At 66.5% G+C, this 55393-nt stretch carries 54 protein-coding genes and 1 pseudogene (2 of these 55 only partly in view); 22 read left to right on the forward strand and 33 right to left on the reverse strand.

All coding sequences use genetic code 11. From position 1 onward, the window contains the following. Both BSG17_RS04305 and BSG17_RS04310 read right to left on the reverse strand, forming a co-directional pair. Window positions 1-673: the 5' portion of an aldo/keto reductase gene (locus BSG17_RS04305; protein WP_089821391.1), read on the reverse strand. 158 nt of this gene lie to the left of the window's left edge; 673 of the gene's 831 nt are visible here — the first part of the coding sequence; it begins with the start codon at window positions 671-673; its stop codon lies off the left edge, out of view. A gap of 345 nt (window positions 674-1018) precedes the next feature. Continuing rightward, on the reverse strand, window positions 1019-1492 hold the full coding sequence (locus BSG17_RS04310) for a redoxin domain-containing protein (RefSeq protein WP_089821393.1): 474 nt from the start codon (window positions 1490-1492) through the stop codon (window positions 1019-1021). A 165-nt stretch (window positions 1493-1657) separates the two neighbouring features. On the opposite strand from BSG17_RS04310, the gene BSG17_RS04315 reads away from it, so the two are divergent. The 3 genes from BSG17_RS04315 (at window position 1658) to BSG17_RS04325 (ending at window position 2969) form a co-directional block, all read left to right on the forward strand. Continuing rightward, complete coding sequence (locus tag BSG17_RS04315; RefSeq protein ID WP_089821395.1) at window positions 1658-1981, forward strand: ASCH domain-containing protein; 324 nt, start codon at window positions 1658-1660, stop codon at window positions 1979-1981. Window positions 1982-2507: 526 nt separating this feature from the next. Further along, a complete protein-coding gene (locus tag BSG17_RS04320) occupies window positions 2508-2711 on the forward strand; it encodes a DUF8027 family protein (RefSeq protein WP_089821397.1) in 204 nt (67 codons plus the stop codon). A 60-nt stretch (window positions 2712-2771) separates the two neighbouring features. Continuing rightward, window positions 2772-2969, forward strand: coding sequence for a hypothetical protein (locus BSG17_RS04325; RefSeq protein ID WP_089821399.1), 198 nt, complete (start codon window positions 2772-2774; stop codon window positions 2967-2969). A 94-nt stretch (window positions 2970-3063) separates the two neighbouring features. On the opposite strand, the gene BSG17_RS04330 is transcribed toward BSG17_RS04325, so the two are convergent. From BSG17_RS04330 to BSG17_RS04340, 3 genes are all read right to left on the reverse strand, one after another. After that, a complete protein-coding gene (locus BSG17_RS04330; RefSeq protein ID WP_089821401.1) occupies window positions 3064-4434 on the reverse strand; it encodes a S8 family peptidase in 1371 nt (456 codons plus the stop codon). 478 nt (window positions 4435-4912) lie between these two features. After that, window positions 4913-5776: a 2-oxoacid:ferredoxin oxidoreductase subunit beta gene (locus tag BSG17_RS04335; RefSeq protein WP_089821403.1), complete on the reverse strand. Its 864-nt coding sequence runs from the start codon at window positions 5774-5776 to the stop codon at window positions 4913-4915. After that, a complete protein-coding gene (locus tag BSG17_RS04340) occupies window positions 5773-7518 on the reverse strand; it encodes a 2-oxoacid:acceptor oxidoreductase subunit alpha (RefSeq protein ID WP_089821405.1) in 1746 nt (581 codons plus the stop codon). The genes BSG17_RS04335 and BSG17_RS04340 overlap by 4 nt, the downstream gene beginning before the upstream one ends. Window positions 7519-7679: 161 nt before the next feature. On the opposite strand from BSG17_RS04340, the gene BSG17_RS04345 reads away from it, so the two are divergent. Then, on the forward strand, window positions 7680-8318 hold the full coding sequence (locus tag BSG17_RS04345; RefSeq protein ID WP_089821408.1) for an FAD-dependent oxidoreductase: 639 nt from the start codon (window positions 7680-7682) through the stop codon (window positions 8316-8318). A 73-nt stretch (window positions 8319-8391) separates the two neighbouring features. Here the strand turns inward: BSG17_RS04345 and BSG17_RS04350 are convergent, their stop codons facing one another. Both BSG17_RS04350 and BSG17_RS04355 read right to left on the reverse strand, forming a co-directional pair. Beyond that, on the reverse strand, window positions 8392-8601 hold the full coding sequence (locus tag BSG17_RS04350) for a hypothetical protein (protein ID WP_089821410.1): 210 nt from the start codon (window positions 8599-8601) through the stop codon (window positions 8392-8394). A 45-nt stretch (window positions 8602-8646) separates the two neighbouring features. Further along, complete coding sequence (locus tag BSG17_RS04355; RefSeq protein ID WP_089821412.1) at window positions 8647-9441, reverse strand: hypothetical protein; 795 nt, start codon at window positions 9439-9441, stop codon at window positions 8647-8649. 146 nt (window positions 9442-9587) lie between these two features. On the opposite strand from BSG17_RS04355, the gene BSG17_RS04360 reads away from it, so the two are divergent. From BSG17_RS04360 to acs, 3 genes are all read left to right on the forward strand, one after another. Next, on the forward strand, window positions 9588-10541 hold the full coding sequence (locus BSG17_RS04360) for a hypothetical protein (protein ID WP_089821414.1): 954 nt from the start codon (window positions 9588-9590) through the stop codon (window positions 10539-10541). A gap of 100 nt (window positions 10542-10641) precedes the next feature. Next, the gene (locus tag BSG17_RS04365; RefSeq protein WP_089821416.1) at window positions 10642-12342 is read left to right on the forward strand and encodes a methylmalonyl-CoA mutase family protein; all 1701 of its coding nucleotides are present in this window, start codon (window positions 10642-10644) and stop codon (window positions 12340-12342) included. 155 nt (window positions 12343-12497) lie between these two features. Beyond that, on the forward strand, window positions 12498-14483 hold the full coding sequence (gene acs, locus BSG17_RS04370) for an acetate--CoA ligase (protein ID WP_089821417.1): 1986 nt from the start codon (window positions 12498-12500) through the stop codon (window positions 14481-14483). Between the two features lie 30 nt (window positions 14484-14513). Here acs and BSG17_RS04375 read toward each other — a convergent pair whose 3' ends face one another. Together BSG17_RS04375 and BSG17_RS04380 are read right to left on the reverse strand one after the other, a co-directional pair. Then, window positions 14514-16049, reverse strand: coding sequence for a sodium:solute symporter family transporter (locus tag BSG17_RS04375; RefSeq protein ID WP_089821419.1), 1536 nt, complete (start codon window positions 16047-16049; stop codon window positions 14514-14516). Between the two features lie 79 nt (window positions 16050-16128). Next, the gene (locus tag BSG17_RS04380) at window positions 16129-16377 is read right to left on the reverse strand and encodes a DUF7576 family protein (RefSeq protein WP_089821421.1); all 249 of its coding nucleotides are present in this window, start codon (window positions 16375-16377) and stop codon (window positions 16129-16131) included. A gap of 179 nt (window positions 16378-16556) precedes the next feature. Between BSG17_RS04380 and BSG17_RS04385 the strand changes: the two genes are divergently transcribed. Continuing rightward, the gene (locus BSG17_RS04385) at window positions 16557-18167 is read left to right on the forward strand and encodes a long-chain-fatty-acid--CoA ligase (protein WP_089821422.1); all 1611 of its coding nucleotides are present in this window, start codon (window positions 16557-16559) and stop codon (window positions 18165-18167) included. 1 nt (window position 18168) lies between these two features. Here BSG17_RS04385 and BSG17_RS04390 read toward each other — a convergent pair whose 3' ends face one another. After that, entirely contained in the window at window positions 18169-19395 is a 1227-nt protein-coding gene (locus tag BSG17_RS04390; protein ID WP_089821424.1) for a nucleotide-binding protein, read from the reverse strand. A gap of 131 nt (window positions 19396-19526) precedes the next feature. Between BSG17_RS04390 and BSG17_RS04395 the strand changes: the two genes are divergently transcribed. Then, the gene (locus BSG17_RS04395) at window positions 19527-20693 is read left to right on the forward strand and encodes a thiolase domain-containing protein (RefSeq protein WP_089821426.1); all 1167 of its coding nucleotides are present in this window, start codon (window positions 19527-19529) and stop codon (window positions 20691-20693) included. After that, window positions 20690-21064, forward strand: coding sequence for a Zn-ribbon domain-containing OB-fold protein (locus tag BSG17_RS04400; RefSeq protein ID WP_089821428.1), 375 nt, complete (start codon window positions 20690-20692; stop codon window positions 21062-21064). The genes BSG17_RS04395 and BSG17_RS04400 overlap by 4 nt, the downstream gene beginning before the upstream one ends. A gap of 57 nt (window positions 21065-21121) precedes the next feature. Here BSG17_RS04400 and BSG17_RS04405 read toward each other — a convergent pair whose 3' ends face one another. The 3 genes from BSG17_RS04405 to BSG17_RS04415 all read right to left on the reverse strand — a co-directional run bounded on the left by BSG17_RS04405 (window position 21122) and on the right by BSG17_RS04415 (window position 23638). Then, window positions 21122-22060, reverse strand: coding sequence for an alpha/beta fold hydrolase (locus tag BSG17_RS04405; RefSeq protein ID WP_089821430.1), 939 nt, complete (start codon window positions 22058-22060; stop codon window positions 21122-21124). 77 nt (window positions 22061-22137) lie between these two features. Then, on the reverse strand, window positions 22138-23214 hold the full coding sequence (gene meaB / locus BSG17_RS04410; protein WP_089821432.1) for a methylmalonyl Co-A mutase-associated GTPase MeaB: 1077 nt from the start codon (window positions 23212-23214) through the stop codon (window positions 22138-22140). A 4-nt stretch (window positions 23215-23218) separates the two neighbouring features. Beyond that, window positions 23219-23638 carry a cobalamin B12-binding domain-containing protein gene (locus tag BSG17_RS04415; RefSeq protein ID WP_089821434.1) on the reverse strand — a complete coding sequence of 140 codons (420 nt, stop codon included), beginning with the start codon at window positions 23636-23638 and terminating at the stop codon, window positions 23219-23221. A gap of 208 nt (window positions 23639-23846) precedes the next feature. Here BSG17_RS04415 and BSG17_RS04420 point away from each other — a divergent pair, with 208 nt between their 5' ends. Continuing rightward, window positions 23847-25454 carry a M14 family metallopeptidase gene (locus BSG17_RS04420; RefSeq protein WP_089821436.1) on the forward strand — a complete coding sequence of 536 codons (1608 nt, stop codon included), beginning with the start codon at window positions 23847-23849 and terminating at the stop codon, window positions 25452-25454. Window positions 25455-25478: 24 nt separating this feature from the next. Here the strand turns inward: BSG17_RS04420 and BSG17_RS04425 are convergent, their stop codons facing one another. Next, entirely contained in the window at window positions 25479-25901 is a 423-nt protein-coding gene (locus tag BSG17_RS04425) for a universal stress protein (RefSeq protein ID WP_089821438.1), read from the reverse strand. Window positions 25902-25960: 59 nt separating this feature from the next. Then, window positions 25961-27763 (reverse strand): S9 family peptidase, encoded by a 1803-nt coding sequence (locus BSG17_RS04430; RefSeq protein WP_089821986.1) that lies wholly within the window; start codon window positions 27761-27763, stop codon window positions 25961-25963. A 166-nt stretch (window positions 27764-27929) separates the two neighbouring features. Between BSG17_RS04430 and BSG17_RS04435 the strand changes: the two are divergent. Beyond that, window positions 27930-28977, forward strand: a pseudogene (locus BSG17_RS04435) (glycosyltransferase). Window positions 28978-29070: 93 nt separating this feature from the next. Here BSG17_RS04435 and BSG17_RS04440 read toward each other — a convergent pair. Together BSG17_RS04440 and BSG17_RS04445 are read right to left on the reverse strand one after the other, a co-directional pair. Beyond that, the gene (locus BSG17_RS04440) at window positions 29071-29805 is read right to left on the reverse strand and encodes a plastocyanin/azurin family copper-binding protein (protein WP_089821440.1); all 735 of its coding nucleotides are present in this window, start codon (window positions 29803-29805) and stop codon (window positions 29071-29073) included. A 113-nt stretch (window positions 29806-29918) separates the two neighbouring features. Beyond that, on the reverse strand, window positions 29919-30965 hold the full coding sequence (locus BSG17_RS04445) for a M42 family metallopeptidase (protein ID WP_089821442.1): 1047 nt from the start codon (window positions 30963-30965) through the stop codon (window positions 29919-29921). 114 nt (window positions 30966-31079) lie between these two features. Here BSG17_RS04445 and BSG17_RS04450 point away from each other — a divergent pair, with 114 nt between their 5' ends. Both BSG17_RS04450 and BSG17_RS04455 read left to right on the forward strand, forming a co-directional pair. Further along, window positions 31080-31343 (forward strand): MTH865 family protein, encoded by a 264-nt coding sequence (locus BSG17_RS04450; protein ID WP_089821443.1) that lies wholly within the window; start codon window positions 31080-31082, stop codon window positions 31341-31343. Between the two features lie 121 nt (window positions 31344-31464). Further along, the gene (locus BSG17_RS04455) at window positions 31465-32067 is read left to right on the forward strand and encodes a J domain-containing protein (RefSeq protein ID WP_089821444.1); all 603 of its coding nucleotides are present in this window, start codon (window positions 31465-31467) and stop codon (window positions 32065-32067) included. Between the two features lies 1 nt (window position 32068). On the opposite strand, the gene BSG17_RS04460 is transcribed toward BSG17_RS04455, so the two are convergent. Next, window positions 32069-32848, reverse strand: coding sequence for a DUF7839 domain-containing protein (locus BSG17_RS04460; RefSeq protein WP_089821446.1), 780 nt, complete (start codon window positions 32846-32848; stop codon window positions 32069-32071). A 77-nt stretch (window positions 32849-32925) separates the two neighbouring features. Here BSG17_RS04460 and BSG17_RS04465 point away from each other — a divergent pair, with 77 nt between their 5' ends. After that, the gene (locus BSG17_RS04465; protein WP_089821448.1) at window positions 32926-33618 is read left to right on the forward strand and encodes a metallophosphoesterase; all 693 of its coding nucleotides are present in this window, start codon (window positions 32926-32928) and stop codon (window positions 33616-33618) included. A gap of 87 nt (window positions 33619-33705) precedes the next feature. Next, window positions 33706-36981: a nitric-oxide reductase large subunit gene (locus BSG17_RS04470; RefSeq protein ID WP_089821450.1), complete on the forward strand. Its 3276-nt coding sequence runs from the start codon at window positions 33706-33708 to the stop codon at window positions 36979-36981. A gap of 64 nt (window positions 36982-37045) precedes the next feature. On the opposite strand, the gene BSG17_RS04475 is transcribed toward BSG17_RS04470, so the two are convergent. Next, window positions 37046-37873 (reverse strand): iron-sulfur cluster assembly protein, encoded by an 828-nt coding sequence (locus BSG17_RS04475; protein WP_089821452.1) that lies wholly within the window; start codon window positions 37871-37873, stop codon window positions 37046-37048. Then, on the reverse strand, window positions 37873-38934 hold the full coding sequence (locus BSG17_RS04480) for an amidohydrolase family protein (protein ID WP_089821454.1): 1062 nt from the start codon (window positions 38932-38934) through the stop codon (window positions 37873-37875). Before BSG17_RS04480 ends, BSG17_RS04475 begins: the two co-directional genes overlap by 1 nt. 104 nt (window positions 38935-39038) lie before the next feature. Between BSG17_RS04480 and BSG17_RS04485 the strand changes: the two genes are divergently transcribed. Further along, a complete protein-coding gene (locus BSG17_RS04485) occupies window positions 39039-40079 on the forward strand; it encodes an NAD(P)-dependent alcohol dehydrogenase (RefSeq protein WP_089821456.1) in 1041 nt (346 codons plus the stop codon). Between the two features lie 97 nt (window positions 40080-40176). Next, the gene (gene pdhA, locus BSG17_RS04490; RefSeq protein WP_089821458.1) at window positions 40177-41268 is read left to right on the forward strand and encodes a pyruvate dehydrogenase (acetyl-transferring) E1 component subunit alpha; all 1092 of its coding nucleotides are present in this window, start codon (window positions 40177-40179) and stop codon (window positions 41266-41268) included. Between the two features lie 4 nt (window positions 41269-41272). Here pdhA and BSG17_RS04495 read toward each other — a convergent pair whose 3' ends face one another. Both BSG17_RS04495 and BSG17_RS04500 read right to left on the reverse strand, forming a co-directional pair. Further along, the gene (locus BSG17_RS04495) at window positions 41273-42241 is read right to left on the reverse strand and encodes an FAD-dependent monooxygenase (RefSeq protein ID WP_170864704.1); all 969 of its coding nucleotides are present in this window, start codon (window positions 42239-42241) and stop codon (window positions 41273-41275) included. Between the two features lies 1 nt (window position 42242). Next, on the reverse strand, window positions 42243-43424 hold the full coding sequence (locus tag BSG17_RS04500) for an ABC transporter substrate-binding protein (protein WP_089821460.1): 1182 nt from the start codon (window positions 43422-43424) through the stop codon (window positions 42243-42245). Between the two features lie 145 nt (window positions 43425-43569). On the opposite strand from BSG17_RS04500, the gene BSG17_RS04505 reads away from it, so the two are divergent. Further along, on the forward strand, window positions 43570-44346 hold the full coding sequence (locus BSG17_RS04505; RefSeq protein WP_089821462.1) for a YihY/virulence factor BrkB family protein: 777 nt from the start codon (window positions 43570-43572) through the stop codon (window positions 44344-44346). On the opposite strand, the gene BSG17_RS04510 is transcribed toward BSG17_RS04505, so the two are convergent. Beyond that, on the reverse strand, window positions 44330-45607 hold the full coding sequence (locus BSG17_RS04510; protein WP_089821464.1) for an NAD(P)/FAD-dependent oxidoreductase: 1278 nt from the start codon (window positions 45605-45607) through the stop codon (window positions 44330-44332). The two genes, BSG17_RS04505 and BSG17_RS04510, sit on opposite strands and share 17 nt — an antisense overlap. A 127-nt stretch (window positions 45608-45734) precedes the next feature. On the opposite strand from BSG17_RS04510, the gene BSG17_RS04515 reads away from it, so the two are divergent. Next, window positions 45735-46448: a M48 family metallopeptidase gene (locus BSG17_RS04515; RefSeq protein WP_089821466.1), complete on the forward strand. Its 714-nt coding sequence runs from the start codon at window positions 45735-45737 to the stop codon at window positions 46446-46448. Between the two features lie 20 nt (window positions 46449-46468). Next, window positions 46469-47020 carry an NUDIX hydrolase gene (locus BSG17_RS04520; RefSeq protein ID WP_089821468.1) on the forward strand — a complete coding sequence of 184 codons (552 nt, stop codon included), beginning with the start codon at window positions 46469-46471 and terminating at the stop codon, window positions 47018-47020. A 9-nt stretch (window positions 47021-47029) separates the two neighbouring features. Here BSG17_RS04520 and BSG17_RS04525 read toward each other — a convergent pair whose 3' ends face one another. The 6 genes from BSG17_RS04525 to BSG17_RS04545 all read right to left on the reverse strand — a co-directional run bounded on the left by BSG17_RS04525 (window position 47030) and on the right by BSG17_RS04545 (window position 51813). Beyond that, window positions 47030-48082 carry an NAD(P)-dependent glycerol-1-phosphate dehydrogenase gene (locus tag BSG17_RS04525; RefSeq protein ID WP_089821991.1) on the reverse strand — a complete coding sequence of 351 codons (1053 nt, stop codon included), beginning with the start codon at window positions 48080-48082 and terminating at the stop codon, window positions 47030-47032. Window positions 48083-48190: 108 nt separating this feature from the next. Continuing rightward, on the reverse strand, window positions 48191-48313 hold the full coding sequence (locus tag BSG17_RS28210) for a hypothetical protein (protein ID WP_280141155.1): 123 nt from the start codon (window positions 48311-48313) through the stop codon (window positions 48191-48193). Window positions 48314-48354: 41 nt separating this feature from the next. Next, window positions 48355-49065, reverse strand: a complete 711-nt coding sequence (locus tag BSG17_RS04530) for a LysE family translocator (protein ID WP_089821470.1) — start codon at window positions 49063-49065, stop codon at window positions 48355-48357. Between the two features lie 58 nt (window positions 49066-49123). Then, window positions 49124-49834 carry a TMEM165/GDT1 family protein gene (locus BSG17_RS04535; protein WP_089821472.1) on the reverse strand — a complete coding sequence of 237 codons (711 nt, stop codon included), beginning with the start codon at window positions 49832-49834 and terminating at the stop codon, window positions 49124-49126. Next, window positions 49831-50532, reverse strand: a complete 702-nt coding sequence (locus tag BSG17_RS04540) for a metal-dependent transcriptional regulator (RefSeq protein WP_089821473.1) — start codon at window positions 50530-50532, stop codon at window positions 49831-49833. The genes BSG17_RS04535 and BSG17_RS04540 overlap by 4 nt, the downstream gene beginning before the upstream one ends. Window positions 50533-50628: 96 nt before the next feature. Beyond that, complete coding sequence (locus BSG17_RS04545; RefSeq protein ID WP_089821477.1) at window positions 50629-51813, reverse strand: threonine synthase; 1185 nt, start codon at window positions 51811-51813, stop codon at window positions 50629-50631. 120 nt (window positions 51814-51933) lie between these two features. Between BSG17_RS04545 and BSG17_RS04550 the strand changes: the two genes are divergently transcribed. After that, the gene (locus BSG17_RS04550; RefSeq protein ID WP_089821479.1) at window positions 51934-52530 is read left to right on the forward strand and encodes a DUF420 domain-containing protein; all 597 of its coding nucleotides are present in this window, start codon (window positions 51934-51936) and stop codon (window positions 52528-52530) included. Window positions 52531-52661: 131 nt separating this feature from the next. Here BSG17_RS04550 and BSG17_RS04555 read toward each other — a convergent pair whose 3' ends face one another. The 4 genes from BSG17_RS04555 to BSG17_RS04570 form a co-directional block, all read right to left on the reverse strand. After that, the gene (locus tag BSG17_RS04555; RefSeq protein ID WP_089821481.1) at window positions 52662-53573 is read right to left on the reverse strand and encodes a mechanosensitive ion channel family protein; all 912 of its coding nucleotides are present in this window, start codon (window positions 53571-53573) and stop codon (window positions 52662-52664) included. A gap of 75 nt (window positions 53574-53648) precedes the next feature. Then, window positions 53649-54407, reverse strand: a complete 759-nt coding sequence (locus tag BSG17_RS04560; protein ID WP_089821483.1) for a proteasome assembly chaperone family protein — start codon at window positions 54405-54407, stop codon at window positions 53649-53651. Window positions 54408-54507: 100 nt separating this feature from the next. Continuing rightward, window positions 54508-54693: an RNA-protein complex protein Nop10 gene (locus tag BSG17_RS04565; RefSeq protein WP_089821484.1), complete on the reverse strand. Its 186-nt coding sequence runs from the start codon at window positions 54691-54693 to the stop codon at window positions 54508-54510. Next, window positions 54694-55393, reverse strand: the 3' portion of a protein-coding gene (locus tag BSG17_RS04570) for a translation initiation factor IF-2 subunit alpha (protein ID WP_089821486.1). The gene runs 101 nt beyond the window's last position; only the last 700 of its 801 coding nucleotides appear in the window; its start codon lies beyond the right edge, outside the window; the stop codon is at window positions 54694-54696. It abuts the gene before it with no gap.

Here is a 55393-nt window from a genome sequence, read left to right on the forward strand (position 1 = left end):
CACGGAGCCACGCCAGACTCACCTGTGCGGCGCTGGCGTCGTGTTTGTCGGCGACGTCCTGGATCGTCTCGTTCTCGAAGATCTCGCCGCGGGCGAGCGGCGAGTACGCGACGACCTCGATGTCGAGCTCGTCGGCCTTCGAGCGGATCTCCTCCTGCGGAAGCAGCGGGTGGAGTTCGACCTGGTTGGCGAAAATCGGTTCCTCGGAGACGTCGACGGCCTCTTCCATGTGTTCGGGCTGGAAGTTGCTGACGCCGATCCGGTCGACGAGCCCCTCGTCGACGAGTTCGTTGAACGCGCCGAGCGTCTCCTCGGGGTCGTACGTCCGCGATGGCCAGTGAACGTACAGCAGATCGACCGAGTCGACGCCGAGTTTGTCGAGACTCTCCTTCGTCGTCTCGACGACGCCGTCGTGGTCGAGATGGTCGATCCAGACCTTCGTCGCGAGGAAGATCTCCTCTCGGTCGACGTCGGCGGCGGCGATCCCCTCGCCGACCTGCTCCTCGTTGCCGTACGCCTGCGCGGTGTCGATGTGACGGTAGCCCATCTCCAGTGCTTGCTGTACGGACTCCGCACACTGGCCGTCCTCGGTGTTCTCCCACGTCCCGAGGCCGAGCATCGGCATCCCGTTCGCGCGCTCGACGGTGTCGGCCGAGAGTTCTTGTTGCGACATACACGACAGGAGGAGCGTAAGCCGAAAAGGGGTTGCGACCGGGTAGTATCCTGCCGGTTCCGGCGTGGTACCACGAAACAGGCCCGCCGAATAAACCAAAAACTGCGATATCAAATGAGTCCGACCCTCCCCCGGAGGGGTGGTGGCACTAGACGCTCCAGAGGATCGTTCTCCTCGACGCCGTTAGAAGCAGAAACTACTGTTGACGGCTGGAACAGTCGACGACTCGACCCCGGAGACGAGAACGTCGGGAACCGACACGACGAGCGGGATCACTGTCTCACCGGGTCGGTCGGAAAAAGTAGCGCGGCGGCGGCCGTCGGTCGCGACCCCGAGAGTCGAGGGTTACGCCGACTGGACGGCCTCGACCAGTTCCACGTAGTCCGGTTCGTTCTCCGGGCTGTCGGCGACCCACTCGTAGCTGACGGTGCCGTCGTCGTCGAGGATGTAGACGGCGCGGTTGGCGACGCCGTACAGTCCGAGATCCGCGATGTCGGTCTTCAGCTCGTACGCCTGGATGGTCTCGCGGCTCATGTCGCTGACGAGCGGGAACGAGAGGTCGTGCTCGTCGCGGAACGCGTTGAGACTGAACGGCGAGTCGGCGCTCACCCCGTACACCGACGCACCGGCGTCTTCGAAGTCGTCGAGATGATCCTCGAGGGCGACCATCTCGTTCGAACACGGCGGCGTGAACGCACCGGGGAAGAACGCCAAGACGACCGGCCCGTCACCGGTGTGCTCCGAGAGGGTGAACTCCTCGACGTCTCCGTTTGCGACCTTGTTCGTGAAGTCAGGTGCGCTGTCGCCTGTCGCTGGCATACCTCCGTGTTGGTGTCGAAGCCGTGTAAAAGAGTGGTTGACAGATGGGTTCTCCGAAGGCGTGGGCCTTTTATTGCTGAACGAGTCCCGAGAGATTCATCTGTTCTCCGCCTCGGGAATCGCCTGCGAGGTGACCTTTTTGTCTCGCGCGTCCCGAGAGACGGTATGACCGAGATCGACGTCGACAGCCTGCTGCCGAACGCGCGCGTGAAGCAATCCGTACTGGACGGCGACATCACGCAACTCACTCGTGGTGCGAGCAACCGCTACGCCGAGGAGGGAGACACGTTCACCATCGAGGAGGAGACGTTCGAGGTCGTGAGCGTCGAACGGCGGACACTCGGCGAGTTCACCGACGAGGACGCACGGAGAGAGGGTTCGGAGTCGCTGGCGGCGTACAAAGATCGGATGGAGCGCGTCCACCGAGGCGACTTCGAGTGGGACGACAGCGACGAGGTTCTGACGTACCGGTTCGAGCGACAGCGCTGAATCGGCACTGTCGGCACGGGGACGGGGACGCTCGGCCCCGTGTCTCGTCCGTGGCAGTCGAATCACATCGGAGAGCTACGCGTCGAGCGACTCCGACCGCGGGAGTGTCGTCGCGTCGACGTTCGTTTCACGCTCCTCGGCTGCACCGTCACCTTCGACTGTCGACCTCGACTCGCCGCTCGAGTTGCCGTGTTCGGGGTTCCGACGTCGTCCCGTCCACTCGAACCCGTGGTGAGACGGCCGGCTACCGATCCGACTGTGAGATGCGCGCTACTACGGAGAACCCTCTGTGTGTGGGTATCGTCCGCAGGCAACGTGCCGATTCGCGACTACGAAGCCGGAAGGTAGTGAGAGTTTCCAGACTCGGTCCTCTAACTGCCGTTTGATATTGCACTATTAGATTTATCACGCGTCAGATGTGCCGTTCGACCCCACGCACGTCGCTCCAGCGATACGAAAGGTGTGACACCGAGAGCCGACATCCGACTAGCTAGTGGTATAAGGTAACACAGCTCGTACTCCCAGTATGCCGATCTCCGGTTACGACCCCGACGACCTCGAACAGACGCTCGCTGAACGGCTCGCCGAACACGGTCACGAGGAGTTTCTGACCGACGCCGAGCAGAAGCGAGTGAAGGCGGGAGAGAGTCTCGTCGACGTACTCGACGGTGACGACATCGAACGACTCCTCGCCCTCGAAGACCGAGAGTCGACACAGTCGACGGACTGAAAGAGCTCGCCCACAGCCTTCACCGAACGTTTGTAAACACCACCCAAAACGAGGAGCAACATGGAAACCCTGACTCCCGAGAACACGAACGCGCTGGCACATCGCATCGCTGGTGACTCGCTCACCTACGACTGTCCGAACTGCGAGTACGGTGAAGTACTCGTCACTGCACTCATCGAACAACCCGAGGCGGGATGTCTCGACTGCGGGACGCAGTATCGGTTGACGGTCGAACCGGTAGGCGACGACGACGCTTGACCGGCGTCGCGGCTTCCCGTCGACTCGTTCGGACGTCGGCGAGTCGGACGGGTCAGCCAGGACGGAAAACGTGATGACGGCGTTCGACGACGGATCAGAGACTGTCGAGTGCGCCGGCAGCGTCGAGCACACCCGCACCGACGTCGGTACTTCCCTGTCCGTTCGCACCGGTCGCACCCTGCTGGATCGCCCGTTCGACCTGTTTGACGGTCGTGTCGGGAGCCGCCTCACGAACGAGCGCAGCGACGCCAGTCACCTGCGGTGCCGCCATCGACGTCCCCGCGAAGTAGGCGTACGCATCTCCTTCGTAGAGTTCGGGTGGCACCGAGGAGAGAACGAGGTTGGTCGGAAACGGCCACGCGGGGTCGCCGTCGCCGTCGGCGTCCGTGTCGAGCGTCTTCTCTAGCGTCTCGTAGCCGCCACCCGGCGCGCCCACGGCGATCTCGTTCGTGCCGTAGTTCGAGTAGAAGACGAGTTCGTCGTTCGGGCCGGTCGCGCTGACGCTCATCGCCCCGCTGACGCTGTTCGGCGTCGTGAACGTCCCGCCGTGTTGTAGATCGGCACTGGCGTTGCCGGCGCTGACGACGACGACGCTGCCACGGTTGTTGGCGTCGCCGATGACCGTCCGGTAGGCGACGCGGTACCCCTCGCTGTTGTTCTGTGGGGGTTGCGGTGGCGTTCCGATGCTCATGTTCATCGCGTCGACGCCGATGCTCGCGGCGTAGTCGATGGCGGCGAGGATGTCGGCGGTCGTCGTCACCATCCCGAACACCTCCTCGCCGTCCGCGTTCTCGTACGTCGCGTAGTAGAACACGCGCAGGCCGACGAGTTCGGCGTCGGGGGCGGTGCCGGCGATGCCGGTCGTCCCGTCGTTGCTTCCCGCGGCGATCCCGGAGACGTGCGAGCCGTGGCCGCTCACGTCGTCGACGACGTGCCGAGTCGCCCGCTCGCCGCTCGGGAGGACCACCTCGTCCTCGCCGTCGAGCACTTCCCCCCCACGGAACAGGCGACTGGCAGCCAGATTCAGGTTCGGTTCGAGATCGGGATGGTCGACGTCGACGCCGGTGTCGATGACCGCGATAGACGACCCCGCTCCGGTCGCCGTCTCGTGTGCCTCGGGAACGCTCGTCGTCTGTTTGTCCCACTGGAGGTCGTACAGTTCTTCGTCGGTCGTCTCGGCGGCCGCCTGTTGCACCGGGCCGTCGAGTACGAGTCTCAGGTCCGGTACTGCCGCCTTCACGCCGTCGACGTCGGCGACGCCCTCGTCACCCTCGACGACGACGACCCGACCGCCGGCGAGTTCGGTGACGACGTCGTAACCCGCACGCTCGATCTTCTGTGCGACGTTGCTTTCACCGGTGACGACGAACCGATCTCCCGGCGCTGCGGAGACAGTCCCGACGACCGAGAGCGACAGTCCGGCGCCGGCGACACCCTTTACGAAGTTTCGTCTGTTGAGGTTCATGTGGAATCGGTGCTCACGTTCGATGTGAGCAAGTACCACAAGACAACTGTCTCACAGATAAAAGAGTTACTATTAGCAACGTCGAAGGAAGAACAATATCTGTGAGCGATGAGTGAAGTCACATCGATCGCTAGTTGAAGAACGAAATCGCCGAAAACAGAACTCGGAACGAGGAGTTTGCTGCATCGAGACAGCGAAGGGAGTCGATGGCCAAACAGACAACAGACAGACAACGGATTCGAGCGCAATCGTCGTATGACGACGCCACCCTTCCTCGTGATACATCTCGCTCTCGCGAGTCTCTGCTTTTTGACGGGGTTCGAGGCCGTCACCAGAACGCTCCGCGTTCTGGTTGGCTCGCGAGACGCGAAGCGTCTCGTGACCGCCGAAGACGGGCGATGTCGTTCGAGACGGCGGAGCCGTCTCGTGATCCCAGAAACGCCACGCGTTTCTGGGGACCCCCGTTGAAAAAGGTCGGTTAGTAGAACTCGCGGACGAGGTCCATCGCGTCCTCGGGTGCGCCGTCCGGGATCTCCGACATGTTCTCCGTGACACCGTGCTGCTGTTCGTAGGACACGGAGTCCTCTTCCTGGTAGATGACGCCCATGTACTCCTTCGAGGAGTCGAGGATCTTGTCCTTGGCGGCGTCGAAGTCCGAGGAGTCGTGGTCCGTCTCCTGCAGGTCGACGAGCGAGTCGCGGAAGTAGTCGTAAGTGTCGACGTCGTTGAACGTCACACACGGACTGAACGTGTTGACGAAGCCGAACCCGTCGTGCTCGATGGCCTTCTGGATGATCTCCTGGTGACGCAGGGCGTCCGAGGAGAACGACTGAGCGATGAACGTCGCGCCGGCGGCGAGCGCGAGCGCCATCGGGTTGACCGGCGGCTGTTTCGGGCCTTCCGGCGTCGTCGACGTCTGGAAGTCCTCGCGCGAGGTCGGCGAGGCCTGCCCCTTCGTGAGGCCGTAGATGCGGTTGTCCATGACGACGTAGGTCATGTCGACGTTGCGGCGGACCGCGTGGACGAAGTGTCCGGCACCGATGGAGTAGCCGTCACCGTCGCCGCCCGCGACCATCACTTCGAGGTCGGGGTTGGCGAGTTTGACGCCCGTGCCGACCGGGAGCGCACGTCCGTGGACGCCGTGAAGCGCGTAGGAGTGCATGTAGGTCCCGATCTTGCCGGAACAGCCGATCCCCGCCACGACGAACGTGTTGTCGGGGTCGTTGCCGGTCTCGGCCAGCGCCTTCATCATCCCGTTCATCGTGCCGAAGTCCCCACATCCGGGGCACCACGTCGGCTGCTTGTCCGATTTGAAATCGGTGAATCTGACTTCCGAGCTCATGCTTGGAGCGTCTCCTTGATGTTCTCTGCGAGTTCGTCGGCCTTGAACTGCACGCCGTTGTACTTGTTCACGCGCTTGACGCGACGCAGGGCGTCGTGTTCGAGGACGTCCGCGAACTGTCCGCTCTCGTTACACTCGACGACGACGACCTCGTCGGCGTCGCTGATCTCCTCGGAGAGGTCCGGACGCGGGAAGAGATACGGTACCGAGAGGAGGCGGACGTCGACGCCCTCCTCCTCGAGGAACCCCATCGCCTCCACGATAGTCCCCTCGTTGGACCCCCACGTGATGACGAGCTGGTCGGAGTCGGGGTTACCGAACTCGCGCGGGCTCCAGTCCTCACGTTCCTTCGCCGTCTCGACTTTCTTGTTGCGCTTGTCGACCTGTTTGACGCGCATCTCGGTGTCTTCGGTCCGGCGCCCGAGTTCGTCGTGTTCGAGCCCGGTGGACATGTGAGCACCACCCGACGTGCCGGGGAAGGCACGCGGGCTGATACCGTCCTCGGCGAGCGCGTGCGGTTGGAACTGTCCCTTCTCGTTCTGCCACTCGTCGATGGTGTCGTCGTCGACGACGTTGCCGCGTTCGATCTCGACTGCGTCCATGTCGAACGCCTCCGGCGGGAACGTCTGCTCGGTGACGGCCATCGCGAGGTCCGAGAGGACGTACACCGGCGTCTGGTACTTCTCGGCGAGGTTGAACGCCTCGACCGTCTTCCAGAAACACTCGGAGACCGAGGTCGGCGCGAGGACGAACCGCGGGATCTCGCCGTGGCCGCCGAACAGCGCCATGTTGAGGTCGCCCTGCTCCTGTTTCGTCGGCATCCCCGTCGAGGGGCCCGAGCGCATGACGTCACAGATGACGAGCGGCGTCTCGGAGGTGGCGATGAGGCCGAACGTCTCGGCCATGAGGTCGATCCCGGGGCCGGAGGTCGCCGTCATCGACCGCGCGCCGGCGCGTGCGGCACCGAGTGCGATGTTGATGGCGGAGAGTTCGTCTTCGGCCTGGATGACGTGGCCGCCGTACTGCTCGATCCGACCCGTCAGGTACTCCATCACGTTCGTCGCGGGCGTGATGGGGTAGCCGGCGTAGAACCGACAGCCGGCAGCGATGGCGCCCATCCCGATGGCCTCGTCGCCGTTCAGGAGGACGTAGTCGTTGTCCGTTGTCTCGAGGTCGTAGTCGAACTCGTGGTCGAACTCGTCGGCGACGTAGTTCTGCCCTGCGCGAGCAGCTTCTTTGTTGTTGTCGACGAGTTTCTGTCCCTTGCTCCCGAAGCGCTTCTCGAGTGCGCTGTCGAGGTTCTCGATGGGGAAGTCTGTCACCTCACAGGCCGCACCGAGGGCGACGACGTTGCGCATGATGGCACCACCGGCCTCCTCGGCGAGGCTCTTGAGGGGGACGTCCAGCCCGATCATCCCCTCGGGGATCTCGACGTTCTGCATCGAGGTGCGCTCACCGTCGTAGATGATGACGCTACCTTCGTGCAGCTCGTCGAGGTTCTCCTCGATGGTACGCGGTGTCAGCGCGATGAGAACGTCGAGTCGGTCCACGACACTTTGGACCTGGTCAACGGACGTGCGGACTTTGTACGCCGTGTATCCACCGCGGATACGGGAGGCGAAGTCCTTCGACGTGAACACGTGCCGGCCAGCCCTCGAAAGTGCCTGAGCGAAGATCTTCCCTGTGGAGTCGATTCCATCGCCGGCTTCCCCGCCGATGGCCCAGTTGAAGTCCGCAGGCATGTGTCTCGGAGGTTTCCTTTGTCGGATGAAAAGCCTTCTGAAAAACCCGGTCGCCTTCCGGTGGACGAACGGTCAGTTCTGTGATGTGCCTGCCAGACCGTGGCGTGCCACGCCGATACGCGATGAGAAGGCCCTTTGGTCACCCACGAGTAGGACCGCGTATGGACGCTACCGTCACTGTCACTGCCGCTAACCCCGTCGGTCCCGACACCGTCGCCATCGAGTTCGAGTCGCCCGAGGGGTTCGACGCCGAACCCGGTCAGTTCGTCAAGCTCTCGGCCACCATCGACGGCGAGGGGTACGCTCGCTTCTACACGCTCTCCTCTCCGGACGTCTCGGACACCTTCGAGGTCACCGTCGGCATCGACTCCGAGGAAGGCGGACCGTTCAGCGAGTTCCTCGCCGACCTCGGTGAGGGCGACGAGGTGGCGATGTCCGGCCCCTACGGGTCGGATCACTACGAGGGCGAGTCCCGCGTGGTCGTCCTCGCGGGTGGGCCGGGCGTCGGTCCCGCCGTCGCCATCGCCGAGCGCGCGCTCGCCGACGGTCACGAGGCGGCCGTCGTCTACAAAGACGGCGACCCGGCCCACGAGGAGCGACTCACGGCGCTCGAAGCCGCCGACGCCGAGGTCGTCGTCACCGACGGCGACATCACCGACGCCGTCGCCGAGGCGGTTACGGGTGCGGAAGGCGAGCAGGTGTTCGTCTACGGCTTCGCCGCCTTCGTCGACGAGGCGTTAGAGGCGCTGGAAGCCGCCGGCGGCGACGTCGACGGCACGAAGGTCGAGAACTTCGGCTGAAGGCGTCGAGTCACGTCCACGAGACTGTCGCGACGCGGGTCCGCACCCGCACCGGAACCCTGAACGTCTCTTCTCACTCGGCCAGTTCCTCGTTGTCACCATCGAACCGTACCGGAACTCGTACCGCGCGCGGCGTCACGTCGAGTACGTCCTGAACCTCGTGTGTCGGTTCCGAGACAACGGTCCCGTTCCGGTCGACTCCCCGGACGAGTTCGACCTCGATACCCGCTGCGGTCGTGCCCCACACGACGCCGTCGGTCTTCTCGAGTCGCTCGTCGACCACCGCTCGTACGGCGTCGAGGGCGACGTCGACACACTCGTCTTCGGCCTACGACCGGAGCGTCGTCTCCCCGTCGTCGAAACTGACTCCCGAACGATGCACTACGGCCGGGTTCTCGGCACTGATCGCCGGTGCGCGGCCCCGGACGGTCTGTGCAGACGACTCCGAACTCCCCGCTCTCGCCGTCTCGTTCTCGGATGCGACCTCGACCTCTCGTTGCTCCTCGAGGTCGAGTTCGAACTCCTGTCCCTCCGGCGTCCGTACCCCGATGACCTGCACCGGAACCGTGTGCGTCGCCGTCTCGCCGTCGAGCGAGACGGTCGCCGTCACCGATCTCGGAGTGAGATCGAGGAGTTCGTCGAAGGTGACGGGCGGCGCGGAGACGACGGTCCCCTCGTCGTCGACGGTGATCGTGTGCGAGAACTCGACGACCATCCCCGGGAAACTGGAGGCGACGCCCCGGCCGAGACCAGTGTCGTCGCCGTCGAGGTGTCCCTCGACGACGCGCCACGCCGGGTCGAGGGCGGCCTCGGCGCACTGGAGCTGTGACCACCGGCCGAACGGCATCGTGTCGGTCGCGACCACGCTCGACTCGTTCATCAGCGACGGGAACCGGACGGCGTTCTCCTCGGGGAGATAGTCGAGCTCCGGGTCGTCGACGACGACGGTCTCCCCGAGCGTCAGCGGATCGGCCCGCCCCTGTCGTGGGCCGCGTTCGTAGGGACCCGTCGTCCGATCGTAGGCGCGAGCGCCGGTGCTGGCGACGCGGGAGAGGCAGCCGGAGAGACTGAACGAGAGACTACCGACGACGGCGAGGAGGGCGTCCCGTCGAGTGGGCGGCATGTCGCCACGGAGTCGAGAGCGCACTAAGTACTTTCTGTTTCGCTGACTACTCTCATCTAGAGATTGTTCATTTGATATACTAAACTGAGTCTATACTCGATGCAGAGACTGAAAAGACTATACCGCGCGCTGGAGGTGGTCGACCCATGAACCGATCGCCGACACGAGTCGCCGTCCTCGTGCTGACGCTGTGTACCCTGACGGCTCTCTCGCTAGGTGTCGTCCTCGCCGACGGCGACGGACAGTCGATCGTCGTCGACGACGCCGTCGAGACGGAGACGCGGACAGTCACGCTCTTCGAGGAGAACTACACCGTCTCGGAGACCGCGCGCGTGAGCGCCGGTGACGAGTTCTCCGTCGACGTCAGAAACGCCTCGACCACCTACGTCCACCTCTACGACGCCGACGGGGCGCTCCTCGTCGAGTACCCGGTCGGCGTCGGCGAGCCGGCGACGTTCGCGACGGCGAACCGCTCGCCCGGCGAGTACGTCCTCGCGACGCACGACGCCGAGGGGAACTTCGACACCGCCAAACCGCTGGTCGTCACCGCCTACGACACGTCGCTCTCCGCGAGCACCGCATCCGCGGACGGTGAGGCTGCCGAGACCTCCTTCACCGTGAACGCCACCCATCGTGCGGACGCACCCGCCGCAGACGACGTCGTGGTCGTCGTCCGCGGCGACGACGGCGTCACGCGGGTGAACGCCTCCGAGTCGGAGGGAGGGAACTACACCGCGACGACCAATCTCGCGCCCGGCGAGTACCGCGCCTACGCCGAACTCCGCGCCGGCGGCGAGCGCGTAGGGCTGAGCGACATGACGACGGTGACCGTCTCCGACGGAACGGGACAGGGGAGTCAGACCGACGAGACTGACGAGGCGGGCGGGACGAACGGAACCGAGGCCACGACGAGCGAACGCTCGCCGACCGCCTCGGGTGACGACGCGACGGGCGGGATGGCGGAGTTGCTCCCGTCGAGTCTCACCGACGGCCGACTGGCCGAACTGCTGAACACCCCGGCGCTCCTCGCGGGTCTGTTCCTCGGGGGTCTCGTACTCTCGACTGCGGTGTACCAGTTGATCTACTCGCTGCGCCGGTAGCTCCGTTCTCCTTCTCTCCTCTCCGCTCGCGACATCGCTCTCGACGTCGTCGCCCGCGGACCCGAATCCTTAATCAATAGTCCGGCAAAACTTACACGTCATGTACGACGAGGACGACCTCGCGGAGATCCGTGAATCTCGAGACGAGTGGGAGTCGGAGACCCGCGACCCGCTTCTCGACCGCCACGGCGAGCGAAAAGAGCGGTTCGCCACCGTCTCGAACCTCCAGATAGACGACCTCTACACCCCGAACGACGTCGCCGACCTCGACTACGAGGAGGATCTCGGCTTCCCCGGTGAGTTCCCCTACACCCGCGGCGTCTACCCGACGATGTACCGCGGGCGGACGTGGACGATGCGACAGTTCGCCGGGTTCGGCACGGCCGAGGAGACGAACGAACGTTTCCACTTCCTCGTCGAAAACGGACAAACAGGGCTGTCGACGGCGTTCGACATGCCCTCGCTGATGGGGAAGGACTCCGACGACCCGCTCTCGGACGGCGAGGTCGGCAAGGAGGGCGTCGCCGTCGATACGCTCCGCGACATGGAGATCCTCTTCGACGGCATCGACATCGGCGATGTCACCACCTCCTTCACCATCAACCCCTCCGCGCCCGTCGTCTACGCGATGTACGTCGCTCTCGCCGACCAGCGCGGCGTCTCGCGCGAGCAGATCGGGGGTACCTTCCAGAACGACATGCTGAAGGAGTTCATCGCGCAGAAGGAGTGGGTCATCCCGCCGGAACCGTCGCTGAAACTCGTCACCGACACCGTCGAGTTCGCCGCCGCGGAGACGCCGCGCATCCGACCGATCTCCGTCTCGGGGTACCACATCCGCGAGGCCGGGTCGACGGCGGTACAGGAGCTCGCGTTCACTCTCGCCGACGGGTTCGCCTACGTCGAGGACGCGGTAGAGCGCGGGATGGACGTCGACGAGTTCGCCCCGCAACTCTCCTTCTTCTTCAACTCCCACAACTCCATCTTCGAGGAGGTCGCGAAGTTCCGGGCCGCCCGACGCATCTACGCCCGCGTGATGGACGAGTGGTACGGTGCCGAAGACGAGCGCTCGAAGCAGCTGAAGTTCCACACCCAGACGGCGGGACAGTCGCTGACGGCTCAACAGCCGCTGAACAACATCGTCCGGGTGACGATCCAGGCGCTGGCGGGCGTCCTCGGCGGCACTCAGTCGCTGCACACCAACTCCTTCGACGAGGCGATGGCGCTTCCCAGCGAGGAGGCGGTCCGCGTCGCCCTGCGCACTCAGCAGATCATCGCCGAGGAGTCCGGCGCGGCCGACAGCGTCGACCCGCTGGCGGGCAGTTTCATGGTCGAGTCGCTCACCGACGAGGTGGAGGCCGAGACGATGGCCTACATCGAGGAGATCAAAGAGATGGGCGACGGCTCCGTCCGCGACGGCGTGCTCGCCGGCATCGAGGAGGGGTACTTCCACCGCGAGATCCAGGACGCCTCTTACGAGTACCAAGAGCGCGTCGAGGAGGGCGAAGAGGTCGTCGTCGGCGTCAACAAGTATAGCAGCGACGAGGACACCGAGACCGACCTGCTGCACGTCTCCGACGAGGTACAGCAGCGGCAGCTCGCCCGACTCGACGAGGTCAAAGCCGAACGCGACGACGAGGCCGTCGAGGCCGCTCTCGACGAACTCCGCGAGACCATCGAGAACGAGGAGAACGTCATGCCCGTGCTCGTCGACGCCGTGAAGGCCTACGCCACCATGGGCGAGATCATGGACGTCTTCGAGGCGAAGTACGGTGCGTACCGCGAGAAGATCGGGTTGGCCTGAGCAGGCAACGTCTCGAGCGCGGCGGCGTGAGCAGGTCTGCGACCCTCCCGTGGACGGGGGGTTCGGCGTTCGTCGTTTTCTCCGCTTCGTCCCCTCGCGAGCACCGTCTCCGAACCCGGCGTAGGTTTATCGTGTCTGATTCGGTAACGTTGAGTATGGTGGACGATGACACGGAGCTCGAAGCACGACTCGAGGAACAGGAGACGTTCGACCCCTCCGAGGAGTTCGTCGCGCAGGCGAACGTCACCGACGAGGGGATCTACGAGGAGTTCGAGGAGAACTGGCCGGAGTGTTGGGATCGCGCTGGGAAACTCCTCGACTGGGACACCCGGTACGACGAGATCCTCGACGACTCGAACCCGCCGTTCTACGAGTGGTTCGCCGACGGGACGCTGAACGCGGCGTACAACTGCGTCGACCGCCACGTCGAGAACGGCGACAAGAACCGCGTGGCGATCAAGTGGGAGGGAGAACTCGGCGACACGCGCACGTACACGTATCAGGACCTCTATCGCGAGGTGAACGAGTTCGCGGCGGCGCTCCGCGACCTCGGCGTCGAGGAGGACGACGTCGTCACGCTGTACATGCCGATGGTACCGGAGTTACCCATCGCCATGCTGGCGTGTGCGCGTATCGGTGCGCCCCACTCGGTGGTGTTCGCGGGGTTCTCCGCGGAGGCGCTCGGGACCCGGATGCGGTCTGCGGACTCGGAGTATCTCGTCACCTGTGACGGCTACTACCGCCGCGGCGACGCGCTCGATCACCTCGCGAAAGCCAACGAGGGGCTGGAGAGTCTCGACCACGACGTCGAGACGGTCGTCGTCGACCGCCTCGGCGACGCGGGTCACGGCCACGGGCTAACAGAGAACCAACACGACTACGCCGAACTCGTCGCCGAACAGAGCGGCAACCGCGTCGACCCCGTCGAACGCGGCGCGGAAGACATGCTGTTCCTGATGTACACCTCGGGGACCACCGGTCAACCGAAGGGGGTCAAACACACCACCGGCGGCTATCTCGCCTACGCGGCGTGGACCACCCACGCCGTCCTCGACGTGAAACCGCGAGACACCTACTGGTGTGCGGCCGACATCGGCTGGATTACAGGCCACTCCTACATCGTCTACGGACCGCTCGCGCTCGGGACAACGACGCTGATGTACGAAGGGACGCCTGACTACCCGGAGCGCGACCGCCTCTGGGAACTCGTCGAGAAGTACAGCGTCGACATCTTCTACACCGCGCCGACGGCGATCCGCGCGTTCATGAAGTGGGGGAGCAAGTTCCCCGAGCGACGTGACCTGTCCTCGCTGCGCCTGCTCGGCACTGTGGGCGAACCGATCAACCCGCGGGCGTGGAAGTGGTACTACCGCCACATCGGCGAGGAGGAGTGCCCCATCGTCGACACGTGGTGGCAGACCGAGACCGGCGGGATGATGATCACGACGTTGCCGGGCGTCGGCACGATGAAACCGGGGTCGGCGGGGCCGCCGCTCCCCGGTATCGACGCGACGGTCGTCGACACGAAGGGCGAACCCGTCGAGGCGGGCCGAGCAGGCTATCTCACGGTCGACGAACCGTGGCCGGGGATGCTCCGGACGCTCTACAACAACGACGAACGATTCATCGACGAGTACTGGCGGGAGTACTCGGACGTCGACAGCGACGACCCCGACGACTGGGTGTACTTCCCCGAGGACGGCGCGAAGATCGACGAAGACGGCTACATCACCATCCTCGGCCGCGTCGACGACGTACTCAACGTCTCCGGTCACCGACTGGGGACGATGGAGATCGAGTCGGCGATCGTCGGCGTCGAGGGCGTCGCCGAGGCCGCCGTCGTCGGCGGCGAGCACGACGTGAAGGGCGAGGCCGTCTACGCCTACGTCATCCTCGAGGACGGCTACGACGACGACGAGGAGATGCGCGAGCGCATCGTCGCGGGCGTCGAAGACGCCATCGGCCCGATCGCTCGCCCCGAACAGGTTATCTTCACCCCCGAACTCCCCAAGACGCGCTCGGGGAAGATCATGCGTCGCCTGCTCGAAGAGATCGCCAACGGCGAGGAGGAACTCGGCGACACCACGACGCTGCGGAACCCCGACGTCGTCGAGGAGATCCAGCGGAAAGCCCAGCGGTAGCACGAACGGTCGTCTCGCACCGAGTCGCGTCTACGTTCGCTCGTCGACGTCGGTCGGTCGCGACCTCGCTTTTCGCCCGCCGTCGGTGACCGTCTGCGGTTCGTCGTCGAACCGGCGGACGGTCTGGGCGAGTCGATCGAGGTCGTAGCTGTCGTCGCCGACGCGCGTCGAAAGCGCCGCGAGGCCACAGGAGACGCCCGCCGCGGCGAGGAAGGAGACGAAGAAGGAGGGGGCGGGGAGCCCCACCGTCGGCAGCGCGGCCCGCGCGGGCGGGAAGAAAGCCAGTCCGACGGCGAGTCCCAGCGCACTCGCGGCGAGGACGCCGAGACTCCCGGCCCGCTCCGAGTAGAGACCGAGCAGCAGCGGGCCGAACGTCGCCGCCGCCAGGAGGTCTGCGAGGAGGAACAGCGTCAGCACGCTGTACCCCTGTGCGCCGACGAAGATGGCCACGGCGGCGACGACGCCGGTGAACAGGCGAGCGACCGCAGTCAGCCGGTCGGTCGGGACGTTGACCAGTCGGGGGAGGTCGGCGGTAACGACGCTCGCGATGGCGTTGAACAGCGTGTCCGCGCTGCTGGTCACGAGCAACAGCGCCAGCAGAGCGAACACCAGCGTCGCCCACGCGGGCAGGGCGCGCTCGACGACCAGGAAGAGCGCCACGCTGGCGTCGGCGGGATCGGCGACGAGCCCGCGACCCGCCGCGACCGGGCCGAACAGGCCGACGAGAAGCACCATCGGGACGACGCAGACGGCGGCCAGTCGGAACGACCGGGCCACCGTCCGGTCGTCGCGGCCGGCGTAGACGCGCTGCCACCACGCCTGGTTCAGCAGTTCCGCACCGAGGATCGCGACGGCGACGTACGCTCCGAACTCCAGCCCCGGGAGATAGCCGAGCGAGAGCAGCTCGGGTCGGGTGGCCGCGACCGACGTCGCCGCCGCGGTCGGCCCGCCGAGTGCGTCGAGCGCGACGGCGACGCCCACGAACAGAAGCGGGAGGACGACGAGCGTCTGCAGTCGGTCGGTCATCATGCTCGCTCGGAGGCCGCCGTAGGCCGTGTACGAAAGCACCGTCACGCCGACCAGCGTCGCGGTCTGCCACCCCGGGACGCCGGCGAGCCGTTCCATCACGAGCGCGATGCCGGTGAACTCGGCGGCGAGAAACACGCTCATGTAGGCGACGGAGACGACGAGGACGTAGACGTACATCACGCGGCCGTAGCGGGCGTGGGCGTACTCCGTCAGCGAGTGGCCCTCGGGGATGAGTTGTCGGATGCGCGGACCGAGCCACGAGTAGCAGGCCAACGGGAGCGCCGACCCGACCGCGTAGCCGACGACGGCCGTGACGCCGCCGAAGGCGGCCCCGGCCTCTGCGGGGCTGAACAGGATCCACGCGCCCATGCTGGAGGCGACGACGGTCGCCGTCAGCGTCGGGGTCCCCGCGGAGTCCCGCGCCGAAATGAAGTCTTCGACGGAGTCGATTCGTCCACGGGCGTGCCACGCGCCCAGTGCTGCGAAGCCGAAGAGCGTGACGAGCACGACGCCGAGAATGGCGGACTGCCCGTTCACGGTCGGGTCCTCCTGTCGGTCATCTCTACCCGTGGACAGCGTCTCTGTCGAGATATATCTTTGTGATACTACTCGGTGGTTAGCCGGTGAACCACTCGTCGAGACACGACTGGCCACACAGGTAGTGGCGTTCGCCGTCGTTTCCGGAGCGCCCCGTCAACGTCACGAGGAGGTGTCGCTCCCGGAGCTCCAACTCTGCTCCGCAGTGACTGCAGTCGCCGCGTCGCTCGACGTCGACGTCCCAGCGTCGGTGTGAGGCGACGCGTTCGACGGTCGTCTCTCCCTCGTAGTCCCGCGGCGTCCGTCCGACGTACTTCGAGAGCTCCATACGCGACGATTCGGGCGGAACCTCATGTCGTTTCCTGGGGAGCAGTATATAGAGATATTGTCCCAGTCCGGAACACGACGAGCGACGGGGCGCTCCCGAGTAGGATGTCGTCTACCGATTGACGTGTACTTTGCCACCATCCCGCAACCTATATCACGAACCTTCATTGAGAAATGCGTATGGAGAAACCGCTCCTCACGACGGAGTTCCTCGACAGGGCTCGACGACACTACGGTGACGAAGAGGCGGTGCTCGCGACGACGGGTGAACGATACACGTACGACGAACTCGGCGAGCGAGTCGACGGCTTCTCGGCGGCCCTCCAGGCACGCGGTGTCGAGAAGGGCGACCGTGTGGCCGTGTTGGACCCGAACACGCACTACCATCTCGAGGCGGCGTACGGGTCGATGCAGATCGGAGCCATCCACACGCCGCTGAACTATCGACTGGTGGCCACCGACTTCGAGTACATGCTGAACGACGCCAGAGTGAAGGCGATCTACGCCGACGCCAAGTTCGCCGACAAGATACAGGAGATCCGTGACGACGTGCCGACGGAGGTGTTCATCACGGACGACGTCGACGCTGTGGAAGGCGAGTGGGAGTCGTTCGACGACCTCGTCGCCGAGTCGACCGACTACGACCGTCCCGAAATGGACGAGGACGAGGTCATCACCATCAACTACACCTCGGGGACGACCGGCGACCCGAAGGGCGTCTGTCGGACCCACCGAACGGAGTCGCTGCACGCGTACCTCATCAGCATCCACCACGAGATCAGGGACGACGACGTCTACCTGTGGACGCTCCCGATGTTCCACGTCAACGGCTGGGGTCACATCTACGCGATCACGGGAGCGGGCGCGCGACACGTCTGCACCCGCGGCATCGACGCGGGGGAGATCTTCGACCGCGTCCAGAACGAGGGCGTCTCGTACTTCTGTGCCGCACCGACCGTGCTCAACATGCTCAAGGAGTACTACGAAGAGCACGACCCGGCGACGACGGGCGAGAACCCCGTGCGGGTTGCGACGGCCGGGGCCGCCCCGCCGGAGGCGAGCATCAGAGCCGTCGAGAACGAGTTCGGATGGTATCTCAAACACGTCTACGGTGCGACCGAGACGGGACCGCTCATCACCACCTCCGACGCGCGGCGGTTCTTCGACCAGGAGTCCGACGACCGCTTCGCCGTGAAGAAACAGCAGGGGATCGGCTACCTCGGGACGGAGGTGCGCGTCGTCGACGAGGACGGCAACGACGTCGAACCTGACGGGAAGACCATCGGCGAGATCGTCGTCCGCGGCAACCAGGTGATGGACGGCTACTGGGAGAAACCCGAGGAGACCGAGGAGGCGTTCAACGACCGGCTGGAGGGTTACTACCACATGGGTGATCTGGCCGCCGTCGACGAGAAGGGGTTCATCACCATCCAGGACCGCAAGAAGGACATCATCATCTCCGGGGGTGAGAACATCTCCAGCATCGAACTCGAGGACACGCTGTTCGAACACGACGCCGTCGCCGACGTCGCCGTCATCCCGGCTCCCTCCGACGAGTGGGGTGAGACGCCGAAAGCGTTCCTCGTCCCGGCCAACGGCGACCCGGACAACCCGGGCGTGACGAGCGAAGAGATCAGGGCGTTCTGCCGCGAGCGTATCGCCTCCTACAAGGTGCCCGGCGAGGTGGAGTTCGTCGCCCAGCTGCCGAAGACGGCGACCGGGAAGATCCAGAAGTACGAACTGCGCGAACAGGAGTGGGAGGACGAAGACCGGATGGTCGGCGAAGGCTAGCTCAGAACGGTCCGCGAACCGCCCGGACGACCGCGCCGAGTCGTCCGCGGATCCCCTCCTCGTTCTCGTCCTCATCGCCGATCCGGTCACCACGGTCGCGTGCGGTCGGGTCGGTCGGTGACGCCGATCGACCCTCCTCGCCGCTGGCGTCCGTGGTGTCGTCCTGTCTCGACACATCGGTCGTCGACGGCGCTTCGTCTTCGTCGCTCTCGTCGACGTCACGGGACCCGTCTTCGTCGCTCTCGCCGTTGGTCGTCTCTTCTTCGCTTCGAACGGTCGCTTCGGTCGACTCTGTCGCGTCCGTCTCGTCCATTGCGTCTGACTCGTCACCTCCTGCCGTCGAGTCGTCGTCCGACTCGTCCGTCGCATCTGACTCGTCACCTTCTGCCATCGAATCGTCGTCCGACTCGTCGCGTCCGGGGAACACGAACCCGTCGCGGTGCTTGGCCGTCTCCGCGCGGGCGCGGACGGCGTTGGAGGCGACCCGCCTCTCGTCGGGGACGGCGACGTCGCGGTCGTCGAGGCGACGCGCGATCGCTCGATACGCCTCGGCGGCGGGACTGCCCGGCGACTGTGCGACGACGGGGCGACCGACGTCCTGCGAGGCGGGGACGGCGTCGTCCTCCGGTACGTGGCCGAGCAGCGGGACGTCGAGGAACGTCGCGATGCGGTCGACCGGCGGAGAGGTCCCCGTCCCCGAACGGACGAACACCGCGCCGGCGACGGTGCCGCCGACGCGCTCGGTCAACTGTTTGGTCTTCTCGACGTCGCGGACGGAGGCGACCCGTGGCGAGGAGACGAGCACCGTCTCGGCGGCTAGCGCCAGCGGCAGCAGCGTCTCGTGGCTCAGTCCGGCGCCCGTGTCGAGCAACAAGACGTCGTACTGCCCGCGGAGCGTCGCGAGGACGTCGCCGATGCGGTCGACGTCGACGCCCGCGAACCCGTCGAGCGTGGTCCCGCTCGGGACGACGGCGAACCCGTCGTCGGCGTCGTAGACCGCCTCGTCGACCGACGCGTCGCCCGCGAGCACGTCGTGGAGCGTCGTGTCCGTCTCGGGGTCGACGTCGAGCGCGAGGAAGTCCGCGGTGTTCGCCATCGCGAGATCGAGTTCGACGACGGCCACCGAGCGTCCGGCGGCCGCCAGCGCCGCCCCGAGGTTGAGACTCGTCGTCGTCTTGCCGACGCCACCCTTCGCCCCTGCGACAGCGTAGACCGCTCCCCTGACCATGGCGATACTGTGACAGCATCCATATTAAAAATATCTGTAACATTGACGTGTTCGTGAGCAGAGAGGAGACATGGTACAGCAGTCGCCGTATCCGGCAAGTCTTTCACTCTCACCCTCATTGACGTTCGTGTATGACTGGCGTACGAGTCGCCGGAGTCGGCCTCACTCACTTCGGAAGTCACCCCGACCGGACCGGTCGGGACCTCTTCGCCGAGGCCTCACTCGCGGCACGCAAAGATGCGGACGTCCCCCGCGACCACATCGAACATCTGAACTACGGCAACTTCATGGGCGCACTCGCCGAGCGACAGGGCCACCAGGGTCCGCTCATGGCCGAGGCGGCCGGACTCGCCTGTCCTGGCACCCGCTACGAACAGGCGTGTGCCTCCGCGGGCGTCGCCGTCCGCGAGGCCGTCAAGAGCATCCGCTCGGGCGAGAACGACGTGATGCTCACCGGCGGGATGGAGCGAATGACCAACATGGACACCGACGGCGCGACCGAAGCGCTCGCCGTCGCCGCCGACGAACTTCACGAGGTCCGGTCGGGGATGACCTTCCCCGGTGCCTACGCGCTGATGGCACAGGCGTACTTCGAGGCGTTCGGCGGGTCGCGCGAGGATCTCGCGCACATCGCCGTCAAGAACCACCGGCACGCGCTCGACAACGAGTACGCGCAGTACCAGAAGGAGATCACCCTCGAGGACGCGCTGGACGCGCCGCCGGTCGCCTCGCCGCTCCACCTGTACGACGCCTGTCCTATCACCGACGGTGCGAGCGCGCTCGTGCTCGTCAGCGACGAGTACGCCGAGGAGCACGACCTCGACGCCCCCGTCTCGATCACCGGGACGGGACAAGGGGCGGACAAGATGGCGCTGCAGGACCGCGAGCATCTCGCACAGACGCCCGCCGCGACGCAAGCAGCCGACGAGGCCTACGACGACGCAGGCGTCGGTCCCCAGGACGTGGAAGTCGCGGAGGTCCACGACTGTTTCACCATCGCCGAGGTGATGGCGCTCGAGTCGCTCGGCTTCTACGACCCCGGCGAAGCGATCGGTGCCGCCCGCCGCGGTGAGACGACCATCGACGGCGACCGACCGATCAACCTCTCGGGGGGGCTGAAGGCGAAAGGTCACCCCGTCGGCGCGACCGGCGGCAGCCAACTGGTCGAGATGACGCGCCTCCTCCGCGGCGACCACCCGAACAGCGACGCCGTCTCGGATGCGGAAGTCGGCCTCACCCACAACGCGGGTGGCACCGTCGCGAGTGCAGTCGTTCATGTTTTGGAGGTGACCCGATGACCGACGCCGGCTACGACGAGTGGCTGGACGCGCTCGAGGACGGCGAGGGCTACTATCTCGCCTGTGAGCAGGGTCACGGATCGCTCCCGCCGCGGCGGGTCTGTCCGCACTGCGGGTCCCCCGAGCTCTCGGAGGAACCGCTCCCCGAGACGGGGACCGTCGAGACGTTCACCGTCGTCCACGTCCCCGCACCGGACTTCAGTGACCAGGCACCCTACGCGACGGTCGTCGCCGACTTCGGAGACGTCCGCCTGACGGGCGTCGTCGGTGGCGACGTCGTCGACGACGTGGAAGTCGGAACGACGGTCGAACCCGGCGCCACCGTCAACCCGACGAGCGAGAACCGGATGGTTCGGTTCCGTCTCCGCTGAGCGACGGCGTACGTGTCGGACGGCGACCCTCGTGACGCGACGTGAGAGATCGACGCGCTACGACGTGTCGGTGTCGGCCGTCAGCTCCTGTCGGAGCGTCTCGACGAACGCCTCGGCGTGTTCGACGTGCGGGAGGAGCTTCGCGTCGTCGAAGACGACCAGGCGGGCGTCGGCCTCGTCGGCCAGGTCGCGTCCGTCCGAGAGCGGCGTGATGTCGGCCTCGCGCCCCCAGACGAGCGTGACCGGGACGTCCAGTTCGCGGAGCGTCGCCGCGAGGTCGACCTCGGAGTTGAGATAGCCGCTGACGAACGACGCCGGGGCGAACCGCGCGTTCCGCTGGTGGCTCGTCCGCCACTCGTAGTCGGTCCACTCGTCGCCCGCCGCGGAGGGGTCGTAGTAGCCGTGGTCGGCGTTGAAGTACCGGATCGCCGGCTTCGACGTCAGCACGTTGAACGTCGTCTCGCCGACGAGCGGCGCACGCAGCAGTTCTCGGACCGCCTGTTTCTGTTCGGGACCGGCCGTCGCCGTCGGACAGACGAACACGAGTCGCGAGACGTCGGACTCGTCGGCGACGGCGGTGACGTAGGCTGCGGTCAGCGACGACGCCACGACCAACGGGTCGTCGAACTCGCCGACGAAGTCGGCGACGAAGTCCTCGTAGAGCGCTGCCGAGTACCGCAGCGGCGGGCGGTCCGACCGACCGAACCCGGGGAGGTCGGGCGCGACGACGTGGTAGTCCTCGGCGAGATTGGAGAAGATCTCGCGGAACTCACCGCCGGACCCGGCGGCGTTGATGCCGTGCAGGAGAACGAGGTCGGGGTTCTCCGGACTCCCCGCCTCCGTGTAGGCGACGTCCATCCCGCGCCAGCGGTAGGTCCGTTGGTCACCAGGCAGTGCAGGTTCGAGTTCGCCGGCCCGCTTTCTGAGCGTCCGGTTGACGACGGCGGTGGTCCCGACGCCGACGGCGGCGACGCCGAGTGCGCGACTGAGCTTCATACCCTCTCTGTCGCTCGGGCCGAACTTATACCCTGACCCCGCCGTCGTCGCCGTCCAGCGAAAAGAGTTATACCGACCTACTCTCGACGCTCCTCGACGCAGTCGGCGATGGGTTCGATCAGTTCGTCGGCGACGGTGTAGGGGTCCGTCTCGCGGTCGTAGATCGCCGCGGCGTACGCTTCGATTCCCCCTCGCCGGTCGAGTTCCCCCTCCAGCAGGTGGGCGGTGTCCTCGCGCAGGAGTTGGCGAATCTCCTCGGCGTAGCGCATCCGCGCTTTCGCCGCCAGCCGACCCGTCTCCTCGAGGTACGTTCGGTGTTCAGCTAGTAGATCGACGAGCCCGTCGATCCCCTCACCGTCCTTGGCGACGGTCTTGACTACCTCTGGGGTCCACCGTTCCTCGCTCTCGTCGTCCGCCCCGCTCTCGTCGCCCCCGTCGTCGCCCGACGGCAGCTCCGGTTCCTCGAACCCGTGGTGGCCGAGATCGAGGTTCGCCGTCGGGTCGTTTCGCATGTGGATCATCTCCTCCAGTTCGGCGACGGTGCGGTCGGCGCTCGGCATGTCGGCCTTGTTGACGACGAAGACGTCGCCGATCTCCAGGATCCCCGCCTTCAGCATCTGGACGTCGTCGCCGCTGCCGGGTTGGACGAGCACGGTCACCGTGTCGGCCGTGCGGACGATGTCTACCTCGTTCTGTCCCGCGCCGACCGTCTCGATGATGATCTTGTCCTTGCCGAAGGCGTCAAGCGCCTTCACCGCGTCCGACGTCGCCGTCGACAACCCCCCGAGCTGGCCGCGGGCGCTCATCGACCGGAAGAACACCTCCATGTCGCCGACGTTCGACGCCATCCGGATGCGGTCGCCGAGGACGGCCCCGCCGGTGAACGGCGAGGAGGGGTCGACCGCGATGACGCCGACAGTCAGTCCCTCGTCGCGGTAGGTCCGGGCGAGTTTGTCGACCAGCGTCGACTTGCCGGCTCCCGGACTGCCGGTGATGCCGATCACGTCGGCGTGGCCGGTGTGTTCGTGGAGCGCCGAGACGACGTCGCGGTAGCCCGGCGAGCGGTTCTCGATCTTCGTGATGACCCGTGCGAGCGCACGGTGTTTCCCGTCGAGGAGGTCGTCGACGAGATCGCTCTGTGCGGCGTGACTCATCGGATCAGTTCCGTTCAGGGACGTTCTCTCGCACGAACTCGATGGTCTCCTTCATCGGGGTCCCCGGCCCGAAGATCTCGGCGACGCCGAGTTCTCTCAGTTTCTTCTTGTCGTCGTCGGGGATGATGCCACCGACGATGATGAGTGTGTCCTCGAAGGCGTCGTACTCTTTCAGTCCCTCGATGACCTTCGGGACGAGCGTGTTGTGCGCGCCCGAGAGGATGGAGATGCCGAGGACGTCGACGTCCTCCTGAACCGTTGCTTGGACGATCTCGTCGGGCGCGCGGTGCAGCCCCGAGTAGATGACCTCGAACCCCGCATCGCGAAAGGCCCGAGCGATGACGTGTGCCCCGCGGTCGTGACCGTCCAGTCCTACCTTCGCGACGAGACACCGGATCGCTCGCTGTTCCTGATCTGCGCTCATACCTCCGTGGTTCGCCGTCGGTCGCTTTGATTCTAACGGATGTTCCTGAACGACCGTCCGGCGGCCGACGTCGCCAGTGGACACGGGCCGACCCCTCAGTCTCCCCACTCTCGGGGAAGTCGTGGTTTCAGATCGGTTACCTGTCGGGATTACCCTGCTGTTAGCGAGCTATCATATATCGGATCGACAGACACTCTGCTGTAATATCATGACTCGACACACAGATTCGGCGACAGACGGTGTGGACTCGGTCGGCCGGCGGTCGTTCCTCCGCGGTGCCACGGCGCTCGGCGTCGGACTCGCGGCGCTACCCGGTCTCTCCTCGTCGGCCGCGGCGGCCACGGACCGCTCCAGCTACCAGATGATGACCGGAACCAAGTACGAGACGACCGTCTACGTCTACGACTCGGGGCAGAGTGGACCGACGACGATGGTCGTCGGCGGAATCCACGGCGACGAGCGGGCCGGCTATCTCGCCGCCGACGAGATCGCCGAGTGGACCGTCGACTGCGGGAAGCTCGTCGTCGTCCCCCGCAGCAACGTGGTCGCCATCGCGAACGACAGCCGCTACGTCGACGGGACGGACCTGAACCGCGAGTTCCCGCCGCTCGGCGGCGACTGCACCCACCCGCTGGCGGAGGGGATCTGGAACAAGGTCGCCCGACACGACCCCGACTGGGTGTTCGACCTGCACTCGGCACGCGGTATCTACAAATCCGGCGACGGCAGCGTCGGACAGGCGCTGTTCCCGACGTGGACGTCACCCTCTCGTAGTTACGGGGAGAACGCTATCGCCGACCTCAACGACGAGTTCGGCCTCACGGGCGACATGGCCTACCTGATGGGTAACACCCTCGACGCCGACCGCGACATGCTCATGCATCGCGTCGCCGGTATGCTCGACCGCCCGGGCTACACCTGTGAGGTGACCGAGAAGGCGCCGCTCGAAGACGGGGTTCAGTGGCATCTCTACACGGTCGAACACGTGATGCGCCAGTACGGCCAGCACCGTGTCTCCGCCTCGTCGTCGCTCTCGACGGATCCGCCGTTCAGCGCGATGAACCTCACGCTCGACAACCCGTGGCAGCAGTACAGCCTCGGCGACCGCTCCGACGACCCGATCGTCATCGCCAAACCGCTCTCCATCGTCGGCGACGACCCGTGTCACCCGCGCCTCCGCCGCGTCGGCCACACGGAGTTCGAGGCGCGTATCGAGGAGTGGGCGAACGAGAACGGCAAGCACTACGACGAACAGACTGGCGCGTTCGCCATCGACCCCGGCAGCTACACGCTCGGAGACGGGATGCGGATGGAGGTCGGGACGGTACGGGCCGACACGGAGAAGACGGTCGTCCGGTTCGACGAGCAGTTCGACTACCAGCCGATCGTGCTCGCACAGACCCAAACGTACAACGACTCGACGCCGGTCGTCACCCGCATCCGCGGGCCGTGGACCGATTGGTTCGAGGTGTACCTCCAGATGGAGGAGTCGAAGACCGGACAGTCCCACGGCGAGGAACTCGTGGGCTGGATCGCCATCGAGCGCGGAACCGGCGTCATGAACGGAACGAACTTCGAGGCGAACGTCGAACGCGACGTCCGCAGTTCGTGGCACCACATCGACTTCGACCGGAGCTACGACGACCCCGTGTTCGTCGCCGGCATCCAGACGTTCAACGACAGAGAACCCTGTGGGCTCCGTTACAAGAACCTCACCTCGTCGGGCGTCGACGTGTTCGTCGAGGAGGAAGACAGCGCGGACCTCGACCGCACCCACGGCGAGGAAGAAGTAGGCTACCTCGTCTTCGAGGCGTGAGGCGGTCTCGGACTACTCGACGCCTCAGACCGCGTGAACCGGGACGTCCGTCCGCTTGAGGACGCGGTCGGTCGTACTACCGAGGAAGTGGCGATCCGGGTCGAGCAGCCCGCGTTTCCCCATGACGACGAGGTCGATTCCGTGTTCGTCGACGTACTCCAGTATCGCCTGGTCGGGGACTCCCGACGCGATGTCGGTGACGCAGTCGACGCCGGCGTCCTCCGCGTCGACGACGACGCGCTCTATCACCTCTTCGCCCCGCTTCCGGAGCAGCTGTTTGGTCTCGCCGATGTCGCCGGGCGTCGCGACGAACCCCATCTGGCCGGTGTCGACGACGTAGAGCACGTGAAGCGTCGCCCCGTGCGTCGCGGCGAGTTCGACTGCGTGGTCGGCGGCGCGCTTGGTTCCCTTCGTCCCGTCCGTCGGAAGCAGGATGTTCGTGTACATCCCTGAAACGTACGTGCCGTGACAAAATGACGTTTGCCACGGGGGAGGCCGGGAGACGCTCAGACGTGTTCTTCGAGGAAGTCGACGATCTCGGTGTACGCCTGCACGCGGTTCTCGAGCTTCGAGAAGCCGTGCCCCTCGTCGTCGAAGATCAGTTTGCGGACCGGCACGCCCTGCTCGCGGGCCTCCTCGACGATCTGTTCGGCCTCGCCGACCGGGACGCGCGGGTCGTTCTCGCCGTGGAGCACGAACAGCGGCGCCTCGATGGCGTCGATGTTATTGATCGGCGAGATCGACTCGAGGAACTCGCGGTCGTCCTCCAGACTCCCGTACTCCGCCTCGCGGAGTTCGCGCCGCCAGTCGCCGGTGTTCTCGAGGAACGTGACGAAGTTGGCGATGCCGACGATGTCGACACCGGCGGCCCACAGTTCCGGATACTCGGTGAGCGCGGCGAGCACCATGAACCCGCCGTAGGAGCCGCCCATCGCGACGATGCGGTCGGAGTCGACGGCCGGGTGGTCGTGGAGCCACTCGACGGCTGCTTCGATATCCTTCACCGAGTCCATCCGGTTCTCGACGTCGTCGAGGTGGCCGTAGGCCTTCCCGTAGCCCGCCGACCCGCGGACGTTCGGTTCGAAGACGGCGTAGCCGTTCTGGACGAGGTACTGTTTGACGCCGCTGAAGGAGGGGCGACGCTGCGACTCGGGGCCGCCGTGGATGTCGACGATGACGGGCGTCTCACCGTGGCCGGTGTCGGTCGCCGGCAGCGTGAAGAACGCCGGGATCTGTCGGTCGTCGAACGTCGGGTAGTGGACGAGCTCCGGCTCGACGAACGTCTCGCGGGGGATGCCCGCCGTTGCCGCCCGCGTCCACCGTTGGACCTCGCCGGTCTCCATCGCGATCACGTAGACGTTGGTGTTGTCGGCGCTCCCCGTCACCGTGAGCGCGAACCGCTCGGCGTCGGGGCCGAAACTGACGCCGCCGGCAACGCCCTCGGGGAGCTCCGGCTGCGGGAACGTCTCGACGGTGTCGGGGTCCGTGAGCGTCCCCGTCGTCAGTTCGGTGTAGCCGTCGACGTTCTGCGAGTAGACCAGTCGGCCGGTGTCGTGGTCGATGGCGACGCCGTCGAGCTCCCAGTCGCCGCCCTCCTCGACGGTTGTGAGTTCCCGCGTCTCGACGTGCAGGCGGGCGAGGTAGAGCGTGTCCGCACCGTCGTCGGTGACGAGATACAGGTTCTCTCCCTTCGGCCCCCACGTGACGCTCTGGTAGCGGATCGTGTCTTCGTGGGGCGTGAGGTGAGTCAACTCACCGGAGTCGATGTCGAGGACGTAGACGTCCTGATCGAAGTTCGAGTACGCCTCGGTGACGACGAGGCGGCTGTCGTCCGGGCTCCAGCCGCCGACGTTGAGCCAGCCGTCGCCCTCGTAGACGAGTTCGGCGTCGTTGCCGACGGCGTCGCGGGCCTGCACGTAGACGTCGAACACCGAGTTGTCGCGGCGGTTGGAGGTGAACGCGAACCGCTCGCCGTCGTGACTCCATCCGCCCCACCAGTGTTTGGCGTCGGGTCGCTGCGTCAGGTTCGTGATCTCGCCCGTGTCGGGACCGAGCAGGTAGAGCTGGTCGCGTTCGTTGCCGCCCTCGTCCATCCCGAAGGCGAGTTCGCGTCGTTCGGGCGACCACGACCCGAAGGTGACTCGCTCGTCGTAGAACGTGTGTTGGTCGGGCCACTCGCCCGGGCCGCCGACGCTCCACACTTGCGAGGTGCCCGTCGTGTCCATCAGGAACGAGAGCGTCTCGCCGCTCGGCGAGAAGGAGGCGCCGTAGGCGCTGCGGATGTTGAGATAGCGTTCGATGTCGTACATGACCCGGGCTTCCACCGCAGGGGACAAACGGTTTTGGGTGGTGTCCCGTCTCGGCGACGCCGGTCTCTCCGCGTCGACGTCACACGAGAGATCCGGCGACGATCTGTAGGAAGACCAGTCAGTTCGGAAAGACGTGGGTTTTATCGTGCGACACGAACGGCGGACTATGCGAGTCGCGTTCGTTGCGATGGTCACGGCGTATCACGAGGAGACGCCGGCGACGCTGCGGACGCGACGGATCGCCCGCCACCTCGCCGCGCGAGGCCACGACGTCACCGTGCTCTGTGCGCGCTGGTGGGACGGCGACGTCCGGGAATTCGAACATCTCGTACCGCGCGGTCACCGCTGACCCGTCGGCAAAGGCGTTCGCCTCGAAACTCCCGCTCGCGCTGCGACGTCTCTCACCCGACGTCGTTCACGCGGCCGTCACACCGCCGTCGGCCGTCATCGCCACGACGACCACTGCTCGCCTGCTCCGGGTCCCGGTCGTCGTCGACTGGTGGGGCGAGGGTACCGGGTCGGCGTCGAACTACTGCCGCGCCGCCACGAAGGCCGACGCGGTCGTCACACCCTCGGAGACCGTCCGGACGCAGGTCCGCGAGTATGGGGCCGCCGCGGACGACGTCCGGGTGATCCCCGAGAGCGTCGATCTGTCGCTCGTCCGGGAGGCACCGGTCGACGAGCGAGCCGACGTCGTCTACGCGCGAGAACTCGACGAGGCGGCCAACGTCGAGGGGTTCCTGCTCGCGCTGGCCGAGTTGCGGGACCGCGACTGGCGCGCGGCCGTCGTCGGCGACGGCCCCGAACGCGACCGGGCGGAGCGGACCGCTCGCGACCTCCGCATCGCCGACCGCGTCGACTTCCTCGGTCACCTGCCGCTCGAGGATCGCGTCTCGGTGTTGAAAGGCGCCCACGTGTTCGCCCAGACTGCGACCCGCGAGGCGTTCCCGACGAACCTCCTGTGGGGACTCGCCGCCGGCTGCGTCGGCATCGTCGAGTACCAGGCGGGGTCGAGCGCCCACGAACTCGTCGAGGGGCGCGAGCGCGGCACGCTCGTCACGAACCCCCAGGAACTGGCCGACGAGATCGTCGCCGCCGGCGAGTTGGAGCGGCAGACGTACGACGACTCGTTCGCCGCCTTCGACCACCGCGAGGTGCTCGAACGGTATCTCGACTGCTATCGCGACGTCGTCGACGGCTACGGCTTCTTCTAGGACCGACCGGCGACAAGACGGCGAGCGTGGCACTCGACGTCCGACGAGAGAACCGAGAGGAAAGAGAGAGCGAGGGTTGCCGACTACTGCGTACTACTGTTCGGTACCGTAGTCGCCGCCGTACTTCATGAAGAAGTACGCCAGCCCGAGCGTCGCAACCATCGAGAACGACGTCGCGACGCCGAGGGACTTCGCGCTGTCGGGCACGGTCGGGACGCTCGACCCGCCGCCGCCACCACCGCCGCCACCGCCGCCGGCGTCCGGGGTCACGCTGATCGTCCCGGTCATCCCGGCGCTCTCGTGCGGCGAACAGTAGTACTCGTAGGTCCCCTCCGTCTCGAAGGTGTAGGAGTACTCGTGACCCGTGTCGTAGGTCTTGCTGTCGCCGCCTTCGCTTCCCTTCCAGGAAGCACCCTCCGGAACCGACGAGGGGACGACGTTGTGGTTGTCCGACTCCCAGACCCACGTGATCGTCGAACCGGGCGTGACTTCGACCTCCGCGGGGTCGAAGACGAGTTCGCCCTCCGGTCCGACGGTAACCGTCTTCGACATGCCGCCGCCGCCACCGCCGCCGCCGGACTCGTTGCCCGACGATTCGTTACCCGACGACTCGTTGCCGGCGGTCTCGTTACCTGCAGACGCGTTGCCGGACGACTCGTTGCCGGCCGCCGTCGTGGTGGCGTTATCGCCGCTCGCAGTCGTCGTCTCGTTCCCCGTCGCGGTCCCGTTGCCCTCTTGCTGGGCGGCCGCAGTGCCCGCCGCCGCCACTGCGGTCCCCGCTGCCGTCAGGAAGGCACGCCGCGAGAGATCTGCGTTGCCGTCGGTCATTGTCGGCCGTTGGGAGTCGTCCATAGTGAATACTTTGGTTCCGCCCGCGCTCACGTCTCAACGGTGTGAGCCATCGGTGACGGGAACAGTCTGCGACGACCGAGTTTCGGCGGCTACAGCGTGTAGTCGTGTTCGCCGGTCTCGCTGTCGAGGAAGGCGGTCAGGAGGTCGACGACAGCGGCGACGTCGTCGCGATGGACGCTCTCGGTGGGCGTGTGGAGATAGCGCGTCGGCACCGAGATGGCACCGACGGGTTTCGCGCCGTGGGACCGCTGGAGGCCGCCCGTGTCCGTCCCGCCGGCGGGCAGGATCTCGAGTTGGTAGTCGATCTCCTCAGCCTCGGCGACGTCGCGTAGTCGGCGGTGGACCTTCCGGTTCGTGATGACGCTGGAGTCTTTGAGCTTGATCGCCGCACCGTCGCCGAGTTCCGTCACGTACTCCGCCGCGTCGAACGAGGGGACGTCGTTGGCGACGGTCGTGTCCAGCGCGAGAGCGAGAGCCGGGTCGAGGTCGACGCCGATCGCCTCCGCCCCGCGGAGTCCGACCTCTTCTTGGACGGTCGCGACGAAGTGGACCGTCACGTCGGGGTCGTCGAGCCGCCGGGCGGCCTCGAGCATCGCGAACACCGACACGCGGTTGTCCAGCGCCTTCCCGGTGAGGTGGTCGCCCATCTCGACGGTCGTCTGGGCCGTCGTCACGAGGTCGCCGACGTCGACGCGCTCCTCGACGGCGTCGCTCGGCAGACCGACGTCCACGTAGACGTCCTCGACTTTCGGTTCCTTCTCCTTCTGCTCCTCGGTGAGCGTGTGCGGCGGTACCGACCCGATGACGCCCGGGAGGTCGCCCGCCTCGGTGAGTACGGTCACGCGTTGGGCCTTCAGAATGCGCGGGTCCCACCCGCCGAGCGCGTCCAGTTGCAGGAACCCCTCGTCGGTGACGTGTTTGACCATGAACCCGATCTCGTCCATGTGGGCAGCGACGACGACCGCGTAGTCGCTCGCCCCCTCGACGGTGCCGACGAGGTTCCCCATCGCGTCCGAGCGCACCTCGTCGACGACCCCGTCGAACTCGCGGCGGACGACGTCGCGGAGGCGGTCCTCGTAGCCCGGGACACCGCTCGTCTCGGTCAACTCCTTCAGCAGGTCGAAGTCGAGAGCCATGTCCACGCTTGGCGGAGTCGCCGCAAAAGTCCTCCCAGTCGCCGTCTACAAAACTTCCAATGAGTTTAGTGTGGTTCCGGAACGCTTTTGCGCCCGTTGTGTGCATGAACGGGTATGTCGAACGACGAGACCGCAGCCGAGATCCGCTCACAGCTCCTGGAGGCGTTCAACGGTGCCGAATACCCCGTCAGCAATCAGATGGACCTCGTCCCCGCGCTCCCGAACGGTCCGGGGACGCGCTTCGAGGCCGGCGACACCAGTTTCACCGCGATGGAGATGGCCGCGAAGCTCGGCAGTCACCAGGAGTTCCCGTACAACTCCGCGGAGGAGCTCGTCGACGACGTGATGGACGGGCTCCGCGCGGAAGGGATGCTGTAGACAGTCGACACGTTCGCACGCAGTTTTCGTCTCGTCGCCGGCGACTGATCGACGGTCGGTCGTCGATGACCGACCGCCGGCGGCGAGAGGTTCTTTAGCTCCCGTGCCCAAGCAGTCTGTAGTGCTGCCCGAGTGGCTCTCGATCTTCCCGCCGTGGCTCCTTACGGGACTCGGCGTCGGCGTCGCCGCCTCGATCGTCGTCGCGGGTATCTTCGTCGCCGCCGACCGGCTCTACCCGACGGCACCCATCGACCCCTCCCAGCGGTTCGACGGGACGACGCGACGGCGCGCCGAGATCCGCGACTACCTCTCGCAGATCGGCGAACCGTTCGCCGAAGACCACCCGGTTCACGGCCATACGGTCGCGTTCTACCTCCCCAGTCGCGGCGTCGCCATCACCTTCGACGCACAGGCGTACTTCCACATCGAGCGTGCGGGTACGTACGCCGTCCTCTGCGAACACGAGATGCCGGGGTCGCAGCTCGGCCGACGGCTCCCCTTCGAGGTACCCGAGTTCGAGACTCCAGAGGAGGACCTCGACGATCCCGTGGTGGCCGCGTTCGACCGCCTCGGATTGCCGGCGACAGCGACTCGCGACGAGATCAAGACGGCCTACCGCTCGCAGGTGAAGGAGACGCATCCGGATCACGGCGGCGACCAGACGGAGTTCAAGCGACTGCGCGAGGCGTACACGACGGCGAAGGGACACGCCGAGGAGAGTTAGGTTAGGCGTCGGCGACCTCGTAGGAGACGTCGCCGTCGCGGAGTTCGTCGGTGACGCGTCCGACGGCGTCGGTGGTCGCGACGACGACGACGTCCTCGCCGCGAGCGGCAGCCTCGGCGGCGACGGCTCCGGCGGCGACGGCGACGGCGGGGTCGCTGCCCAGCGACCGGAGCGCGACGACCGCTTCGACGCCCGCCGCGACGACCAGTTCGGCGTCCTCGACGGCGGCGGCGAGCGCCTCCCGGTCGACGCTTCGACTCCCGCCGTCGCGGACCGGCGGCACCTGGTAGACGGTGACGCTGCCGGGCGTGAAGTCGATGACGCCCTCGAACCCGGTGACGCTGACGTCCGTCCCCGCCTCTGCGTCCGTCGTCGCGACGCCGATCGCCGGACCCTCGTCGCCCGGCGTGGCGTGGAGCAGCCCTTCTCGGAGCGTCAGCGTCACCGTCTCGCCGGTCTCGATGTCGGCGGTGGCGACGGCGGCGTCCTCCTGGACGCTCTCGAGGACGTCCTCGGTGACGTGGTCGGCGAACCGCCGGATGGCGGCGGCCTCCTTGAACAACCAGTCTACCCCCTCCTTCGTGACGCGGTAGCGGGAGCGACCCTCCTTCTCGACGAGACCGTCGTCGACGAGATCGCGGATGTACTCGCTGACGGCCTGACTCGTGACGCCGACGGCGTCGGCGATCTCGCCCTGACTCACCGCTGGCTGTCGGTCGGCGATCTCGACGAGGATGCGAAAGCGCGTCGCGGTGCGTTTGTCCTCCAGGGCTCCGCTCATAGAACGGAGTTGGACGGCCAGCGTATAAACCCACGTGGGACGGTAGCGATTTATCGCTCCGCACACACTGCTCTACCGTGCACGACCTGTCGTTTCGCGACCGCGCCGTGTTTCTCGCGGGACCGGAAGTGCTCGTCGTCGCCGACCTCCACGTCGGCCGCGACGAGGCCTCCGGCGTGGAGTTCCCGCTCGGCGAGCGGTCGGACCTCCACGAGCGACTCGACAGGTTACTCGCTCACTACGACCCTGCGGAGGTCGTCGTCGCCGGCGACGTGCTCCACAGTTTCTCTCACGTCGCTCCGTCGATCGAGGCGAGTCTGTACGAACTGGCAGGCTGCTGTCACGACGTGGGCGCACGACTGGTGCTCGTCGCCGGCAACCACGACACCGTCCTCTCGGAGGTGTGGGACGGCCCCGTCCACGACAGCTACCGACTCGACGACGGGACGGTGATCTGTCACGGTCACGAACTGGTCGACGACCCGGCGACGCGCTACGTCGTCGGCCACGACCATCCTGCGATCGAGATCGAAGGACGGCGCCGCCCCTGCTATCTGTTCGGTGAGGGCGTCTACCGCGGGACGGACGTGTTGATGCTCCCGGCGTTCAACCGCCTCGCGGCGGGCGTCCCGGTCAACGAGATGCAGACGAGCGACTTCCAGTCGCCGTTCGTCACCGACGCCGACGTCTTTCGACCCATCGTCTACGACGCGGACAGCCACGAGACGCTTCGGTTCCCGCCGCTCGGGGAGTTCCGGCGGATGTTGTAGGTCACGTCCGAAGCATCCGAGATTAACACCCGTGCGAACTTACAATTAACTCGACGCCGATGCTACTGATGGATGGTCACGTGAACCATGGGTCTCGTGAACACGATACTGGACGACGCGAGTGGAACCGCTCGACTGGAATCCGTAGCCGCCCGTCTGAAGGACGGAACGGAATCCGTCACCGCGGCCTCGACGCAGGTCCGTCGGGTCGCCGGCGAGCAGGTCGCCGCTGCCGTCGACCGGGGTGTGGACGAACTCCACGACCGGTCGGACTCCGGTGAAGAGCTTCGTGACCGAATCCTCGATCGTGTGGCCGACGAAGCGTGCAGACGCGTCGTCGGTCGTTCCACCGAAGACCACGGCACACGACTCGAGGCGGATCGCGACGCGACCCCCGATCGGGCGCTCGAAACGTTCCTGCGCCGGTACCGACTCGATGCGACGCGGCTGGACGACGAGACGCTGACAGCAGTCCGTGATCGGGTCGCCCCCGAGGCCGACCTCACGGCCGAAGCGTTGCTCGAGCGCGTCGCCGGCGATGCGGACCCGTCCGCGTCGAAACCGGGGTCGCAGGCGCGTCCAGCCGACGCGGCGACTGCCGTCGCCGACGCGTCTGAGGGCGCGTACGCGCAGTTCTGTACGGCGTTGGATCTCGAAACGGATCGGCCACCAGCCCGAGTCTTCGAGGACGTGCTGAGTCGAGACGCTGTCGTCGTCGCCCGGGCGCTCGAGCGGGCAGTCGACAAGTTCTCGACAGGACTCGAGGAGCCACAGGCCGGATCGGGGCCGACGACTGGACGTACCCGGGGCGCGAGCGCCGACCCGACGGTCCTGCCGGAACCGAGCCTCGCGGTGGGTTCCAGCGGTGCCGACCCGGACGCGACTGCGGGACCCGCCTCGGTAGCGACTGTCGCAGCACTGGCAGCGAGGACGCTCGTCTCGGACGACGTCGGAGACGGGCAAGCGCTTGCCCGGTTGCTCCCACTACTGGTCTCGGGGTTGGGAGGGGGCGACGACAGTCTCGGTGACGGTGTCCTCGGGTGGCGCCTCCTCGAACTACTTTCGGATTCACTGACAGCCGCCGACGCGGGCGGGATCGATCTCGCGTCGCTTCGGTCGAAGTCGACGGGAGCTAAGGCGCTCGTCGCGCTGTTCGTCGCTAACCTCGTCGCGATGAGCGTCGGAGCGTGGTTCTCCCGGGAGAAGGCGCCGCCCATCCCCGAGGAAATCCGCGATCCCGACGGGGAGACAGTCGTCACGGCCGACCAGATACGACTGGGGAAGAAAGCGTTCCAGGCCAACGGCCTGATGAACCACGGCTCGATTCTGGGCAACGGTTCGTACTTCGGAGTCGATCTGACTGCGGACGCGCTGGAGCTGAAAGCCGAGTACATCCGCGAGTACTACGCTCACGAGCGGGGTGCCGACTCCGTCGAAGATCTCGAGGCGGACGAGCGGGCGGCCGTCGCGGAACGGGTCGAGCAGGAGTTCGACACCGACGCCCCAGAGGGACCGTTCGCCCGCTACTCGGCCGCCGAGGCGTACGCACATAGGCGGATCCGCGAGGAGTACGTCGACCGCTACCACGGCGGAGACCCCGACCGCGGCGTTCCAGAGGGGTTCGTCGACTCGGCCGAGCAAGCCGAGCGAATCGCCGACTTCGCGTGCTGGACGGCGTGGATGGCTCACACCGACCGTCCCGACTCGGATCACTCTTACACGAACGACTGGCCCTACGTCCCGGGTACCGGGAACCGACCGACCGGGCAGGTGCTCGTCTGGAGCACGATCAGCATGGTCCTGCTCATCGCCGGCGGCGGCGCGGGCGCGTGGGCCTACCACGCGTTCGACTTCGCCGAGCCGGCGACCGAAGTCGTCGACATCCCCTCACCGGATTCGGTGTCGGTCACGCCGACCCAGTACGCCGCGGCGTGGTACGTGCCCGTCGCCGGTGCGCTGTTCGTCGCCCAGACTCTCGTCGGCGCGTTGCTGGCTCACTACTACGTCGAGCGCACCGGGTTCTACGGCATCGGCGACGTGTTGGGCGTCGACGTCGTCTCGCTGCTGCCGTTCTCGGTGGGTCGCGCCTGGCACATCAACCTCGCCATCCTCTGGATTACGGCGCTGTGGCTCGCCGGGGGACTCTTCCTCCCCGGGTTGTTCACCGACCGCGATCCGCCCCTCCAGGCCGCGGCCGCGACTGGACTGCTCGCCGTCCTCGTCGCGACGACCGTCGGTGCGTTCGCGGGCGTCTGGCTCAGTTCGCAGGGGGCGTTCGACTCGCCCGACGAGAGCGAACTCTGGTGGCTGCTCGGCTCCGAGGGACTGGAGTATCTCGAGGTCGGGCGACTGTGGAAAGTGCTGTTGCTCGTCGGCTTCGTCGGCTGGACGGGACTCGTGTTACGAAGTGTTCGCCTGATGGACGAACCGCCAACCGGACTCGGCCACTTCATGACCTACGCGGGTGGGTCGATCGCGCTGATGTTCGCCGCGAGCATGCTCTACACCCCCGACACCAACATCGCCGTCACGGAGTTCTGGCGGTGGTGGGTCGTCCATATGTGGGTCGAAGGAGTGTTCGAGTTCTTCGTCACCGCCGTCGTCTCGGTCGCACTGGTCTCGATGGAGCTTCTCGAGCAGGGGGACGCCGAGAAGGCGATTCTCTTCGAAGTGTTCGCCATCATGGGCGCCGGGATCGTCGGCGTCTCCCACCACTACTGGTGGGTCGGCCTCCCCGACATCTGGGTGCCGATCGGAACGACGTTCTCGACGCTCGAGTTCGTCCCACTGCTGTTCATCCTCTATCAGAGCTTCGGCGAGTACCGCACGTTGAAAGCGCAAGGCGAGTCGTTCCCTTACGCCCTCCCGCTGTTGTTCATCGTTGGGTCGAGTGTGTGGAACTTCGTCGGCGGCGGAGTGCTCGGCTTCTTCGTCAACTTGCCCGTGATCAACTACTACGAGCACGGTACCTACCTGACCGTCGCCCACGCCCACGCGGCCACCTTCGGCGCGTTCGGCCTGCTCGCGCTCGGACTCGGTACGTACGTTCTCCGGGTCGTCACCCCCGAGGCGGCGTGGGAGCCCGGCTGGTTCCGCGGCGCGTTCTGGCTGACGAACGTCGGGCTGGCAGTGATGACCTTCGTGTCGCTGTTACCGCTCGGCTTCCTCCAGCTACAGACTGCCTTCCAGGACGGCTACGCTGCGGCGCGGAGTCTCGAGTTCTACGAACAGGACCACGTCCAGACGCTGTTGTGGGCTCGGACACTGGGTGACACCCCGATGATCCTCGGTGCCCTCGCCTTTACCGTCGGAGCGGTTCGCCACCTCCTCGCAGCGCGGCGAGAGCAGCGAGTGACCGGCTAATTCTCTCGACTCCGTTTTTGGACGTGATCGGGTCGCACGTCCGTGGTTCAGGCGGAGGAAGCCGTTACGAGGGGGACTCCGCCTCGACCGGTTCGGCGTCGCCGTCCCGTCCGTGCCGCGCCTCGTGGAGGTACGCACAGATACCGCCCTGTCCGTCCATGTTCGTCGCCGTCAGTCGCGTCCGGTGGTGGACGCGCTCGAAGTTCTCCGTCGTGAGCGGGTCGCCGTCGGGCGTCCGGAACAGCGGGTCCTCGGGGTCGGTGACGACGCCGAGCGGCCGGGCCTTCGCGAGATACGAACGGACCGGGTCCAGCGGGACGGTGACGCCGACGGTTCCCTCGCGGACGAACACGGTCGCCGTGTCGGGGACGTCGTCTGCGTCGTCTGCGGCCGTTCTCGGATCGTCCGCCGCCGGGTCGACTCCCAGGCGGGCGGGCGTCAGCCGGGTGACCTGTTCGGGGGACAGTCCGGCGTCGAGCAGCGTCGAGACGGCGTCGTACTGTCGCGACAGCAGCGCCTTCTCGTCGAGTTCCCGCCGGACGTCGTCGACCTCGCCGTCTGCGTCGGGGAAGCTCGCCTCGAACGACAGTCCCTCGTTGACGCCGCGGTTGATCTCCGCGTCGTGCATGTGGTCGCGGAGTTCGACGACAGCGCGGTCGACGCCCGCGAGCGTCTCGACCTCGCGGCGGGCGTCGGTCGCCATCATCCACGCGAAGGCTGGCGAACACCAGGCGGTCGGCAGGCTGAACGTCACGTGGACCGCCGGAAGGTCGATAGCGATCGACTCGACGTAGTCGAGTGCGACGATAGACCGGTCGAGTTCGGGGTCGGTGACGCGGTCGAGACGGGACTGGACGGCCTCTTGTGTGACGGACGTGACGGGTCCGTCCATCAGTCTGCGGTACCCTCCTCGGGGCCGATGTCGCCGCCAGTGAGGCCGAACTGCTGGCTGATGGCGTCGTCCTGCAGCGTGTCGGCGCGCTCCGGGATGTCGATGTCGTACAGCTCGGCGGCGTTCTCGCCCATCACCTTCTTCTTCGTCTCGAGGTCGAACTCGACGCCGTACTCCTGCCGTTGTTCGGGTGTGAGTTCGGCGTTCATCACCGCCTCGACGAGCCACTCCGGTTCCCAGATGGCGTAGTCGCTGCCGAAGAGGATGCGATCCTCACCCAGCCAGAACAGCAGTTCGCACATGATCTCGCCGAACTTCTTCGGGCGCACCTCCGCGAACGGGGCCGCGACGGCGAGACCCCCGTAGACGTTCGGCTCCTGGGCGGCGATCCAGCAGAAGTCGTCCAGTCGGGGGAGTCCGATGTGTTCGACGACGAAGTTCAGTTCGGGGAACGACGTGGCCGCGTCGTCGACGTCGGCGACGTCGAAGGCGTCTTTGTTCAGCGGCCGAATCGTCGGCCCCTTGTGTGGGTGGATGTTCTCGATACCGAGGTCGACACACTTCTGGAGGAACTCGAAGGACTCCTCGGAGTCCAATCGCCACCCCTTCGAGTCGCCGCGCCACTCGGCGGTGTAGAGTTTCACTCCCGTGACGTCGTACTCCTCTTTCTGCCGTTCGAGCTCCTTCAGTCCGGCCTCCCCCTCACGGGGGTCGAACCGGCCGTTGGCGATGAACCGGTCGGGATACTGCTCGGCGAGGTCGGCGTTGGTGTCGACAGTGTTGAACCCCTCGTGGTAGAACTCGTGGAGGTGTGTCGGCTGCGTGATCGCGACGTCGACGTAGCCGCTCCCGAACAGGTCCTCCACCATCCGGTCGGTGTCGTACTTCCGATACTCCTCCAGCGTCCACTGTTTCTCTTCGGGCGTGAACCCGGTGTGGTAGTCGTAGAAGCACTGGATGAACTGCTCGCCACCCTCGCTCTTGATGTTCTCTTTACTCGCGTCCCAGTGGTGGACGTGTCCGTCGACGACGAACACGTCTTCGCCCTTGTGTCGGTACATGGTAGAACTGTGGTAGGCCGTATCCTTAATGATTTTTCGTAATCCATCATCAATTTTCCTGTTTCCTAATCGTTTAGTCGTGCTTTGCTGACTAGTAACACACCATGCAAGCCGCGAGACTCCACGAGTACACCGACGACATGGCCCACGCGCTCTCGATCGACGACGTCGACCGCCCGGAGATCACACGCTCGGACGGCGTCGTCGTCGAAGTCGAGGGTGCGGGCTGGTGCCAGACGGACAACCACATCATCGAGGGGATGTGGACCGACTACGTCGAGCAGACGCTCCCGATGACGCTCGGCCACGAGAACGCCGGCACCGTCGTCGAGACGGGCGAAGAGGTGACGCTCGTCGAGGAGGGCGACAAGGTCATCTGTCACCCGGTGATGACCTGCGGGAAGTGTCGCCCGTGCCGACTCGGCGAGGACATGTACTGTGAGAACCTCCAGTTCCCGGGGCTGACGACCGACGGCGGGTTCGCAGAGGAGCTACTCACGTCCGAGCGGTCAGTCATCAAACTCCCCGACGGCGTCGACACGACCGACATCGCACCGCACGCAGACGCCGGTATCACAGCCTACCACGCGGTGAAGAAGGCGACGAGACAACTCAACCCGGGCGACCACGCGGTCGTCATCGGTATCGGAGGGCTCGGCCACATCGGACTCCAGTGTCTGAACGCGATGAGTGCGACGACTATCACCGCCGTCGACCTGAAAGAGGAGGCCAGAGACCTCGCGGAAGAACTCGGCGCACACCACACCATCGACCCCGGTTCGGAGGACGTCGCCGACGTCGTCGAGTCGCTCACCGACGGAACGGGTGCCCAACAGGTCATCGACTTCGTCGGTGCCGACCAGACGACGAAACTCGCACCGGATATCGTCGCCGCCGGTGGCGACCACCACATCGTCGGCTACGGCGGTCACGTCCACGAACCCTCTCAGTCGCTCGTCAACGGCGAGTTCGCCTACAAGGGAACGCTCGTCGGGAAGTACCCCGAACTACAGGAACTCGTCGCGCTCGTCGACCGCGGCGACGTCGAACTGCGGACGAGTCGGTACGACCTGAACGACATCAACACCGTCGCCGAACGACTCGAACACGGCGAGATAGAAGGTCGTGCGGTCATCACGCCGTAGAAGCGACACCACCACCGAATTCTTTCGAGACGCTGCCCACCCCGACAGCCGTTGCTTCGACGCGTGGAATTTTGGGGGACGGGTGAGAGTGTCGCCCATGGAGATGGACGACGACCTCGCCCGGGTGCTCGACGCCGACGGCCACCGTATCGAGGGTCGGGAGGTTCCGCCCCTGTCGGACGAGCAACTGGTCGGGATGTACCGCGACATGAAGCTCTCGCGGCACTTCGACGAACGAGCGGTCAGCCTCCAGCGACAGGGGCGTATCGGCACGTACGCCCCGCTGGCCGGACAGGAGGGCTCGCAGGTCGGATCCACCTACGCGCTCGACGACGAGGACTGGATCCTCTATCAGTACCGCGAACACGGCGCGGTCGTCGTCCGTGACGCGCTGGAAGCGTACCTGCCGTACTGGGTTGGCTACGAGGAGGGGAACGCCGCCGTCGCCGACGCTAACGTCTTCCCGCTCAACATCACCATCGCCGACCACATCCCGCACGCCGTCGGGATGGCGTGGGCCTCGAAACTGAAAGACGAGTCGAAGGCGTTCCTCTGTCACTTCGGCGACGGGGCGACGAGCGAGGGCGACTTTCACGAGGGGCTGAACTTCGCCGGCGTCTTCGACACGCCGAGCGTCTTCCTCTGTCACAACAACCAGTGGGCCATCTCCGTCCCCGCGGAGCGACAGACCGCGAGCGCGACGTTCGCCGAGAAGGCGGAGGCGTACGGCTTCGAGGGCGTCCGCGTCGACGGGATGGATCCGCTGGCGACGTATCGGGTGACGAAGGAGGCGGTCGAGCGAGCGCGAAACGACGAGGACGACGCGCCTCGACCGACACTTATCGAGGCGGTCCAGTACCGCTACGGCGCACACACGACCGCCGACGACCCGACGGCCTACCGCGACGACGCCGAGATCGACGAGTGGAAGCGGTGGGACCCGATCGAACGGTTGAGCACGTTCCTCCGTGAGACGGGTCGCCTCGACGACGAGCGCGACGACGCCATCGAGACGGAGATTCGCGACCACGTCGCCGACGTCCTCGCGACTATCGAGGAGTTGGAGCCGAACCCCGACGACATGTTCGAGTACACCTACGCCGAGCTGCCCGCACACCTCGAAACACAGCGCGACGAACTCCGTCGGTTACGCGAGAAGTACGGTGACGAGGCGTTTCTCCGAGAGTAGACGGCTAGAGATTCGCTTGCCGCTCGGCTTCGATGTGCCGTGCCCGTTCGAGGATCAGGTCGTCGTCGAGGTGGTCGAGCAGTCGCTTCTGTCCCCGCCTCTCCCGTGCGTCGACCTCCTCGTCGGTGAGTTTGGTCTCGAACGCGTGGTCGATGTACCGCTCTCGCAGTTCGGCCACTCGCTCGTCGCTGGCAGCGTACTCGTCGGGGATCCGGTCGTGGAACCACTCGCGCCACCGGTCGCGGTCGCCCCACTCGCCCGTGAACTCCGCGTCCGGCCGGATCCAGTCGTAGTAGCTGTCGACCCCGTCGGGATACCCCTGGTCGCGGCGGTGGTCTTCGAGCAGACACCGGGCGACGTACGCACCCTGGCCGGCGGCGACGATCGCCTGTGCGTTGCGCTCGCCGGCCGGGGCGACGACGTAGAGGCCGTCGATCGGCGTCCGGCCGTCGTCGTCGGCGTAGTCGGGGTCGAACTGTTCGTGCTCGTCGTCGCCGTGGTCGTGTCGGATGAACAGCTCGTCGCCGCCGAGCGGGCGGAGGTACTCGCCGTCGTACCACGACGCCGCGACCACGTACCGCGTCGTCACGGTTCTGCCCTCCTGCGTCTCGACGACGAACCCGCGGTTCTCGTCGTCGTCACCGGTTGGACGGTGTTCGACCGACTCCACGAGGTCGGCGACGTACGCACAACCCGCCTCGGTGACGTGGTCGTGCATCAGGTCGTACAGTGTGTCGGTGCCGACGCCCGCTGGGAAGCCGAGGTAGTTCTCGACGTACGCGGCACGTTCGAGGGCGGCCTTCCCGCGGTCGAAGACGACGGTGTCGAGTCCGTAGCGCCCGGTGAACACGGCCGCCGAGCAGCCCGATGGCCCGCCGCCGACGACGACCACGTCGTAGTCGCCGTCGACGTCGCGGTCGGGGTCGGTAGCCACGTCGTCGGTCGGGTCAGCCTCGTCGTTCTCGGACGTCATCTCAGAGCTCCCCGGCGACGATGTCGGCGACGCGCTGACCGTCGTAGAGCGGTTCTTCGACGTCGTAGAGCTGCTTCGCGGTGCGCTGAGTAAGCACGAGATTCGTGATCGGGCCTTGGTAGAGGCCGCCGGCGCGGTAGACGTCGCCGTTCTCGACGGCGGTGAGCGCACTCGCCGTCTCGTGGTTCTCCAGGGACGCGACGACCGTACTCCGGAACTCCTCGCGGGTCTTCGACTCGTAGCCGCGGAGCAGCAGCACTTCGGGGTCGACTTCGAGGACGGTCTCGAGGTCGACAGCCGCCCGACTGCCGTGGAAGTCCTTGACGTCGGAGTTCGCCAGCGCGTCGGTGACGCCGAGGTCGGTCAGATGTTTGAACCCGGTGCCGTCGCCGACGACGTAGGGGTAGAACTCCTCCGGCTGCTCGCCGACGCCCCAGAGGACGGCGACGGCGGGACGTTCGTCCTCGGCGGGGACGACCGACTCGACGTTCGACTGGAACTCGTCGTGAAGTGTCGAAAACGCCTCGTAGCGGTCGGTGCGCTGGAAGACCTGTGCGAGCTTCTCGAACCCCTCATAGAGACTGTAGTACCGATAGTCATCGTGCCACGGGTAGTGTCTGGCGTAGATGCAGTTACCGAACAGTGGGCCGACCTTCTCGGTGATCTCGTCGACGTCGGCCTGCTTCCACCCCTCGAACCGGTTCAAGAGGAAGTTCGGGTCCATCACGTGGACGTCGGCGTCGAGTTCGTAGAACAGTTCCTTGCTGACGCCGTCTTGATACAGCGAGACCATGTCGCTCTTGTCGACCGAGACGCCGTCGATCTCGTCGTAGTACTGGGTGTGGTATCGGGTGGTGAGCCAGACGGCCTTCGGCGGTTCGAGCCCCAGCGCGACGCCCATGTCCGCCCAACTGCCGTTGTTCGCGACCCACGTCTCCGGGACCTCCTCGAAGGTGACCTCGCCGACCGGTTCCATCGAGACGGTGTACGACCCGCCTTCGCTGTCGCCGCTTTCGGTCTGGTCCGTCGTCGACGTCGTCGAGGACGTCTCCGTCTCGGACGCCTCCGAACCGGTCGAACTGCTCCCGGTACAACCGGCGAGCAGCCCGCCGCCGACGACTGCTCCGTACTTCAGATATGCTCGTCTACTCGCCGTCGCAGTCTCCCGCTCGTCGCGTCTCATGAAATTTTGGCTCGCCTAAAACACTAAAGCAGTTTCGGTTTTTTTGGCGTGCCTAAAACGGATTGTCGCGCGGAGAGAGACTGCTCGGAGGCTACGTCGACTGGACTGTCTGGGGATATTTCAGCCACGAGGACGAAGCGCCAACATGACCAGACTCGCCGGGGGCGTCAACGTTCTCACGGCCGTCGCCCGAACCACTATCGAGAAGAAGATACGGTATCCGGCGGCCGCGCTCGCCTACTACGCGTTCGTCTCGTTTGTCCCGCTCTTGGTGCTCGTGTTCGCCGTCGTCGGCGAACGAGTCGCGGTGGAACTGTCCCAGACTGCACCACAGTTTCTGACGCCGCCGGTGCGAGAGTTGGTCTACCAGTCGATCACGACGGCGAATGGGCGGACCGGCGCGGGGCTGCTGGCTGTCCTCGTCATCGGGTGGAGCAGCACGAACTTCGTCGGCGACGTCAAGACGGTCGTCGACCGGATCGAGGGGGACGACGAGGGAAATCTGGGGGAGTGGCTCCGTGACGCTGTCGTCATCCTCGGGAGCATCGGGCTGGCGGCGGTCGCGATCGTCGCGACGAGCATCCTCTTTGCGCTGCCGCCTGCCGGCCTCGCCGTCGAGGTCGCGGCGTTCCTCGGGCTGTGGCTCACGCTCGCGGCCACGTTCGTCCCGCTGTACTACGTCCCCTCACGAGCGGTGACGTCGCCGACGGCGGCGCTCCCCGGTGCGGTCGTCACCTCGTTCGCCTGGACTACCCTCCACACCTTCCTCCACTTCTACTCCGTCAACGCCGGGCAGTACGCGATCTACGGTGTGCTCAGTGGGATCGTCATCCTGCTCACGAGCCTCTATCTGGCCGCGTCGGCCCTGCTCACCGGCATCGTCGTCAACGCCGAACTCGTCGCGTTCAGAACAGGTCGGTGACGAGCGCCTCGGCGGCGTCGCGACCGCTCCGCATCGCTCCCTGGATCGACGACCATCGGACGTAGTCGCCCGCGAGGTAGACGCGACCGCCTGCGGCGCGGGTGTCCGGCAGGTCGTCGAAGACGCCCGGCGGTTGGTCGAACTGCGCGAACGGGATACGGTGGGTCTCGACCCGCTCCAACGCGCCGAACGTCCGTTCGGGATACCACGACTCGAGTGCGTTACGAGTCCGGGCTTCGAACTCCTCGGCGGGGACGTCCTGTGGTTCCTCCCCCAGGAACGTCGCGTTCAGGAGGTCGACGTCGCCGGGCGCGTACTCGGGGGCGACCGCGGTCATGTTGGCCACGGTGTTCGGCGACTCGTCGCCGGCGTTGAGCAGGAGCCGTTTCCCCGTGTCGGGCGCTTCTCTCGCCGGGAGTCGGTAGTGCTGGGTGACGCAGCTCTGCGCCTCGGTCGGGATGGCGTCGACGCCGGTCAACTCCCGCGCTCGCTTCGGGTCGGCCGCGACGACGACGGCGTCGGCCTCGATGGCTTCCTCGCTGGTCGTCACCGTCACGCCGTCACCGCCGTCGCCGACCGCCTCGACCGGTTCGCCCAGTCGGATCTCCGCGCCCGCCTCGCGGGCGTTGTCGGCCAACTGCTCGGGGATGGCCTGCATCCCCTCGGCCGGAACCGCGATCTCCCCCTCCGAGAGCGCACGGAACGTGTACTCGAAGACGTGCTTCGACGTCGACAGCGACCGGTCGAGCGTGATCCCGCCGTAGAAGGGGGCGACGAAGTGCTCGACGTAGTCGCGGGAGAACCCCCACTCCTTGAGGTACTCGCGGATGGTCGCGTCGCGTCCCGTGAAGAACTCGTCTTCGCGCTTCGCGGTGACGTGCTGCCGAAGCGCGAGCGTTCGGAGTTTGTCGCTCGTCGTCACCTCGTCGGTCCGGAGCGACGAGAGGAGGGCCCCGGGGTCCCGAAGCGGGTCGGAGAGGACGGATCGTTCGCCCGGCCGAGCGATGGTCGCGCCGGGTTTGAACCGCCGGAGGTCGAGCGCCTCGAGATCCAACTCGGCTCGTACCATCGGGTACGCGGTGAACAGCACCTGGAACCCGCGGTCGAGACGGTAGCCGTCGCGACGCTCCGTCCGCACCCGACCGCCGACCTCGTCGCGGCGTTCACACACCGTCACGTCGACGTCGGCGGCCGCGAGTCGTCGAGCGGCGACGAGCCCTGCGAGTCCGGCACCGACCACGACGACGGATTCGTCCTGCATGGCCCCTCCTTCGGACGCGGCCTACTAAACTCGGCGGGAAACGGCAGACGCGCGCGCCACGCCCGGCCGCGACCGAGGGTCGGACGCACAGAAAGACTACAACAGGACGGTCGGTATCCACCGGACGATGCTCCTCGCCGCAGTCGAGACGTTCCTCCGAGACTGGCCGTATCTCACGGCGCTCATCGTCCTCGGCGTGGTCGGCGTCGTCGCCGGCCCGTCGCTTCTCACGGCATCGGTCGGCGTCCGCCGACTCTCGCCGTCCGAACGGCGAGCGCTCGCCTCCTGCGGCGTCCCCGTCGACTGCGTCCGCGTCGTCGCCCGCCCCAAGGGAGTGCCGACCGCCTTCGCCGTCGGCGTCGTCCCCGGCCACCGCTACGTCTGCGTGACCGAGCGACTCCTCGATCTGCTCACCCCGGTCGAACTCGCGGGCGTCGTCGCGCACGAAGTCGGCCACCTCCGTCGCTACCACGCCCTCCCACGCCTCGGGCTACCGACCGCGTTCGTCGTCGCCTGGGCCGCGGCGGTCAGCGCCGACGTCGCCGGCGCGTTCCTCGGCGGACTCCTCCTCGTCGTCCCGCTCACACTCGCCTCCTTCGCCACCTCGCGCTGGACCGAGTTCGACGCCGACGACTACGTCGCCCGCCACGCCGACGGCGCGGCGCTCGCGGACGCGCTCGACCGACTGGATGGTGCGGGCTACCTCCGACGGGAGGAGTCGAGAGTGCGACGACTGGTCGCCCGCCATCCGACGCTCCGTGCGCGTGTCGACCGACTGCGCTCCGCGACGCAGACGCGACGAGGCAGTTCGGAACCTCCCCGCACCCGGAGCCCTAAGTAGCCGACGCGCGAGAGACGGGTGTGACACTCACCCGGCGCACTCGCCGTGCCGTCGACGGCGAACTCGCTCGACTCCGCGAGGAGCACGGCGAGTTCGAACTCGTCGAGAAGACGTGGAGCGTCGACGTCGACGCCTCCGAGACCACTCGTGAGCGGTTCGAGGCCGGCACCGTCGGCGGCGCGGGCGCGTGGGTCCGAGACGACGAGAGCCGGGCGGTGGTGGTTCGCCATGAGGGCGAGCGGTCGTGGTCCGACCCCGGCGGGAAGGGCGAACCGGGCGAGAGCCTGGAGGAGACGGCACGGCGAGAGACTCGCGAGGAGGCGGGCGTCGACTGTACTATCGACGGCGTCGTGCAGGCGCACGTCGTCGAGACCGTCTGCGAAACAAACAGCGACGAGTGTGAGGTCGGCGACCACGAGTACGATCCGCTCTACCGCCTCATCGTCGTCTTCGAAGCGACGTACGAGGGTGGTGAGCTCCGTCCGCGCGAGGGGGAGATCGCGGCGGCGAAGTGGGTGACCGAACTGCCCGAGGAGCTCCTGTATCCGGAGCTCGCTGCGTTCCCGCTCTGAGCGGCCGCCTCAGATGACGCCCGTCCGCGTCGCTACCTCGACGGCGGCCTCCTCGGTGATGCCGTCACCGAGGATGGTGTAGCGGTCGCGGATCGTGTGTGCCGTCGTCAGCGCCTCGACGACCACCTCGTCCGCGATCCCCAACTCCGCGGCCGTCGTCGGCGCGTCGATGCGCGCCAGCGCGTCGCGGATGTCCGCCCACTGTCCCTTCGCGCCGGTGTGGAGGTACTCCGTCATGATAGAGCCGACGCCGACCTGGTGGCCGTGGATGGCTTCACCGGGCGCGATGCGGTCGAGTTGGTGCGAGAAGAGATGTTCGGCGCCGCTGGCCGGCCGCGAGGACCCCGCGATGGACATCGCGACGCCCGAGGAGACGAGCGCCTTGACGACGATCCACGCCGACTCCTCGTGGCCCTTCTTGATGGAGTCGGCGCTGTCGACGAGCATCTCCGCCGTGAGTTCCGACAGCGCCCCGGCGTACTCGGAGTACTCGACGTTCTTCAGGCGGTTTGCGAGTCGCCAGTCTTTGACCGCGGTGTAGTTCGAGATGATGTCCGCACAGCCGGCGGTCGTGAGCTCCCACGGGGCCTTCGCGAGAATCTCTGTGTCGGCGACGACGGCCAGTGGCGGGTCGGCAGCGACGCTGTGGCGGCTGTCACCCTCCGGAATCGACGACCGCCCGGAGACGATGCCGTCGTGGCTCGCGGCCGTCGGCACCGCGACGAACCCGAGGTTCAGATGGTCGGAAGCCATCTTCGCGATGTCGATCGGTTTGCCGCCGCCGAGCGCGACGAGGAAGCCGGCGTCCTCGCGTTCGGCGGTGTCGATGACGCGCTCGATGGACTCGAAACTCGCCGTCTCGACGACGACGGTCGCGGGGTCGGCGTCCGCGAACTGCTCTCTCACGTGGTCGCCCGCCAGATCGTTCGGCGTCGGACTGGTGACGACCAGCGGCCGCCCGGTGAGATACAACTCGTCGACCGCCTCACCTAACTGGTCGAGGACGCCGTGGCCCACGAGAACGTTCCGCGGGAGTTTGATCCACGTCGTTTTGTCGAACATAGTCGGAACTCTCGTGCGGGCGTTGAAACCCTTTCCCGTCGTCGCCGTCGACTCGTCGGTCCCGCGTAGGGACGGGCCGGAGACGGTCACTCGGCCGACCCGATCCAGCTACAGCGTCGGCCGACCGAGCTTCCGGATCGCCTTCCGCAGCAGTTTGAACGCACGCAGGATGCTCCTGATGTCGTCGGCGATGCGGATGACTCTGAACAGTCGTCGGAACAGCGAGCTCATGGATGATACTCGGTACCACACCACAAGAGCGTGTCGGCCGGTCAGACGAACGTCGTCACCGCGTCCCAGAGGAACAGCACGCCGAACCCGCCGAGCACCAGCGCGCTCAGGGCAGCGACGGCGGGAGCGAACGACTCGACGCGCCGTTCGGCGGTGACGAGCGCTGCCGGGAAGCCGCTCGCCCAGAGCAGGATGCCGGCGAAGAAGCCGGCGATGAGCGCCGGACTCCCCGTCTGGACGACGAGCAGTCCCGCGAGTTCCGAGCCGACGTACGGGGTCTCGGCGAGCACGTCGACGCGGCCGGGTTCGAGTAGGCCGACGCCGATGGTGAGCCAGAACAGGATCTGGTAGGGGTTCGTCAGCGCGAGGACGAACGCCTTCCGGAACCCGGTGTTGTCGTCGACGCCGCCGTCGCTCCGTCCGTCGGGTCGTCCCCCGACGCCGTCGGGGCGGAACGACCCTTCGACTTCCTGTGCGGCCCCGTAGGCGAAGTAGAGCATGAGCAGGCCGCCGACGCCCACCATGACCGCCTGCAACGTCGGGAACTGTTCGACGAAGGCGACGACGCCGAGGAAGGCGAGGACGAAGAACGTCGCGTCGGCGGTGAACGCGCCGAGTCCAGCGCGGAACCCGGCGTTCCAGCCGCGGACGACGCTCTCCTCGGCGATGACGGCGTTCATCGGTCCGGGCGGAGCCGCCAGCGCGAGTCCGAAGACGACGCCGGCCAGCGCCGACCCGAGTAGTCCGACCATATACGTGTTCAGGACGGCAGGAGCCGTGAAAAACGACTCGGTACTGTGTCTCGCGGCCTCACATCACCGCGAGCACCGCATCGGAGACGGTACCCACGGCCGTCTCCCACACGGAGAACCCGGTGAGGATGGCGAGCAGCGTGTCGAGCGCGAAGAAGGCGAACAGCCCCGCCGCGAACTGGTGGGCCCGGCGGACGTCGAACCGGTGGGAGAACCGGTGGAAGAGGTACGCGTTCGCGAGGCTCACTGGGATGATGGCGAGCATCTCGCCGACCCAGATGGCCGGGGTCGCACCGTACTGGACGGCGAGACCGATGGTGACGAGTTGGGTCTTGTCGCCGAACTCGCCGACCGCCATCATGACGAAGATGGGGAGGAAGCCGCCGAACGCCGACGACAGGTCGTACCCCGCCACCGTCGGCAGGTCGACGTCGGGCGACGCCGCTAACCCGCCGTCGGTCTTCGTAGCGACGTCCTCGGGCGTGGCGTGCTGGTCGGGGGCGGAACGCCAGAGCAGGACGGCGAACAGCCCGAACAGGACGACGGAGATGCCGTCGAGAACGACGGGCGGGAGCGCGGACTTCAGCGCCTGTCCGAACCAGATCTCGAGGGCGGTCCACCCGGCGAAGGCGGCACCGGCGGCGCTCACGACGACGAGCGGGTTGTACCGCGTCGACAGGCCGGCGATGATGAACTGGACTTTCTCGCCGGGGAGGACGGCGAGCTGCGCGACGAAGGCGACGACGACGATCTCGGCGAAACCGGTCACGCGCCGTTAGCACCCGTCTGTGCCGTCTCGTCGGCCCGTGGCGATCTGACACGGATCGACTGGGCGACCGCCTCGGGGAGACTCTGTTCGCGCGTCGTCTCGCCGACGTGGACGGTCACCATCCCGAACGGCGCGACGTCGACGACTTCGAGCGTCGTCCCCGGGGTGACACCGGCGGCTTCGAGATACTCCAACTCCTCCTCGTCGCGGTCGCTGACGCGGGCGACGACGACCCGCTCGCCGACGCCGTGGTCGCTGAGGCGGCTCGTCTCCTCCTGCTCCAGCGGTTCGAGGTCGGCACCCGGAATCGGGTCGCCGTGGGGGTCGACCGTCGGGTTACCGAGCAGGTCGGCGACGCGGCGCTCGAACTCCTCGCTGATGTGGTGTTCGAGCGTGTCCGCCTCGTCGTGGACCTCGCTCCACGAGTAGTCGAGATGTTCCGTGAGGTACGCCTCCAGCAGGCGGTGGTGACGGAGCACTTCGAGTGCGACCGTCTCTCCTTCGTGAGTCAGTTCGACGCCCTTGTACTTCTCGCGGTCGACCAGCCCTCGCTCCTCGAGCTTTCCGAGCATGCTGGTCACGGTCGGCGGCGTCTTGTCGAGATAGTCGGCGATGTCCGACGTCGAGACGGGCGGCCCGTGTTCGCCCTGTAAAGTGTAGATCGCCTTCAAGTAGTCCTCCATCACGTCGCTCAGCATACCGCGGATTAGACGCGTCGAACGCAAATAGTTGGTGGGTCGAAGTGCCGTGCGGTGGTCGTCTCTCTCGTCACCGTGTCTCCGCGCGACCGCCGCTCAGATGCCTTTCCCCATCAGATGGCTCCGCAGTAGATCCGAACTCTTGCCGCCCGCCTCGGTGTTGAGGAGCACGACCGTCGCGTCCGGGGCGAACTCGCCCTCGTCGGCGAGTTTCCACGCACCCGCCGCGGCGACGCCGGCGTTGGCACCCATCTCGATGCCCTCGTAACGCGCGGCCGAGTACGCGCTCTCCAGCGCGTCGTCGTCGGCGACGGCGACGGCGGCTCCGTCGGTCTCCGCGAGCGCCTGGAGCGCGAGTTCGCCGCCGGCGGGGTCGGTGATCTCCAGTTCGCCGCAGATGGTGTCCGGGCCGGACCACGGTTCGGGCGCGTCGAGACCGCGCTCCCACGCCGTTGCGATCGGGGCACAGCCCTCGGGTTGGGCGGCGACGAGTCGCGGCACCTCGTCGACGAGTTCCAACGACCGCAGTTCGCGGAACCCCTTCTCGACGCCGACGAGGAACTCGCCGGTTCCCGTCGGGACGACCACTGCATCGGGAACCTCCCAGTCGAGCCCCGCCGCGATCTCGTAGGCGAGCGTCTTTACGCCCTCGTGGCGGTACGGCGTCGTGAACTCCTGGAGGTCGAGCCACCCGTCGAGCACGTCCTCGGCCTTCTCCTCGACGGCGTCGGGGTACCGGCCGCCGACGACCCGCATGTCGCCGCCGTGGACGTTCGTCATCGCCTTGTTGTGGAACGTCGACCGCGACGGGACAAAGGAGTGGTGGCGCACGTTTGCCCGCCCGGCGTACGCCGCCAGCGACTGTGCCCCGTTGCCCGGCGAGGCGACGGTGACGTCTTCGGCGTTCGACTGTGCGGCTGCGGTCATCGCAACCGAGAACCCGCGGTCGAGCGTCGTCCCGGTCGGGTTCCGACCATCGTCCTTGACGACGACGCGCCCGACGTCGAGTTCGTCGGTGAACCGCGGGGCCTCGACGAGCGGCGTCGCCCCCTCGGCGGTCGAGACGGCTTCCGAGGCAGGGAACGGCAAGAGCGCGTCGAACCGCCACAACCCTTCGTGTGGGCGCGCCGAGAGGGCCTCTCGGTCGACGTCGACGGCGTCGTAGTCGTAGGTCGCATCGAGCGGCCCACCGCAGTCGGGACAGCGCCCGGGTTCGGTCGCGTCGAACGTCGCCCCGCAGTCCGTACAGTCGAGTCCGGCGAACGCCTCCGTCGTGTTCATAATCGAGTCTTCGGCGCGAACGACTAATCGCTTCCCGTCTCCGTTCCGAGTTCACGAGCGAGACTCGAAACCCGGCCCGGAATCCGAAACGACATATCGGGTCGTTCCCAACTTCGAGCTATGGCTACAGCCAGCGTCAGCGGTCCGATGAGGGAGCATCCGGCAGCCGCGACGGCGGTGCTCTCGGTCGTCGGCTACGGGCTCGTGATCGGAACGTTCGCCGGTCTCGTCCCCCAGTCGGTGTTCCCGGACCTCTCGCTCCAGCAGGTGAACCTCCTCTCGCACGCCATCGCCGGCGTCAACACCGTCGCGACGGTCGTGCTGGTGCTCGGGTGGCGGTGGATCCGGAACGACGAGGTGGAGAAACACGCCGCCGCGATGGCGTCGGCGTTCGGCCTCATCCTCGTGTTTCTCGTGCTCTACCTCACGAAGATCGGCGGCGGCGGGACGAAGGAGATGGTCGGCGCACCACAGCTGGTGTACTACGCCTATCTGGCGATGCTCGCGATCCACATCATCCTCTCCATCGTCGCCGTCCCGGTGGTGCTCTACGCGCTCATCCTCGGCATCACCCACACGCCGGCGGAACTCCGGACGGAGACGCCACACAAAAGAGTCGGCCGTATCGCGGCGGGGTCGTGGATCCTGTCGCTCTCGCTCGGCGTCGTCACCTACGTCATGCTGAACTGGGTATACAGCTACGAGTTCGTCGCCTGAGACGGACGGGGACGCCGGAGACTCCGTCGCGCTCGAGTGACTCCCGTCTCCCGACAGCGGTTTTCAAGTGTTCTCGCGAGCACAGAACCATCCTTCGGCGGGCTGTCGTGCGACCAGCACCGCCGCCAGCGTCACTCCCCCCGCACGTCGACGTTCGCGTCGGTAGTCTCGACGTCGATACGACCCTCCAGGTCACGCTTCGAGGCGGGGCTGATGGTGAGCCCGGCCGCCTCGAAGCGGGCCTTCGCCGACTGTATGTAGGCCGACCGAACCCCGAGCAGGTCGCGCCGGATCGGGTTGTCGATCCAGTAGTGGACGCGGGCGACGACGGCGTCGCTCCCCAACTCCTCGACGTAGGCGTTCGGGTCCGGGGCGTCGAGGACGTGTTCCGTCTCGGCGGCGGCCTGCGTGAGATGAGACAACGCCTCGTCGACGTCGTCCTCGTAGGCGAACTGCACCCGTTCGACGACCTGGTAGCGACCGTGTCGGTAGGGGCGAGTGATGCTCTGTCCCGTCAACACCGTGTTCGGCACCGTCACCAGCGCGCCGCTCGGCGTCTGGACGCGCGTGACACGGAGCGTGATGGACCGAACCGTTCCCTCGCCGTCGGCCCACTGGACGTAGTCGCCGACGTTGAACTCCGGGTCGGCGACGAGCACCAACCCGCTGATGAGCGACCCGATGACCGTCTGGGCCGCGACGCCGACCGCGAGGGTGGCGGCGGCGACGACGAGCGCGGAGTTCGTCAGAAAACTGCTGTAGCCGGCGACGCCGGCACCGACGTAGACGGCCACGACGAGGACGACCAGTTGAAAGTATCGCGAGACGGCCTCCTGGAGCGTGGGGTTGTTTCGGTTCCGGTTGCGGACGGCTCGAGCGAGTATCGGCTCGAGGACGTACAACCCGAGCAGCAGCACGACGAGGAGGCCCGCGGCGAACCACGCCGCGCGGACGACGTCCGGCCAGTAGTCTGCGAGGGCTTCCGGACCGGGAGTGACGACGGCAGCCCCCGCTCGAGAGAGGCTCCCGAGGTGGTGACGCATGTACCCTACGCACGTCCAGCAGTCACAAAAGTTCGGTTGCCGAGATCGAGACGGCGGGCGACACCGCCGAGTTGGCTACCCGATGTACCGCAGATCGTCGCCGGTCGGCATCCCCTGCTGTTGGTTCTGCATCTCCTGGATCTTCCCGACGACCTCCTCCATCTCCTCGGCGCGCTCCTCCAGTCCGGCGTAGTCGACCTCGAAGCCGACAACCGCCTCGAGAACCTCCAGCACGGCGCGGGCGCTCTTGGGGTCGACGAGGTAGCCGCTGGTCTCGCCCATCAGACAGGCCGCCTCGAAGCCGCGGCGACCGCCGAGTCCGAGCACGAGACCGCTGACGCCGACGATGCCGCCTGCAGGTTCGTCCTCTCGGAACTCGACGCCGGCCTCCTCGAGGTCGTCGGCGAGCGACGCCTCGGTCACCGCGCCGAGGACGGTGTACTCCTCGATGAGTTCGCCGGTGGGGACGCCGCCGAGGGCGAACGCGCGGGTCGCACCGAACTCTTCGGCGACGTCGAGGAAGACGTCGGTGAGGTGGTAGTGCCCCTCGTTCGACTGCGCCTGGTGGTCGCCCGTGAGGACGAGCAGATCCGTCCCGTCTACGTCCACGGCGTGGAACTCCGCACAGGTGAGCTCGGCGACGCCGTCCTCGTCGATGTTGACCTGCGGCGGGAACTCGTCGGCGTAGACGCGCCGGACGAGTTCGGCGTCGAACTCCTCGAGCAGATACTCCGCGGCGAGTTTTCCCACGTGGCCGACGCCCGGCAGTCCCTCGATGAAGACCGGGTCGTCGAGTTCCGGATCGGCGAGTTCGTCGATCTCGATGTCTTCCATGTTCGTACCCTCGGGACCTGCTGTCTTAATAAGTTTGAAGACTGTGCCGTCGCTCACTGGGCGACGGACGAGAGAACGCGTCGAACCGACGGCGAACGTCTCACTCGGAGTCGCGTCGACGCTTCGCCGCACGTCGGTACTCGCCGTAAGGGTCCTCCGGGTTGAACGGGGCGGGTGCGCTGTTGACGGCGTCGGCACCGCACTCCGGACACGTCTCCGAGAGCGTGTACACGGGTCGCGGGTGGCTGCCGCGCCACGCCGAACAGACCCGGATGTCCGAGTGCATCTATTCGTCGTCTTCCGTCCGCTCGCGGTGGTACTCGGCGGAACCACCGATGGCCTCGATGGCCTCGCGGGCACGTCGAGCGCTCGCTTCCAGCTCCGACTCGGCCGTCTTGTAGTCGGGTGCCTTCACCTTGATGCGGTACTCGGGAGAGCCGACATAGGCGACGGTGAGCTCCACTTCTTCGGGGATCTCGCCGTTGCCCTCGGCGGCCTGCAGCGCCTCCTTGATGTCGTCGACGCCGTCGGCCGTCGGACATCGAAGGTCGATGTAGCCGGTGACGTTGACGTAGGGGACCGAGACGTTCTCGCGGGCCGTCTGGACGACGGCCTGCTTCTCCTCGTCCTCGAGATCGACGTCCTCGAGCGCCTCCATCCCGTGGATGGCCGACTGCTCGAAACTGTCGTACAGCGAGTCGTACTCGGCGAGTAGCGCGTTGGCGACGGCGCCGTACTGCTCGTCGGAGACGTCCTCGCCGAACGCGATCGTCATCCACTTGTCGGCCTTCTGCTCGTTCTTCCAGTCTTGGATCTTGTCCTTGCGCTGGTGCTCGTTGACGTCCTTGATCGAGAGGTCGATCTGCTGGGAGCTCTCGTCGATGTCGAGCACCTTGGCGACGACCGTCTGTCCCTCGCGGACGTGGTCGCGGACGTTCTTGATCCAGCCGCTGGCGACTTCGCTGATGTGGACGAGGCCGCGTTTG

The organism is Halogranum amylolyticum (assembly GCF_900110465.1).
Classification (GTDB): Archaea; Halobacteriota; Halobacteria; order Halobacteriales; family Haloferacaceae; genus Halogranum; species Halogranum amylolyticum.

Excerpts from the sequence above, each read along its gene's own strand:
- BSG17_RS04310 (WP_089821393.1), bottom strand. The coding sequence starts at position 1,492 with ATGCCAGCGACAGGCGACAGCGCACCTGACTTCACGAACAAGGTCGCA.
- BSG17_RS04485 (WP_089821456.1), top strand. The coding sequence starts at position 39,039 with ATGCAAGCCGCGAGACTCCACGAGTACACCGACGACATGGCCCACGCG.
- BSG17_RS04470 (WP_089821450.1), top strand. The coding sequence starts at position 33,706 with ATGGGTCTCGTGAACACGATACTGGACGACGCGAGTGGAACCGCTCGA.
- BSG17_RS04550 (WP_089821479.1), top strand. The coding sequence starts at position 51,934 with ATGGCTACAGCCAGCGTCAGCGGTCCGATGAGGGAGCATCCGGCAGCC.
- BSG17_RS04395 (WP_089821426.1), top strand. The coding sequence starts at position 19,527 with ATGACTGGCGTACGAGTCGCCGGAGTCGGCCTCACTCACTTCGGAAGT.
- BSG17_RS04400 (WP_089821428.1), top strand. The coding sequence starts at position 20,690 with ATGACCGACGCCGGCTACGACGAGTGGCTGGACGCGCTCGAGGACGGC.
- BSG17_RS04340 (WP_089821405.1), bottom strand. The coding sequence starts at position 7,518 with ATGCCTGCGGACTTCAACTGGGCCATCGGCGGGGAAGCCGGCGATGGA.
- BSG17_RS04330 (WP_089821401.1), bottom strand. The coding sequence starts at position 4,434 with ATGAACCTCAACAGACGAAACTTCGTAAAGGGTGTCGCCGGCGCCGGA.
- BSG17_RS04320 (WP_089821397.1), top strand. The coding sequence starts at position 2,508 with ATGCCGATCTCCGGTTACGACCCCGACGACCTCGAACAGACGCTCGCT.
- BSG17_RS04540 (WP_089821473.1), bottom strand. The coding sequence starts at position 50,532 with ATGCTGAGCGACGTGATGGAGGACTACTTGAAGGCGATCTACACTTTA.
- BSG17_RS04440 (WP_089821440.1), bottom strand. The coding sequence starts at position 29,805 with ATGACCGACGGCAACGCAGATCTCTCGCGGCGTGCCTTCCTGACGGCA.
- BSG17_RS04525 (WP_089821991.1), bottom strand. The coding sequence starts at position 48,082 with ATGTTCGACAAAACGACGTGGATCAAACTCCCGCGGAACGTTCTCGTG.
- BSG17_RS04530 (WP_089821470.1), bottom strand. The coding sequence starts at position 49,065 with ATGGTCGGACTACTCGGGTCGGCGCTGGCCGGCGTCGTCTTCGGACTC.
- BSG17_RS04425 (WP_089821438.1), bottom strand. The coding sequence starts at position 25,901 with ATGTACACGAACATCCTGCTTCCGACGGACGGGACGAAGGGAACCAAG.
- BSG17_RS04475 (WP_089821452.1), bottom strand. The coding sequence starts at position 37,873 with ATGGACGGACCCGTCACGTCCGTCACACAAGAGGCCGTCCAGTCCCGT.
- BSG17_RS04315 (WP_089821395.1), top strand. The coding sequence starts at position 1,658 with ATGACCGAGATCGACGTCGACAGCCTGCTGCCGAACGCGCGCGTGAAG.
- BSG17_RS04360 (WP_089821414.1), top strand. The coding sequence starts at position 9,588 with ATGAACCGATCGCCGACACGAGTCGCCGTCCTCGTGCTGACGCTGTGT.
- BSG17_RS04430 (WP_089821986.1), bottom strand. The coding sequence starts at position 27,763 with ATGTACGACATCGAACGCTATCTCAACATCCGCAGCGCCTACGGCGCC.
- BSG17_RS04335 (WP_089821403.1), bottom strand. The coding sequence starts at position 5,776 with ATGAGCTCGGAAGTCAGATTCACCGATTTCAAATCGGACAAGCAGCCG.
- BSG17_RS04420 (WP_089821436.1), top strand. The coding sequence starts at position 23,847 with ATGACTCGACACACAGATTCGGCGACAGACGGTGTGGACTCGGTCGGC.
- BSG17_RS04390 (WP_089821424.1), bottom strand. The coding sequence starts at position 19,395 with ATGGTCAGGGGAGCGGTCTACGCTGTCGCAGGGGCGAAGGGTGGCGTC.
- acs (WP_089821417.1), top strand. The coding sequence starts at position 12,498 with ATGGTGGACGATGACACGGAGCTCGAAGCACGACTCGAGGAACAGGAG.
- BSG17_RS04510 (WP_089821464.1), bottom strand. The coding sequence starts at position 45,607 with ATGCAGGACGAATCCGTCGTCGTGGTCGGTGCCGGACTCGCAGGGCTC.
- BSG17_RS04495 (WP_170864704.1), bottom strand. The coding sequence starts at position 42,241 with ATGACGTCCGAGAACGACGAGGCTGACCCGACCGACGACGTGGCTACC.
- BSG17_RS04415 (WP_089821434.1), bottom strand. The coding sequence starts at position 23,638 with ATGAGCGCAGATCAGGAACAGCGAGCGATCCGGTGTCTCGTCGCGAAG.
- BSG17_RS04565 (WP_089821484.1), bottom strand. The coding sequence starts at position 54,693 with ATGCACTCGGACATCCGGGTCTGTTCGGCGTGGCGCGGCAGCCACCCG.
- BSG17_RS04405 (WP_089821430.1), bottom strand. The coding sequence starts at position 22,060 with ATGAAGCTCAGTCGCGCACTCGGCGTCGCCGCCGTCGGCGTCGGGACC.
- BSG17_RS04460 (WP_089821446.1), bottom strand. The coding sequence starts at position 32,848 with ATGAGCGGAGCCCTGGAGGACAAACGCACCGCGACGCGCTTTCGCATC.
- BSG17_RS04385 (WP_089821422.1), top strand. The coding sequence starts at position 16,557 with ATGGAGAAACCGCTCCTCACGACGGAGTTCCTCGACAGGGCTCGACGA.
- BSG17_RS04560 (WP_089821483.1), bottom strand. The coding sequence starts at position 54,407 with ATGGAAGACATCGAGATCGACGAACTCGCCGATCCGGAACTCGACGAC.
- BSG17_RS04365 (WP_089821416.1), top strand. The coding sequence starts at position 10,642 with ATGTACGACGAGGACGACCTCGCGGAGATCCGTGAATCTCGAGACGAG.
- BSG17_RS04555 (WP_089821481.1), bottom strand. The coding sequence starts at position 53,573 with ATGCGTCACCACCTCGGGAGCCTCTCTCGAGCGGGGGCTGCCGTCGTC.
- BSG17_RS04480 (WP_089821454.1), bottom strand. The coding sequence starts at position 38,934 with ATGTACCGACACAAGGGCGAAGACGTGTTCGTCGTCGACGGACACGTC.
- meaB (WP_089821432.1), bottom strand. The coding sequence starts at position 23,214 with ATGAGTCACGCCGCACAGAGCGATCTCGTCGACGACCTCCTCGACGGG.
- BSG17_RS28210 (WP_280141155.1), bottom strand. The coding sequence starts at position 48,313 with ATGAGCTCGCTGTTCCGACGACTGTTCAGAGTCATCCGCATCGCCGAC.
- BSG17_RS04505 (WP_089821462.1), top strand. The coding sequence starts at position 43,570 with ATGACCAGACTCGCCGGGGGCGTCAACGTTCTCACGGCCGTCGCCCGA.
- BSG17_RS04445 (WP_089821442.1), bottom strand. The coding sequence starts at position 30,965 with ATGGCTCTCGACTTCGACCTGCTGAAGGAGTTGACCGAGACGAGCGGT.
- BSG17_RS04500 (WP_089821460.1), bottom strand. The coding sequence starts at position 43,424 with ATGAGACGCGACGAGCGGGAGACTGCGACGGCGAGTAGACGAGCATAT.
- BSG17_RS04515 (WP_089821466.1), top strand. The coding sequence starts at position 45,735 with ATGCTCCTCGCCGCAGTCGAGACGTTCCTCCGAGACTGGCCGTATCTC.
- BSG17_RS04450 (WP_089821443.1), top strand. The coding sequence starts at position 31,080 with ATGTCGAACGACGAGACCGCAGCCGAGATCCGCTCACAGCTCCTGGAG.
- BSG17_RS04355 (WP_089821412.1), bottom strand. The coding sequence starts at position 9,441 with ATGCCGCCCACTCGACGGGACGCCCTCCTCGCCGTCGTCGGTAGTCTC.
- pdhA (WP_089821458.1), top strand. The coding sequence starts at position 40,177 with ATGGAGATGGACGACGACCTCGCCCGGGTGCTCGACGCCGACGGCCAC.
- BSG17_RS04325 (WP_089821399.1), top strand. The coding sequence starts at position 2,772 with ATGGAAACCCTGACTCCCGAGAACACGAACGCGCTGGCACATCGCATC.
- BSG17_RS04380 (WP_089821421.1), bottom strand. The coding sequence starts at position 16,377 with ATGGAGCTCTCGAAGTACGTCGGACGGACGCCGCGGGACTACGAGGGA.
- BSG17_RS04345 (WP_089821408.1), top strand. The coding sequence starts at position 7,680 with ATGGACGCTACCGTCACTGTCACTGCCGCTAACCCCGTCGGTCCCGAC.
- BSG17_RS04545 (WP_089821477.1), bottom strand. The coding sequence starts at position 51,813 with ATGAACACGACGGAGGCGTTCGCCGGACTCGACTGTACGGACTGCGGG.